Origin of the sequence: Fictibacillus phosphorivorans, assembly GCF_023715845.1 — a bacterium.
Taxonomy (GTDB): domain Bacteria; phylum Bacillota; class Bacilli; order Bacillales; family Fictibacillaceae; genus Fictibacillus; species Fictibacillus phosphorivorans_D.
The window spans coordinates 1-56,863 of record NZ_JAMBOR010000006.1; the positions used below are offsets into that span (position 1 = coordinate 1).

At 39.5% G+C, this 56,863-nt stretch carries 65 protein-coding genes and 1 riboswitch (1 of these 66 cut by a window edge); of the genes, 19 read left to right on the forward strand and 46 right to left on the reverse strand.

The window, feature by feature from the left end; genetic code table 11:
• Nucleotides 1-160 precede the first annotated feature (160 nt).
• A complete protein-coding gene (locus M3206_RS06495; RefSeq protein ID WP_251311707.1) occupies nt 161-325 on the reverse strand; it encodes a DUF3934 family protein in 165 nt (54 codons plus the stop codon).
• A 157-nt stretch (nt 326-482) separates the two neighbouring features.
• On the opposite strand from M3206_RS06495, the gene M3206_RS06500 reads away from it, so the two are divergent.
• Complete coding sequence (locus M3206_RS06500) at nt 483-800, forward strand: nuclease-related domain-containing protein (protein WP_349773999.1); 318 nt, start codon at nt 483-485, stop codon at nt 798-800.
• A gap of 281 nt (nt 801-1,081) precedes the next feature.
• Here the strand turns inward: M3206_RS06500 and M3206_RS06505 are convergent, their stop codons facing one another.
• Entirely contained in the window at nt 1,082-1,645 is a 564-nt protein-coding gene (locus M3206_RS06505) for a GNAT family N-acetyltransferase (protein WP_251311708.1), read from the reverse strand.
• Between the two features lie 2 nt (nt 1,646-1,647).
• Nucleotides 1,648-1,839, reverse strand: coding sequence for an ABC transporter ATP-binding protein (locus M3206_RS06510; RefSeq protein WP_251311709.1), 192 nt, complete (start codon nt 1,837-1,839; stop codon nt 1,648-1,650).
• 300 nt (nt 1,840-2,139) lie between these two features.
• Between M3206_RS06510 and M3206_RS06515 the strand changes: the two genes are divergently transcribed.
• Complete coding sequence (locus M3206_RS06515; protein WP_251311710.1) at nt 2,140-2,511, forward strand: cyclic-phosphate processing receiver domain-containing protein; 372 nt, start codon at nt 2,140-2,142, stop codon at nt 2,509-2,511.
• A 178-nt stretch (nt 2,512-2,689) separates the two neighbouring features.
• On the opposite strand, the gene M3206_RS06520 is transcribed toward M3206_RS06515, so the two are convergent.
• Nucleotides 2,690-3,196, reverse strand: coding sequence for a GNAT family N-acetyltransferase (locus tag M3206_RS06520; RefSeq protein ID WP_251311711.1), 507 nt, complete (start codon nt 3,194-3,196; stop codon nt 2,690-2,692).
• Nucleotides 3,197-3,347: 151 nt separating this feature from the next.
• Here M3206_RS06520 and M3206_RS06525 point away from each other — a divergent pair, with 151 nt between their 5' ends.
• On the forward strand, nt 3,348-4,688 hold the full coding sequence (locus tag M3206_RS06525) for an FAD-binding oxidoreductase (RefSeq protein WP_251311712.1): 1,341 nt from the start codon (nt 3,348-3,350) through the stop codon (nt 4,686-4,688).
• A gap of 54 nt (nt 4,689-4,742) precedes the next feature.
• Here the strand turns inward: M3206_RS06525 and M3206_RS06530 are convergent, their stop codons facing one another.
• The 4 genes from M3206_RS06530 to M3206_RS06545 form a co-directional block, all read right to left on the reverse strand.
• A complete protein-coding gene (locus M3206_RS06530) occupies nt 4,743-5,375 on the reverse strand; it encodes a pyridoxamine 5'-phosphate oxidase family protein (protein WP_251311713.1) in 633 nt (210 codons plus the stop codon).
• Nucleotides 5,376-5,748: 373 nt separating this feature from the next.
• On the reverse strand, nt 5,749-5,982 hold the full coding sequence (locus M3206_RS06535) for a zinc ribbon domain-containing protein (protein ID WP_349774001.1): 234 nt from the start codon (nt 5,980-5,982) through the stop codon (nt 5,749-5,751).
• A 33-nt stretch (nt 5,983-6,015) separates the two neighbouring features.
• On the reverse strand, nt 6,016-6,741 hold the full coding sequence (locus tag M3206_RS06540) for a hypothetical protein (RefSeq protein WP_251311714.1): 726 nt from the start codon (nt 6,739-6,741) through the stop codon (nt 6,016-6,018).
• Between the two features lie 15 nt (nt 6,742-6,756).
• Complete coding sequence (locus M3206_RS06545) at nt 6,757-7,209, reverse strand: GNAT family N-acetyltransferase (RefSeq protein ID WP_251311715.1); 453 nt, start codon at nt 7,207-7,209, stop codon at nt 6,757-6,759.
• Between the two features lie 161 nt (nt 7,210-7,370).
• Between M3206_RS06545 and M3206_RS06550 the strand changes: the two genes are divergently transcribed.
• The 3 genes from M3206_RS06550 to M3206_RS06560 all read left to right on the forward strand — a co-directional run bounded on the left by M3206_RS06550 (nt 7,371) and on the right by M3206_RS06560 (nt 8,553).
• Nucleotides 7,371-7,697 (forward strand): hypothetical protein, encoded by a 327-nt coding sequence (locus tag M3206_RS06550; protein WP_251311716.1) that lies wholly within the window; start codon nt 7,371-7,373, stop codon nt 7,695-7,697.
• Between the two features lie 429 nt (nt 7,698-8,126).
• Nucleotides 8,127-8,390: a hypothetical protein gene (locus tag M3206_RS06555; protein ID WP_251311717.1), complete on the forward strand. Its 264-nt coding sequence runs from the start codon at nt 8,127-8,129 to the stop codon at nt 8,388-8,390.
• Nucleotides 8,391-8,400: 10 nt separating this feature from the next.
• Complete coding sequence (locus M3206_RS06560; protein ID WP_251311718.1) at nt 8,401-8,553, forward strand: hypothetical protein; 153 nt, start codon at nt 8,401-8,403, stop codon at nt 8,551-8,553.
• Nucleotides 8,554-8,680: 127 nt separating this feature from the next.
• Here the strand turns inward: M3206_RS06560 and pheA are convergent, their stop codons facing one another.
• The 5 genes from pheA to M3206_RS06585 form a co-directional block, all read right to left on the reverse strand.
• Nucleotides 8,681-9,505, reverse strand: a complete 825-nt coding sequence (gene pheA, locus M3206_RS06565) for a prephenate dehydratase (RefSeq protein ID WP_251311719.1) — start codon at nt 9,503-9,505, stop codon at nt 8,681-8,683.
• A 161-nt stretch (nt 9,506-9,666) separates the two neighbouring features.
• Nucleotides 9,667-9,840, reverse strand: coding sequence for a hypothetical protein (locus M3206_RS06570; protein ID WP_251311720.1), 174 nt, complete (start codon nt 9,838-9,840; stop codon nt 9,667-9,669).
• A 444-nt stretch (nt 9,841-10,284) separates the two neighbouring features.
• Complete coding sequence (locus tag M3206_RS06575) at nt 10,285-11,196, reverse strand: aminoglycoside phosphotransferase family protein (RefSeq protein ID WP_251311721.1); 912 nt, start codon at nt 11,194-11,196, stop codon at nt 10,285-10,287.
• A 23-nt stretch (nt 11,197-11,219) separates the two neighbouring features.
• Nucleotides 11,220-11,741, reverse strand: a complete 522-nt coding sequence (locus M3206_RS06580) for a tetratricopeptide repeat protein (protein ID WP_251311722.1) — start codon at nt 11,739-11,741, stop codon at nt 11,220-11,222.
• 33 nt (nt 11,742-11,774) lie between these two features.
• Nucleotides 11,775-12,335 carry an AAA family ATPase gene (locus M3206_RS06585; protein ID WP_251311723.1) on the reverse strand — a complete coding sequence of 187 codons (561 nt, stop codon included), beginning with the start codon at nt 12,333-12,335 and terminating at the stop codon, nt 11,775-11,777.
• A gap of 397 nt (nt 12,336-12,732) precedes the next feature.
• On the opposite strand from M3206_RS06585, the gene cyoE reads away from it, so the two are divergent.
• On the forward strand, nt 12,733-13,641 hold the full coding sequence (cyoE, locus tag M3206_RS06590) for a heme o synthase (RefSeq protein ID WP_251311724.1): 909 nt from the start codon (nt 12,733-12,735) through the stop codon (nt 13,639-13,641).
• Nucleotides 13,642-13,786: 145 nt separating this feature from the next.
• On the opposite strand, the gene M3206_RS06595 is transcribed toward cyoE, so the two are convergent.
• The 7 genes from M3206_RS06595 to M3206_RS06625 form a co-directional block, all read right to left on the reverse strand.
• Nucleotides 13,787-14,596, reverse strand: a complete 810-nt coding sequence (locus tag M3206_RS06595) for a DUF817 domain-containing protein (RefSeq protein WP_251311725.1) — start codon at nt 14,594-14,596, stop codon at nt 13,787-13,789.
• Between the two features lie 33 nt (nt 14,597-14,629).
• Nucleotides 14,630-14,848, reverse strand: coding sequence for a helix-turn-helix domain-containing protein (locus M3206_RS06600; RefSeq protein ID WP_251311726.1), 219 nt, complete (start codon nt 14,846-14,848; stop codon nt 14,630-14,632).
• A 9-nt stretch (nt 14,849-14,857) separates the two neighbouring features.
• Nucleotides 14,858-15,337 (reverse strand): DUF2975 domain-containing protein, encoded by a 480-nt coding sequence (locus tag M3206_RS06605; RefSeq protein ID WP_251311727.1) that lies wholly within the window; start codon nt 15,335-15,337, stop codon nt 14,858-14,860.
• Between the two features lie 497 nt (nt 15,338-15,834).
• Nucleotides 15,835-16,713 carry a 5'-methylthioadenosine/S-adenosylhomocysteine nucleosidase gene (locus tag M3206_RS06610; protein WP_251311728.1) on the reverse strand — a complete coding sequence of 293 codons (879 nt, stop codon included), beginning with the start codon at nt 16,711-16,713 and terminating at the stop codon, nt 15,835-15,837.
• Between the two features lie 131 nt (nt 16,714-16,844).
• Nucleotides 16,845-16,948, reverse strand: a riboswitch (purine riboswitch).
• Nucleotides 16,949-17,164: 216 nt separating this feature from the next.
• Nucleotides 17,165-18,397: a cation:proton antiporter gene (locus M3206_RS06615; protein ID WP_251311729.1), complete on the reverse strand. Its 1,233-nt coding sequence runs from the start codon at nt 18,395-18,397 to the stop codon at nt 17,165-17,167.
• A complete protein-coding gene (locus tag M3206_RS06620; RefSeq protein ID WP_251311730.1) occupies nt 18,394-18,894 on the reverse strand; it encodes a cation:proton antiporter regulatory subunit in 501 nt (166 codons plus the stop codon). Before M3206_RS06620 ends, M3206_RS06615 begins: the two co-directional genes overlap by 4 nt.
• 125 nt (nt 18,895-19,019) lie before the next feature.
• Nucleotides 19,020-19,337 carry a hypothetical protein gene (locus M3206_RS06625; RefSeq protein ID WP_251311731.1) on the reverse strand — a complete coding sequence of 106 codons (318 nt, stop codon included), beginning with the start codon at nt 19,335-19,337 and terminating at the stop codon, nt 19,020-19,022.
• Nucleotides 19,338-19,583: 246 nt separating this feature from the next.
• On the opposite strand from M3206_RS06625, the gene M3206_RS06630 reads away from it, so the two are divergent.
• Nucleotides 19,584-20,837: a cation:dicarboxylate symporter family transporter gene (locus M3206_RS06630; RefSeq protein ID WP_425590714.1), complete on the forward strand. Its 1,254-nt coding sequence runs from the start codon at nt 19,584-19,586 to the stop codon at nt 20,835-20,837.
• 147 nt (nt 20,838-20,984) lie between these two features.
• Nucleotides 20,985-21,653, forward strand: a complete 669-nt coding sequence (locus tag M3206_RS06635) for an AraC family transcriptional regulator (protein WP_251311733.1) — start codon at nt 20,985-20,987, stop codon at nt 21,651-21,653.
• 17 nt (nt 21,654-21,670) lie between these two features.
• Here the strand turns inward: M3206_RS06635 and M3206_RS06640 are convergent, their stop codons facing one another.
• From M3206_RS06640 to M3206_RS06650, 3 genes are all read right to left on the reverse strand, one after another.
• Nucleotides 21,671-23,158, reverse strand: coding sequence for an MDR family MFS transporter (locus M3206_RS06640; RefSeq protein ID WP_251311734.1), 1,488 nt, complete (start codon nt 23,156-23,158; stop codon nt 21,671-21,673).
• Between the two features lie 198 nt (nt 23,159-23,356).
• Nucleotides 23,357-23,824: a GNAT family N-acetyltransferase gene (locus M3206_RS06645; RefSeq protein WP_251311735.1), complete on the reverse strand. Its 468-nt coding sequence runs from the start codon at nt 23,822-23,824 to the stop codon at nt 23,357-23,359.
• Between the two features lie 12 nt (nt 23,825-23,836).
• Nucleotides 23,837-24,157 carry an antibiotic biosynthesis monooxygenase family protein gene (locus M3206_RS06650; protein WP_251311736.1) on the reverse strand — a complete coding sequence of 107 codons (321 nt, stop codon included), beginning with the start codon at nt 24,155-24,157 and terminating at the stop codon, nt 23,837-23,839.
• Nucleotides 24,158-24,234: 77 nt separating this feature from the next.
• On the opposite strand from M3206_RS06650, the gene M3206_RS06655 reads away from it, so the two are divergent.
• Together M3206_RS06655 and M3206_RS06660 are read left to right on the forward strand one after the other, a co-directional pair.
• Complete coding sequence (locus M3206_RS06655) at nt 24,235-24,372, forward strand: hypothetical protein (RefSeq protein WP_251311737.1); 138 nt, start codon at nt 24,235-24,237, stop codon at nt 24,370-24,372.
• 181 nt (nt 24,373-24,553) lie between these two features.
• The gene (locus M3206_RS06660; RefSeq protein ID WP_251311738.1) at nt 24,554-25,423 is read left to right on the forward strand and encodes an aminoglycoside phosphotransferase family protein; all 870 of its coding nucleotides are present in this window, start codon (nt 24,554-24,556) and stop codon (nt 25,421-25,423) included.
• Between the two features lie 120 nt (nt 25,424-25,543).
• Here M3206_RS06660 and M3206_RS06665 read toward each other — a convergent pair whose 3' ends face one another.
• Nucleotides 25,544-26,080: a competence protein ComK gene (locus M3206_RS06665; RefSeq protein ID WP_251311739.1), complete on the reverse strand. Its 537-nt coding sequence runs from the start codon at nt 26,078-26,080 to the stop codon at nt 25,544-25,546.
• Between the two features lie 661 nt (nt 26,081-26,741).
• Nucleotides 26,742-28,238 carry a glycine betaine uptake BCCT transporter gene (locus tag M3206_RS06670; RefSeq protein ID WP_251311846.1) on the reverse strand — a complete coding sequence of 499 codons (1,497 nt, stop codon included), beginning with the start codon at nt 28,236-28,238 and terminating at the stop codon, nt 26,742-26,744.
• 274 nt (nt 28,239-28,512) lie between these two features.
• Here M3206_RS06670 and M3206_RS06675 point away from each other — a divergent pair, with 274 nt between their 5' ends.
• From M3206_RS06675 to M3206_RS06685, 3 genes are all read left to right on the forward strand, one after another.
• Nucleotides 28,513-28,929: an SRPBCC family protein gene (locus M3206_RS06675; RefSeq protein ID WP_251311740.1), complete on the forward strand. Its 417-nt coding sequence runs from the start codon at nt 28,513-28,515 to the stop codon at nt 28,927-28,929.
• Entirely contained in the window at nt 28,930-29,253 is a 324-nt protein-coding gene (locus tag M3206_RS06680) for an ArsR/SmtB family transcription factor (protein WP_251311741.1), read from the forward strand. It abuts the gene before it with no gap.
• A 156-nt stretch (nt 29,254-29,409) separates the two neighbouring features.
• The gene (locus tag M3206_RS06685; RefSeq protein ID WP_251311847.1) at nt 29,410-29,916 is read left to right on the forward strand and encodes a DUF3231 family protein; all 507 of its coding nucleotides are present in this window, start codon (nt 29,410-29,412) and stop codon (nt 29,914-29,916) included.
• Between the two features lie 58 nt (nt 29,917-29,974).
• Here the strand turns inward: M3206_RS06685 and M3206_RS06690 are convergent, their stop codons facing one another.
• From M3206_RS06690 to M3206_RS06725, 8 genes are all read right to left on the reverse strand, one after another.
• Complete coding sequence (locus M3206_RS06690; protein ID WP_251311742.1) at nt 29,975-30,211, reverse strand: hypothetical protein; 237 nt, start codon at nt 30,209-30,211, stop codon at nt 29,975-29,977.
• A gap of 128 nt (nt 30,212-30,339) precedes the next feature.
• On the reverse strand, nt 30,340-30,834 hold the full coding sequence (locus tag M3206_RS06695) for a DinB family protein (RefSeq protein WP_251311743.1): 495 nt from the start codon (nt 30,832-30,834) through the stop codon (nt 30,340-30,342).
• Nucleotides 30,835-30,943: 109 nt separating this feature from the next.
• Nucleotides 30,944-31,762 carry a response regulator transcription factor gene (locus tag M3206_RS06700; protein WP_251311744.1) on the reverse strand — a complete coding sequence of 273 codons (819 nt, stop codon included), beginning with the start codon at nt 31,760-31,762 and terminating at the stop codon, nt 30,944-30,946.
• Complete coding sequence (locus M3206_RS06705) at nt 31,734-33,446, reverse strand: cache domain-containing sensor histidine kinase (protein ID WP_251311745.1); 1,713 nt, start codon at nt 33,444-33,446, stop codon at nt 31,734-31,736. The genes M3206_RS06700 and M3206_RS06705 overlap by 29 nt, the downstream gene beginning before the upstream one ends.
• Nucleotides 33,447-33,528: 82 nt before the next feature.
• Complete coding sequence (locus tag M3206_RS06710) at nt 33,529-35,184, reverse strand: ABC transporter permease (protein WP_251311746.1); 1,656 nt, start codon at nt 35,182-35,184, stop codon at nt 33,529-33,531.
• Nucleotides 35,174-36,283, reverse strand: a complete 1,110-nt coding sequence (locus M3206_RS06715) for an ABC transporter ATP-binding protein (protein ID WP_251311747.1) — start codon at nt 36,281-36,283, stop codon at nt 35,174-35,176. The genes M3206_RS06710 and M3206_RS06715 overlap by 11 nt, the downstream gene beginning before the upstream one ends.
• A 94-nt stretch (nt 36,284-36,377) precedes the next feature.
• Entirely contained in the window at nt 36,378-37,424 is a 1,047-nt protein-coding gene (locus M3206_RS06720; RefSeq protein ID WP_251311748.1) for an ABC transporter substrate-binding protein, read from the reverse strand.
• 169 nt (nt 37,425-37,593) lie between these two features.
• Nucleotides 37,594-38,064 (reverse strand): MarR family winged helix-turn-helix transcriptional regulator, encoded by a 471-nt coding sequence (locus M3206_RS06725; RefSeq protein WP_251311749.1) that lies wholly within the window; start codon nt 38,062-38,064, stop codon nt 37,594-37,596.
• A gap of 106 nt (nt 38,065-38,170) precedes the next feature.
• On the opposite strand from M3206_RS06725, the gene M3206_RS06730 reads away from it, so the two are divergent.
• Nucleotides 38,171-38,728 (forward strand): hypothetical protein, encoded by a 558-nt coding sequence (locus M3206_RS06730; RefSeq protein ID WP_251311750.1) that lies wholly within the window; start codon nt 38,171-38,173, stop codon nt 38,726-38,728.
• Nucleotides 38,729-38,983: 255 nt separating this feature from the next.
• The gene (locus tag M3206_RS06735; protein ID WP_251311751.1) at nt 38,984-39,295 is read left to right on the forward strand and encodes a hypothetical protein; all 312 of its coding nucleotides are present in this window, start codon (nt 38,984-38,986) and stop codon (nt 39,293-39,295) included.
• A gap of 66 nt (nt 39,296-39,361) precedes the next feature.
• Here the strand turns inward: M3206_RS06735 and M3206_RS06740 are convergent, their stop codons facing one another.
• The 5 genes from M3206_RS06740 to M3206_RS06760 form a co-directional block, all read right to left on the reverse strand.
• Entirely contained in the window at nt 39,362-39,958 is a 597-nt protein-coding gene (locus M3206_RS06740; RefSeq protein ID WP_251311752.1) for a flavin reductase family protein, read from the reverse strand.
• The gene (locus tag M3206_RS06745) at nt 39,948-41,210 is read right to left on the reverse strand and encodes an MFS transporter (protein ID WP_251311753.1); all 1,263 of its coding nucleotides are present in this window, start codon (nt 41,208-41,210) and stop codon (nt 39,948-39,950) included. The genes M3206_RS06740 and M3206_RS06745 overlap by 11 nt, the downstream gene beginning before the upstream one ends.
• A 202-nt stretch (nt 41,211-41,412) precedes the next feature.
• Nucleotides 41,413-42,921, reverse strand: coding sequence for a sodium:solute symporter family protein (locus M3206_RS06750; protein ID WP_251311754.1), 1,509 nt, complete (start codon nt 42,919-42,921; stop codon nt 41,413-41,415).
• Entirely contained in the window at nt 42,914-43,180 is a 267-nt protein-coding gene (locus M3206_RS06755; protein ID WP_251311755.1) for a hypothetical protein, read from the reverse strand. Before M3206_RS06755 ends, M3206_RS06750 begins: the two co-directional genes overlap by 8 nt.
• Nucleotides 43,181-43,329: 149 nt before the next feature.
• Nucleotides 43,330-44,529: a CaiB/BaiF CoA transferase family protein gene (locus M3206_RS06760; protein WP_251311756.1), complete on the reverse strand. Its 1,200-nt coding sequence runs from the start codon at nt 44,527-44,529 to the stop codon at nt 43,330-43,332.
• Nucleotides 44,530-44,734: 205 nt separating this feature from the next.
• Between M3206_RS06760 and M3206_RS06765 the strand changes: the two genes are divergently transcribed.
• Both M3206_RS06765 and M3206_RS06770 read left to right on the forward strand, forming a co-directional pair.
• Complete coding sequence (locus tag M3206_RS06765) at nt 44,735-45,406, forward strand: GntR family transcriptional regulator (RefSeq protein ID WP_251311757.1); 672 nt, start codon at nt 44,735-44,737, stop codon at nt 45,404-45,406.
• The gene (locus M3206_RS06770) at nt 45,403-46,284 is read left to right on the forward strand and encodes a hydroxymethylglutaryl-CoA lyase (protein ID WP_251311758.1); all 882 of its coding nucleotides are present in this window, start codon (nt 45,403-45,405) and stop codon (nt 46,282-46,284) included. Before M3206_RS06765 ends, M3206_RS06770 begins: the two co-directional genes overlap by 4 nt.
• Before the next feature lie 420 nt (nt 46,285-46,704).
• Here M3206_RS06770 and M3206_RS06775 read toward each other — a convergent pair whose 3' ends face one another.
• The 5 genes from M3206_RS06775 to M3206_RS06795 all read right to left on the reverse strand — a co-directional run bounded on the left by M3206_RS06775 (nt 46,705) and on the right by M3206_RS06795 (nt 54,439).
• Entirely contained in the window at nt 46,705-47,523 is an 819-nt protein-coding gene (locus tag M3206_RS06775) for a DUF2971 domain-containing protein (RefSeq protein WP_251311759.1), read from the reverse strand.
• Between the two features lie 136 nt (nt 47,524-47,659).
• Nucleotides 47,660-51,064, reverse strand: coding sequence for a VPA1262 family protein (locus M3206_RS06780; protein WP_251311760.1), 3,405 nt, complete (start codon nt 51,062-51,064; stop codon nt 47,660-47,662).
• A 111-nt stretch (nt 51,065-51,175) separates the two neighbouring features.
• Complete coding sequence (locus M3206_RS06785) at nt 51,176-51,658, reverse strand: hypothetical protein (RefSeq protein ID WP_251311761.1); 483 nt, start codon at nt 51,656-51,658, stop codon at nt 51,176-51,178.
• A 696-nt stretch (nt 51,659-52,354) separates the two neighbouring features.
• Nucleotides 52,355-53,374 carry a hypothetical protein gene (locus tag M3206_RS06790; protein WP_251311762.1) on the reverse strand — a complete coding sequence of 340 codons (1,020 nt, stop codon included), beginning with the start codon at nt 53,372-53,374 and terminating at the stop codon, nt 52,355-52,357.
• Nucleotides 53,375-53,608: 234 nt separating this feature from the next.
• Nucleotides 53,609-54,439: a TIR domain-containing protein gene (locus tag M3206_RS06795; protein ID WP_251311763.1), complete on the reverse strand. Its 831-nt coding sequence runs from the start codon at nt 54,437-54,439 to the stop codon at nt 53,609-53,611.
• Nucleotides 54,440-54,568: 129 nt separating this feature from the next.
• Here M3206_RS06795 and M3206_RS06800 point away from each other — a divergent pair, with 129 nt between their 5' ends.
• Entirely contained in the window at nt 54,569-55,303 is a 735-nt protein-coding gene (locus tag M3206_RS06800) for a helix-turn-helix domain-containing protein (protein ID WP_251311764.1), read from the forward strand.
• Between the two features lie 357 nt (nt 55,304-55,660).
• Here the strand turns inward: M3206_RS06800 and M3206_RS06805 are convergent, their stop codons facing one another.
• The 3 genes in view from M3206_RS06805 to M3206_RS06815 are tightly spaced (at most 57 nt apart) and all read right to left on the reverse strand, a layout consistent with a single transcriptional unit that may run on beyond the window.
• Complete coding sequence (locus M3206_RS06805; protein WP_251311765.1) at nt 55,661-55,930, reverse strand: hypothetical protein; 270 nt, start codon at nt 55,928-55,930, stop codon at nt 55,661-55,663.
• A 22-nt stretch (nt 55,931-55,952) separates the two neighbouring features.
• Nucleotides 55,953-56,480: a Uma2 family endonuclease gene (locus M3206_RS06810; RefSeq protein ID WP_251311766.1), complete on the reverse strand. Its 528-nt coding sequence runs from the start codon at nt 56,478-56,480 to the stop codon at nt 55,953-55,955.
• 57 nt (nt 56,481-56,537) lie between these two features.
• Nucleotides 56,538-56,863, reverse strand: partial view of a hypothetical protein gene (locus M3206_RS06815; RefSeq protein WP_251311767.1) — the 3' portion only. The gene runs 97 nt beyond the window's last position; 326 of the gene's 423 nt are visible here — the last part of the coding sequence; its start codon lies beyond the right edge, outside the window — the gene reads right to left on this strand; the stop codon is at nt 56,538-56,540.

The following is a 56,863-nucleotide window of genomic DNA, read 5'->3' on the forward strand; positions in this document are numbered from 1 at the left end:
CTGGCAAACTGGACATGGCGAGGGCCATGTCCAGTTTAATCCAGGTGTGTTTATTCAAAAATAATACTTAAAAACAACACAAACCCCATTTTCAACAAAGTTGAAATGGGGTTTGTCTACGTTCTGAGCCAGCTCACTGATTTAGTGAGCTGGCTCTTGATCAATCGTTTGGTTCTTCTTGATCTTTATCTATCTTTTTCGTCCCTTTACTTACATACGGTTTCGGACCTTTTTTCTTACTGCTCGATTTCCAGCGGTTCCAGCCTTTCTTGCCCGTTCCTTGACCTACACCGCTCTTTTTCTTATTCGCTTTCGCTTTACCCATCCTAATCACTCCAAGCACATTCTATTACACAGTATAGAGCAGAATGCGAGATTTTACTACAAGTGCAGTGAATTAGGTTTGCTTGAGGAGCAAAATTGGGTGGTTAAAGCTGCGTAACAATCCTTAGAGTACTTTTACAGATTTGCCTAAGGACAAGGTGATGTTTATCTTCAATATTCGAATCCTGCATATGGGTTATTACTTTCAAATAGATACTCTTTTATTCACGAAGAAGTTTCTGCTATTGTTAGAAATCAAAAACTATACAGGGCATATATATTTTGACGATAAATTTGGTCAACTTGTTAGAAAACTTAATGATAAACTTGATTATTTTGAAGATCCTTTGGAACAAGTAAGGCAGAAGTATCACCTCTTACAAATCCTCAAAAAGAAGAAATTTCCTGACATTCCTATTGAACATCTAATTGTATTCAGTAACAAAAACTCTTTTGTGGATTGTTCTCCTACCTAATTAAAGGTGTTTTATGTCCCATTTGTAATAATAACAGTGTCATGTATCATCATAATGCGAATTGGAAATGTGCAAAATGCGGTCTTACATCAAAGGATACACACGTTGAAGCTCTTAGAGATTATGCATTATTAATTTCACCAATTATTACAACTAAACAATGTAAAGAATTTCTTCAATTATCTAATCGGCGCAAATCCTAATATTTATTGCAGATGCTAACTTTACCTTCCAGTGGTTCGAATCGATCATTTAGATATCACCTTGAACTTCCTTAAATATTAATCAGCTGGATTAATAATCGCCATCTGCTGGTGGTCTTCCCATTTGCCGTTGATCTTCACATTTTTACGGGCTAGTCCTTCTTTTTCGAAGCCCGCTTTTTCTAACACACGAATTGATCCGATGTTATGTGGCATAACTCCTGCTTCGACTCTATGCAATTTCAATTCTTCGAAAGCATACTTTACGATTAGCTTCACGGCTTCAGTCGTATAGCCTCTTCCATTGTGTTTCTGATCTAAAAAATAACCGACAAATGCACTTTGAATCGAACCGCGCATAACGGCGAACAGATTAATTGTACCAATCAACTGATCTTCATTTGTGAAAATACCAAATAAATAATCGAGATCTTGTTTAGCATTTTCAGCCATCATCTGCAGCCGCTTTCGTGTACTTTCAAGCGTATAAAATTCTGGTGATCGCTGCATTGAATACTTCTCAAAAAAATCTTTGTTCTCCACCTGCAATTGAAGTGAGTCTTCTGCATCATCCACATTAAGTAGACGTATGTAAATATTTTGGCCAGATAACTTTTGTTCCAAATTAATACTTTGGTTCATGTTCATTCCCCTTTTCCATCCATTTTCTTAGAGATATCCTTCTCATTGCCTCTTTTAAAGTTCCCTGTCACTTTTGCGAGAATCAACTGCACTTCGTGATCGGTAGAGGCTTGTTCAATCCTTTTTATGATTTTATCTGCTTCTTTCCCCTTTAAAGTGGTTACGGTTTTGCCATGATCATCCATAAAGATCATATTATTTTTCGTGATTCAATAAGTAAAAACCCCTTCTTCTATACGTTTTCGTTTATCGATATTCCCAATTCACCCATCACCTCATAAAAAATCTTCGTTTAAATAATCGCCCCTACTATATATTTCTGTAATTATGAGGTACTTCCTCTTTTCTTTTTGAAAGGCATTTACTAAGCACTCTTGATCAGGCTTACTCAGCGGCTTTTTCATTATGGTTAAAAGTATGTTATAATAGTTTGATACAACTTAGGGCTTTCGACTTTTCTTAGTCACCCTCCGTTACGGAAGGGAGTGCAAGAAATGGAGAAAATCAGTGTATTTATGGATGATTATCGAAGTCCGCCAGAAGGGTATGTGTTTGTCGAGACCATCGATGAATGTATAGAACTTTTGCGAAACTTCGACATTGAACATCTCTCATTAGACCACGACTTGATCAGTAAAACGAGAAACGGAACAATGCTCGTTCAAATGATGGTTAATGAAAATTTATACGCAAATCGGATTACGATACATTCCGCCAATTCAGTTGCCGGAAAACATATGTACAACCATTTAAAACAGGCACAAAAAGATCTTATAATGCCGCCGTCGATCATCGTATCACGACGACCTTTACCTCTCAAATACATCCCGCCATTTATGCTGCAGCATTATATAGACGTCATGTAACTCACTAAACCCACTACTTTTATAAGCTTGAACATAACTGAGGAAACAGCCACAGTTTACCAACATCATAAATCACTTGGCATCGTAGCTGTTTCCTCGACTTTTACATACCAAGAGATAATCGTTATTCTTTTGATTTCCTGCCCAGCACAATTCAACCATGAGGCCATCCCTCCACCTATCCCAAAACCTTTTGATACTTACTATGCTTATCCGTTTCACCTACATACTCAAATCCGTTATCCCTATAAAACTGATTCAACTTAGCATTTCCGGCTACACAATCCAGCTTCACAACTTTTTTATGAGAGTTATGATTTTCATGTATCCAGTTCAACAGGCTTTTTCCGATTCCTTGATTCATGTAGGATGGCTTAACTGCTAGTCGATGTAGGTAGAGCGAATCGTATGTCTCGTCATCTCCAAAGATATGTCGGTCCCAATCGCTTTGCTCTGGTGACAACGTAAACGTCGCGATCATCTGGTTGCCTGCTGAAACAATATAAGTATGTTGATCCACGATCGCTTGATGAATCTCTTCATCATCCCCACCTTCCAATAGGTAGCCCCATTGCTGAATTCCTTTGTCCTTCATCCATTGTCCGATATCTTTAAGCAGCTTGATCACTTTATCACTTTCCATAACGGTTGCTTTTTTTATCTCAAGATCTGTCACAACTCGCATACTGCATCCTCCTTTTATCCTTCAATGTCCACACTATCCTTTCTCCTGTTCCTCCTAAATACCCTTTAAAAAGTTCTGACCGTACGCAGATTACCTGCATACATTATTGGAGTACATTTTTGCAAAATATATTGTGTTTGGAGTGGAACGCATGGGATTTAACAACACACAGTTGACCGGAAGGGTTATCTATCAGGGGGACCCCGGCTATGATGAAGCCGTTCTGAATTGGAACCCGTATGTGAATACCTTACCTCTTGTTTTTGTTTTTGCACAAAATGCCTGTGATGTCAGCAATGCAATCAAATGGGCTCGTGAGAACGATGTGCCGCTAAGGATTAGAAGCGGACGCCATGCTTTAGACAAGGACCTTTCCGTTGTCAAAGGCGGAATCGTCATTGATACGGGTGATATGAATCAGTTTCATTTGGATAAAAGAAAACACATTGCTACGGTTCAACCTGGTATTCGCGTTGGCCCACTTGTTAAAGCATTGGCTCGAGAAGGATTTATGGCAGTATTCGGAGATAGTCCGAGCGTGGGTATTGGAGGAATCACGACAGGTGGTGGTTTCGGAGTGCTTTCACGTTCCATTGGGCTAATCTCTGACAACTTGCTTGCTCTTGAAACGGTGGATGCACAAGGAAACATTCTGAAGGCGAATCCCGCATGCAATAAGGACTTATTTTGGGCATCCAGAGGCGGTGGTGGGGGTACTTTTGGTTATAATACCGAATACACCTTCAAGGTTCACCGTGCCCCTGAAACGGCAACGGTTTTTGATATCGTTTGGCCATGGGAACAGTTAGAAACAGCCTTTAGAGCTTGGCAAAACTTGATGCCATTTGTAGACGAACGATTAGGGTCCTACATGGAGATCTTGAGCAAGGTGAATGGGCTCTGTCACGTCTCCGGGCTTTTCTTAGGATCCAGACCGGAACTAACACAGATTTTACAGCCATTACTTAACGCAGGGACACCAACGAATGTAGTGATCGAGACCCTTTTCTATCCAGATTGTATCGATTTCCTCGATCCACCAGATCCTATTGCCGATCAAAATTTCAAATTCTCTTCTGCATGGTCAAAAAACCTTTGGCAGGATGAACCCATTTCGATCATGAAGCAATTTTTAGAAGAAGCACCAGGGACTGAATCTAACTTTTACTTTACTAACTGGGGCGGTGCCATCAGCAGAGTGCCAAAAGATAAAACAGCCTTTTATTGGCGATCACCGTTGTTCTACACAGAATGGAATGCGACCTGGATCGATCCGTCAGAGGAAGCGAGCAGTCTGGCATCTGTCGAAAGTGTGCGTCAGCAATTAAAACCTTATGTAGTCGGTTCTTATGTAAACGTGCCAGACGAAAATATCGAAAATTTCGGATCAGCCTATTGGGGAACCAACTTTGCAAGACTGCAGCGAGTAAAAGCAAAATACGACCCTGAAAATATCTTTAATCACCCGCAAAGCGTACCGCCATCTTGTTGAAAATTTCAGTAAAAGCCCCCCCGAGCTCCCGTTAGCGCAGGAGGGCTTTTTTCATTAATACAGCTTATTCTTGTATCCGTCTAACAGTGCTTCTGCCACCACTTCTTCTGTCATTCCTGGAAGGTTCACATGATCCGCAATAATCTTTGCCGCGTTCGGCTGTTCCTCTTTAGCCAACCACTTCTTTTGCTCCCAAAGTCCAGAGCGTTTAAAAGCCTTCCCACAATGCATGAAACACTGCTCTACTTTTACAACGATTCCAAGCTGGGGTGGTTTCCCGTTAACCGCCATTTTTTCTAAAATATCTTCATCGCGAATGATGGTCGCTTCCCCATTGATTCGGAGTGTTTCCCCCATGCCAGGTATCATAAAAAGCAATCCCACTCTAGGATTTTCAAGGAGATTGAACATAGAATCGGCACGTTTGTTCCCTGGGCGTTCTGGAATGATAAGATGCTGATCATCTACAACATATACAAACCCAGGCGCATCACCTCGAGGGGAACTGTCACAGTTTCCTGCAGCATCCGATGTCGCAAGTACGACGAATGGAGATTTTCTTATGAACTCTCTGCAATGCTCATCGATCGCAGAAATCACTTTGTTTTGCCCTCGAATACTCGGACTTCCTAACATCGTTCTTAATTCTTCCGGGTTTGCCATGTATTTTTTAAATAGAATGGTCATATGTTTCTCCTCATTTTGATTTTAAGTGGCTCTAGAAAGTAAAAAAGATCTTTTTAATGCTTTTCAACTTTCATTCATAGCATGATGAGCAAGGTGGAGATTTTCTTTTCTTACATAAATATCATACTGAGTGTTTTCGTTATAATACCTGACACCAAAGTTCTGTATGGGAGTCCTTACTTTAAACGTAACGTCTCCCTTGTTTAATTTGGAAATAATCTTGAAGTAACTCTCGTGTCCAAAAGCTGTATAGAACAGACTTCATTTTCGATATCGATAGCGATGGATAAAAGTCCCCAAGATATCCCCACTAATATAACCCCTAAACAAAACCAGCCATAACTGTTCATCAGATACCAGCAAAGTGATATCTTTATCCAAAAAGTATGTCTAGGATTGAACTCAATTGACCTTTCTTCCCTTCCAAAACATCTGGATTATACACCTCGACGTAACCGCAATTCATACACGAAACAAAGAGAAAGTGGTTATGTTGAATATCTAATAATTTACTTAATCCAGACCCTGTCATGGCAACCTCTTTTGTCCTGCACGTTCGATGACTGCACTTAGAACACTTAAAATTCGTTTGGATAGCATTTTCCACTCTGCTCAATCAAATCATCTCCTCTTCCTATGGTTAAAGGCCACTTTTCTCCTCATAAATCGTGGAAGATCCGCGCTCGACTTTATAGGAGATCGACCATGGACCGCCCGCTTCCTCATCCTTCCACGTCTCCGTAAACGTCACGATATACACTTCATCGTCGATCTCTTCAACACTTGTTTCTCGAATTGCGTTCCCAACCGTTATTACGCCTTCTTTTTTCGGAAACTTATCAATGATCGTGCCTTCTCCAGATGTTACAAACGCAACGGCATCCTCTGCTGTAAACGGTGGCTGTTCTGGAGTAATGAAACTTAGAATCGACCAAGTCACCATGGTAACGGACAACGGACTAAGCAGAAACATCAAGGTTGGCTTATCTCTTTTTTTCCGATGAAGAATCCACCTGTCGGTACAGGCATAAAAAAGTGCTGCTCCTACACCGAACAATGCTAGAATTGGATTTACGAGAAGCATGATCAATCCAAAAACACCGTGAAGTAATACATAGAAGGGAATGTTGATTCTGAACCATCTGTTCATGATAACCTCGATTAAAGCTGATACCAGTGATCCATAAATGAGTATGATGATGCCTCCAAATATGCCATAAAATATTACTGCAATTAAAAATTCTGCTCCATAATCAAACGTTGCGCGAGTGTCATGATAGATATAAACACTTGCTAGAATCATCGCCAACGTGATTGTAGTTACGAACGATGCCATTATTTTTCGTCGGAAGAAGTTATCCTGCAACAGTTAAACCCCTTTCTATCGATCTCTCCATTTCCACTTCAGCATCTTATCCTTTGCACCGGTTTCCTCAAATCCTAGTTTTTCTAAGACGTGTATCGAAGCGATATTATCCTCTAAGCATTCAGCGATAACACGACTTACGAGTTTCGTTGATAAAGACCACTCTATGAGTTTATGAGCCGCTTCTGTTGCATAGCCTTGTCCTTGAGCCGAAGGAATGATGCCATATCCGATTTCAACGGTGTGGTCTACCGGTTTTCCTTTAAAACCAAGATCTCCAACGATACGCCCACTCTCTTTTTCAATCACAAACCAAACGCCCCAGCCTAAAAGACTTTCATCTTCCTGTAACTTATCTAAATAACTTTTGATAAAGCCATGAATCTCGTAATATTCTGGTGAGAGCCTCTCCACTAACTGATGGTCTACAGGAACGATTGTGAGTCTTTCTGTTTCGAGTCTCATCATCAAAATAGTCCTCTCTACGTATACTTATTTCCATCATAGGGTTATGGAAAATTTTAGTCAATGCATGAAAATACCCCCATAAAAGAGCTTTTCATTATAAATAGTGTATTAAGTACATAAAAAGTTAGACGTATGAATGAACCGCTTTAAGGAGGCAAAAGATGGAGCCGTATGTAAAAGATGCTCTGCTTGAATGGAAAGAAGAGATTGAACAACAGAAGAAAGAAATCGATGAAGAATACGAGAAGGTGAAGACTGAGCTTCAGCTTTATTCTTATAAATATGGAATCACGAAACAAGTCATTCAATCTACCATCAACGAGGAAATGATCAAAAACATTAAGAAGACCTATCAACAGCCCTTTGAAGAAAAATATAAAGAGCTGAAAGAACAGATGAAAAAACTCGAACAAAAACGCAGCGTGTTCAACATGTTTGTTGAAAAGATCGAAATTGCTAGTGTAAAAGATGCGAATGAACAGAGATAGCCAGGGATAACTCCTGAGCTATCTTTTTTTGTGCCTTTGCCAAACCTTTTTAGTTAAAAATCGGAACTTCCTTCTATTCATCACGTAAGGATTCTCAAAAGAATAAAAAGGAGCTTCTATGGCAACTGAAAAATTTCCATATCACTTTGGTTGAGTCGCACTTCTGTCATGGACCATTCACTTTTCACTTTCATTTGGTGAATACACTTCATCAATAATAAACTGCCGCCGTTTTTCTTTTAATCGCTTTGACGATTTATTATTTATTTGTTTACGTTTACTTTCATTTTAGATTCGGTGAATTCATCGTAAGTGCCGGACTAATCGTTATCGTCTTCATCCTTTTATTCGTTTTGCTCTCACTGTCAAATTCTAAGTTCATTAAAAGGAGTTATATGTTGTAAACATATAGAAAGGGGGTTCGTGGGAATGAAGAAAATCATAGTAGCACTCTTTATCCTTTTATTAACTGCATGCACCCTAGAAGAGTGGAAAGAAAGCTCCTTGTTTAAATCGGGTGGTTACACAATGATCGGAGAAAAAGATAAAATTGGTTTTATTTACGATAACACAGAAGTCGTAAAGTTTTATCCAAGCAAAGTACAGAAGTATATGTGGCATTTGTGGGGCTCTAAAGACTTGGAAGGGAAGCCATTTAAAGTCGTTGCGACATCACAGGAAACAGGTGGGTGAAGGATTATCTTTGGAAGAAGCCATTGTAGGTGGAGCAAACAATGGGGCTGACGCCCATGTCCCTTACATGATGTTCCTGCCTGAGCCTGGAATGTGGAAGCTAGATGCATATGTAGATGAAAAATTGTTCGGTACAGTCTTTGTAAAAGTGCATAAAAAGTAACGAAAGGATAAAAGGTAGCGATCTCCGTTTGCCGCGGTGGAGTTTATCCTCACCTATATCCAAACAATTTGAATTGCATGCATAAGAAAATCGGCTCACTCTTACCATAAGAGTGGCCGATTTTAGTTTATAATTTCGTTGTATTGTAACTTCCTAAAATTTTCACATCATGTCCATATGCTTCTAAGATTGCAATGGCTTTTGTCATCTTTTCTTCATGCAAACCCATTTGTGTTTCTATAAAAAAGTGATAAGTCCCTAACTGCTTTTTCGTAGGACGAGACTCAATCCAGGATAGATTGATCGAAAGTGCTGTAAATACATTTAGAATAGATGAGAGTACTCCCGAATAGTCTTCCGTTGGCGCGATCAACATCATTGTCTTCGTTCGATCTTCCCTCGGTTTTACAGAATCCTTCGTGATTACGACGAACCGCGTGTGGTTGTTGCTGCAGTCCTGTATCCCGCTTTTCGCAATCTGCAAATCAAACACTTCAGCTGCATATTGGGATGCAATAGCACCAACATCTTTTCTTTCTTGATTCTTTACCGCTTGAGCGGCTGCAGACGTACTGTTGAACTGCTTGCTCTTCACTTTCGTTTCTCTGATAAAATCACGACATTGGGCAAGCGCTGGAACGATGGACCAGACTTCACGCACCTCTTCAAACGATGCTCCCTTTATGGTAAGAAGATGAAGGGAAACCGGGAAAATCAATTCCGCTTCAACAAACAAGTCATACGTTAAAAGACCATCAGCTGTTATGTTGATCGTTCCTTCTATCGAATTTTCAATTGGGACAATCCCTTTATCTGCCTTACCTTCCCCAACCGCTTCTAATACATCAACGATGGAATCACTTTTACACCAATCAACATCATCATTTTTAAAATAACGAAAGGCAGCTTCTTCCGAGAAACTTCCTTGAGGACCTAAATATGCTACTTTCATGTTAGAACACGCCTGCCTTTTTTCTTTTCGTTTCAGTATACATCTATTGATTAAATAGACCAAATGAAATTATGAAAAATCAGTGAATTTATTTAAAATTTCCTAAAATTAAAAAGCCGCATGATCGTGTGATCTGCGACTTTTAACTAATTATGACCTAATCATCCTGTATTACTTCGTTCAATGGCATCGTCCCAACTCGGAAAATAATGAAGTGCATTTCTCATGAGCTGAGGATTGGTTTTCTTCACTTGTTTTTTGTTCAAATTCGAACCTTTTGCCATTAAACCTTGAATTTCTGATAAGACTTCTTCTGGGCTCATATTTATTTCCATAGATACGCCTCCTTTAGTTGTCTTATCTACATTCATTCACAACTTGCGTGGATCATATACCTTATTTATTTGATTTTGTTACTGATTTTTCACTTTTAGTGCGACCCAAACCTCGGCTACAGATTAGGCCATATTACTTGAGAGCTTGACTGCTTATGCTTCTAAACCAAGGGGCATTGGTGCTTTTCATATGATTAACCTCCAAAAAAATCACAGAAATCGTGTCTGCGAATCAATAAAAGCTTAGTCGTTTCACGGTACGTGTTTTTTTATTTATTACACGTTCGCTCAAAAACCCTCGAGTTTCGCTCAAGATTACTTATCTACGCTCAAAATTAGCCACGAACGCTCTAAACTGTCGGGTACCGCTCAAAATGCCCTCCGTTTCGCTCAAAATGAGCTATTCTAATAAATTCAAGCCCCTTCAGGGACCTAAAATTAACACTAAATCACCTCTAAACCACTTTGCCTACACAATTCCTGAAAAATTTCGATGGTACCAAAGAATTTTTCATTAAAATTCCCGTCTTCAACCGTCCAGCATGTGGATAACACCGCATGTGAGAATCCTCTTAGCAAGACTCTCTCTTTAACCAAATCCAGTTCTTCCACAAAAATATGGATACGTTTCTCAATGATTTCTTTTTGATTCGTCTCAGGCAAATTGTTCAACAGATACTGAATCACATCGTACTCACGGTCCCCGATCAACCCCTTCGGATCAATAGCCATCCATGAATGACCGTTTTTCAATATATTATAATGATGCAGATCTCCGTGCAGAAGATAAGGCTCTTGAATTTCACGGTTAAGCTGTTTAAAAACTTTTAGCGCAGTACAAATCAATTCACTCGAGATCGGACCGAATCCATGTGTATGCTGTCGCGCGATCCTCTTCAAACTGTTTTCCCTATCCATTACGGTTTCTATGTCCGAATGGTGAGATGCTGTTACCCACAGTGACTTCATGATGTGAGAGGCGATACGTGCAGCTTCTTCCTCATCCTCTACTTCCGCGAGTGTATAGCCTGGTCTTAACCGTTCAAGAAGCATAACTCCCTGATCTTGGTCATATTCCAATAACTTGACCATGCCACTCCCTTTCATTCTTTTAAGAACCTCTAATTCTCTACGAAACTCTTTATCAGATAGAACAGCTTTCACGACAACTTCTTCCCTGTTTTTTCGAGTTGCTGGAGCGACAAAATTAAACGACAAATCAAACGGTTCATGAATAGAAAGCCCCCACTTCTGTTCGAAAAGAGCCATTTGGTTACCAAAATTACAGAGCCACTCTTCTGCTCTTTCTTTATGAATATGTTTTAAGGTTTGTATAAATCGGTCTGGTAGTCTCATTGTTCGCTCCATAATAAAAGAATCTAATCATCCCACGTCTCATCCAAATGTTGAGCATAAAAGGTAATTCCTTTTTTAAAATATTGAAGCTTTTCATCATTCGTAGTCTCCATCAGGTTCATTAACGCGATCTCCATGGCTTCTTTGTATCTTCCTTTATTATAGAGAGCTATGGAATAAAAAATTTGCAGACCCCGGTGATCAGGGAAATGCGTTACACCCTTATGAAGAGTCTCAACTGCCTTATCATATTGACCTAATAGACGGTATGAACTGCCAAGTCCAAGTAAGCATCGCTCTAAATCCGAGCCTGAAAGCCCTTGATCGATCGCTTTTACATAGTAAGTGATAGCTTCCTTCGTAAATCCAGAATTATCATGTGCTATCCCGATCTGATAGTTGATTTCGGCGTTTTGGGGATCTTCCTCTGACATTTTAATCAATTGGGTGCGCGCCTCATTCAAGATCACCATATCCTGCTTTGCACGTCCCTCTTCACGTAACGCGATGGTTTCATCCAATCTTTCACGTAAGCTTTGATTCATTTTGAATCCTCTCCTCTTCATTTCAATAACCCATTAAAGATTAAAATGCTCTTTTATTTGTAAAGCTACTTCTTCCGGACTCAAATCGTTGTTATTGATACGCAAGTAATTCTCTTTATTAATTTCGCCTTCCAATGAGTTCATCCTGTATCTATCCATTGAAGTTTTCAAATCATTTTCCGACCATTCAATATTTCGTTTCGATGGTTTGTGTTCCAATCGATGAGGGGTCTTGTTTCGTTTCAGCCTCTCATCCAAGTCCGACTCCAGTTCAACAAAAAAGATGTCTGCTCCTTTCTCTTCAAAAATCTCGCAAACATCCTCAACAAACTTCCCATCAGACTCAAAATTGAATGCCCATACAAATGTGAAGATCATTCCATATTGATCACTTTGGGCAAATTGTTTAAATATCTCTTTACGAAACAGTTGGACGAGACGTTTTCCCTCTTTTGATCCATAATCAAAAAACTTAGTCACAAGATCGATCGTCATATGGTTATGAAAGAGTTTCAGTTCCGTAACCTTCTCTAACTCATGCCCCACCGTCATCTTTCCAACCGCCTGAGGACCGAATAATAGAACAAGCTTCAAGATGCATCCCCCTTTTTTTAAAAAAACTGCTCTCCATCAATTAATCTTTTATAGGTTTTTTTTACGTTTTTTTCATTATATCAGCCCTAATTGTTCTTGCTGCACAAAGATCTACTAATACATTTACTCGTGACAAAATCATCCCTCAATTAAACAATCCCTGTTACTCAAATCTCTTATTTTCACTCAAAAATGGAGAAAACGTTATCAAAATAGCAGGATCACACATCTCTCACACAACCCTCACAAAACGTTCACAAAACTCTTTTGTAATGTGCTCATTGATGTTCTATCATTTGTACTGTATTTAGATTTAGTGCTTTAATAGAGATGTATTTAAGGTTACAATAAATTGGTTAACCTATAGAGATAATAGATGAAGATGGTGTCTTATATAATGGAAAGAACTTTGGAAAAACAAAAAATGTCAGCCGTCCTTGGCCAAACGATCAAAACAGGGATTATTAAATCTAATCTTGTGCCGATGTTTGCTGGATTGACGCTGGCTATATATACGTATGATATCGACCCTAGTGAAAAGGTGTTAGATACGCTGTTTGCTCTAATCGGTTCCTTTCTCGTGATTGGGGCTGCCGGAACTTTTAACAACATCTATGACCGGGATATCGATGCGATTATGGAACGAACCAAGGGAAGACCTACTGTTACCGGCGAAATCAACATTCAGTCGGCATTATGGCTCGGCATCCTAATGGCGGTTCTAGGCATCGTCGCCCTTGCGTTTACAACCCCGCTTGCTGCAGTGTTAGGATTTCTAGGTCTCTTCTTTTACGTTGTACCGTATACGATGTTAACGAAAAGAAGAACGATTTATAACACGGAAGTTGGCTCTATATCGGGCGCTATGCCACCGCTAATTGGTTGGGCAGCCATGACCGGAACCCTTGAACATCCTGCTATCGCTGCATTATTCATCATTCAAGTGATCTGGCAGATGCCTCACTTTTATGCGATCGCGATACGCCGGCATGACGAATACAAAGCCGCTCGAATTCCAATGCTTCCTGTTGTAAAAGGGGTTAGAAGAACGTATATCCAGACCAACGTTTACTTAGTGCTTTTGAGCTTAACAAGTTTTCTTTTCTTGCCGCTAAGCTTAGGTCTAACACTAGTTGCTCTTTTAATGAATGTTGGCTGGCTCGTACTAAGTATCTACGGCTATAAGAAAAATAAGGATTCAGAGAAATGGGCGAAACTTCTTTTCATCTACTCCCTGATCCATATGACCATTCTGTTTTCGACGGTCATCGTATACTCTCTCGTTGGGATTTTCATTCTTAAATAAAATAAAAGAACATAAATTAGCAATCGAAAAAGACTGCAATTGAACTGCACCCCAATTGTTAGACACAACTAACAATTGGAGGTGCAGTTCAATTTTTCACAGTGCTTTTTTCCTTTCTAGAAAACAACTAGTATCAACAATCTAACTAGTTCAATTGTTTTTTATCGGTATAAAGATGACCAGTTATCCCCTCATTACTTCCCTTCACCCGCTTTAATGTAGCAACGATCAGAAAACTGACGATCACTAACAAAAGCCAAGAACTCACTTTTCCGAGAGGAACGAGACTCCAAGTTTCCGTTTGGTTCGGGTATTTCCAAGCGCCAAAGAATGTCGCAATATTTTCAGCGATCCATATAAAAAAACCGATCAGTACAAAAGAAAGTGCGAGCGGCATGCGGTACCGGGTTCCATTCACCTTGTATGTCACCCATGATTGCCAAAAGACGATAATGACGAGCGCAGATAACCACCAGCGTATGTCCATCCAAAAATGGTGAATGAAAAAGTTTAAATAAATCGCAGAAGCAAGCGGCACAACCATCCAAAACGGCGGCCACTTTACCAGTTCAACATCCAACCTTCTCCACGCCTGACATAGATAACTCGCAACACTGGCATACATGAATCCGCTGTACAAGGGCACCCCAGCTATTTTGGAATACCCTTCCTCTGGGTAAGACCATGAACCCATGTGCACTTTAAAAAGTTCAAGAGCCAGACCGATTAAGTGGAACAATGTGATCACCTTCAATTCATCCCTTGTTTCGAGACCTGAACGCACCATCACCCATTGCATCAAAAGACAGATGATGAGCAACCAGTCATACCGTGGCAAAATTGGCAGCTTTACGATCTGTGTCACTGCGAGTGAAGTGAAGATTACGACAGGAAACAAACAGGAGAGTGCCTGCTCCCAACCAAAATAAACGAGCTGCTGCTTCAAAGCTCTCATAGTTCATGCCTCCGCACTATTTTTAGGACAAACCTACTGGCTGTCTTCGTCACTTTTGTATTCTAAAAGATCACCTGGCTGACAATCTAACGCTTTACAGATCGCATCCAACGTAGATATACGGATCGCTTTTGCTTTTCCGTTTTTTAAGATTGAAAGATTAGCCATTGTAATGCCAACCTTATCCGAAAGTTCGGTTACACTCATTTTTCGTTTCGCCAGCATCACATCGATATTGATTATAATCGCCATGTTTTCACCTCAGACCGTTAAATCATTTTCCGATTTGATATCGATCGCATTTTTTAATAGCTTTTGAAGGACAGCCGCAAAGACTGCGATCACCGTGCTGCCAAAAATGATGACCATCCCGATCACGATAATTCCAGGCGCATCATCAGCCTCTCCTATCAGATAGATGAGAGGCAAACATAAAACGAACAGCCCGCTGATCCAGATCGCACAGTATTTGATATTCTGTATTGATTTCACAGATAACTCCGAGAAAGCTTCGTTCTTATCGATATACGTTAAAAGCTTATACGTCTGATAAAGAGCTGCAAAATATGCGATAGCTGATGCATACAACCCGACCATAAAAGGATATTGCCAAAAGTCTAGCGTTGGGTTTAATTCCGCAAAGAACGCTGCGATCTCAGGCACAATAAAGATACATAATGCAAGAACAGGAAGTCCCATAAGAAAAAGAGTGAATTTCAAAAAGAATGTTTCTCGTTTCATCACCAAGCACCTCACCTATTTAATACTCACATTCTAATATAAAATTTATCGTTTTACAATAAATGATTATTGTTTTTTATTATATTATTATCGAATATAAGATATGTAATGATTTTATAAAAAAAGACTGCTCAGCGGCAGTCTTTCTTTCGATAGATCCCAATTCAATTTCACGGTACGTGTTTTTTTATTCTGTTACACGTTCGCTCAATATGACCCAATTTTCGCTCAAAAACTTCGAGTATCGCTCAGAATCGCCGAGCTACGCTCAACATTCCATAGCTTCGCTCAGAAAGGATAGACTTTCGCGCAAAAGTACTTTATTCAGTCTAACTTAGCACTAAAAACAGCTTGATAGGCAGCCGTTTTGCTTGGAATCTTACAAAGTGCGTAGTCCATCTGGTTTTGATCCATCAAAACGGCCTTTATTCTCTTGTTTTACATAAAAAAGGGGCTGTAACTCAAAAAACTTTTGAGTCAGCCCCTAAAATCACTTTTTATTTACTTTTTTTCTTTGCGATATACTCTTTGACTACTTCGTACACATAATCTTGATTCGCTGCTGCTGTCGTTGGATCGTATGCTCCGCCGTTCGTTTTGTTGTTTGATAGCACGCGGATTCCTAGGAATGGTACATCATACGATTTAGAGATCTGTGCCGCAGATGCCCCTTCCATCTCTTCAACAGAAGTTCCGAAGTTCTCATGGAACCACTTGATACGGTCCACTTCATTATTCCATACGTCTGCAGAACCGATCGTTCCTTCTATTACTTTACCTTTTGTGTACTTGTCTTTCACCGCATTTGCTGCTGCAAGCAATTCTTTGTCACCTTCAAAATAACGAGCTTTCTCAGCATCCGGATCTTCCCCAGCGCTTCCTTCTGAAGCCATCAAGTCCATCGGAATCCAAGAAGTAGGTTTGATACCCTCATTCTCTTCAAGATGAGGCGTTTTTAATGAACCTAGATTTACAGTTTGCTTTCCAAGTACAACATCAAAAACATTTAAGCTTGGATCATGTCCACCAGATGTTCCTTGGTTGATGATTGCTGCTGGTTTATATTTTTCAATCGCAATAGCAGTAGCTGCTGCTGTGTTCTCCATGCCTTTTCCAGTCTTCGCTACGATTACAGGATAGTTGTCTAGTTTCCCTTTATAGAATACAAAGCTACCAGATTTCTCAACTTTCACATGATCGAGACGCTTTGCAAAGTTCTCAGCTTCAATCGGCATTGGCCCTTGGATAATAATAGGCTTTCTCGGCTTTTCTTTCCCTAAAGCGTGATCTGATAAGTTAATACCCGCAATTGCAGATACAAATAATACAGCGATAATTGCAAGTACTGTGTATTTTTTCCCCATTCGTTTCATCATCGTTGCTTCTCCTCCGTTGTCATGAACTACTCATATTCTGCTCAAACAAAAAGTCTAGAGTAAGTGAATCCACCTCTAGACTACGGGAGTTAAAGTAAAGAAATAGGGTTTGCCATACCAAAATAAAGCAGTTTCCCCGCACTTCAACTCGTAGTCCAGTTCTTTCATTGGGAACCGGGTAGAAACACTCAGACCATATTACCGAGCATATACGAGAATTCGTTTTTCAAGTTTAATACTTTGCAAATATAGCAAACATTTTTTCTGATTTCAACCTAAAACTGAATATTAATTTTAAAAAAATGATAATCGTTCGTGTTTTTATGTTTTCCTGTCAAAATCTCCTTTAAAATGGAATAAAAAATCATTAAAAAAAGACCAAATCACAAAAGTGACTTGGTCTTTAAATGGTATTGTCACAGAAAAAAGCTAAACCTTTTTCTTCGTTAGACTACGCATTCAATTTTATTTTTCTTTTTACCGATGTTTTTTCTGCCTTCCACTTAAAGATCCCGTTCAAGAACGAATAGATTCGTTTCGATTCTTTCGTGAGTAAGGGACCTAGGATAGCAAGGATCAATACATAGAGCGCAGAAAAAGGTTTTAATACCGTTGCTAATCCCCCGGCCATGCCGATATTAGCAACAATAATGGAGAACTCACCTCTTGAAACAATCGTCAATCCGATGTTAGAAGACGCTTTATGAGATAGCCCAGCTTTCCTTCCCGCAATCATACCGGCCACAAAGTTTCCGAGAATCGTAATCATTACGGCTCCTAGAGCAAGCCAGACCGCGCCACCCAGTGTGAACGGGTCTATACTCAAACCAAAACTGAAGAAAAAGATCGCCCCGAAAAAGTCTCTAAAAGGAATGATCATATGCTCGATCCGTTCACTGTGCTCTGTCTCAGAAAATACTAATCCTAAAAGCAGGGCACCGATCGCTTCTGCAACATGAATCGTCTCTGAAAATCCAGCGACAAAGAATAAGGTCGCAAGGATCACAATGATAAAAATCTCATTGGACGTGATTGAAAGCAGCTTGTTCAGATGCTTCGTACACGTTCGTGCGATAACAAAGAACATGATCATGTAGCTAAACGCGACCAAAATAGACTTCACTACACCCAACACAGAAGTCGCATCTCCTAATACCAAACCGGAGACGATCGATAGATACACGGCCAAGAAAATATCCTCGAACATGATGATTCCAAGAACCAGTTCCGTTTCGGGATTAGCGGTTCGTTTTAGATCAACGATGACTTTTGCGACGATCGCACTCGATGAAATGGTTATAATTCCAGCTATAATGAGCACTTCTAATAAGGCAAAGCCCATAACGAAAGCATAGAGCAACCCTAACGTAAAGTTAATCAGAATATAGATACTGCCTCCGACGGCAATATTTTTACCCGACCGCACTAACTTTCCTACCGAGAACTCTAAACCAAGATAAAACAACAGAAACAATACACCAACCCTGCCAAAAAAGGTGATGATCTCATTACTGTTTATAAACGTAAAATCCAACACACCAACGACCGGTGCATGGGGACCAACCAACATTCCAAATATAATCAAGAATGGAATGATGGAAAATTTCAATTTGTTTGCGAGTAAAGCTGCGATAGCGATAATAATAAGAGCTGTTCCAACTTCAAGTACGAGGTGATTCGTCATTCACCGGCCACCTCAGTAGAGAACATTTCTTTAATGATTTTCTTCACACCAGCTCTTTCCCCTGAGAGGACAATCATATCCCCTTCATGGATCATCGTTTCAGGTCCAGGGTTCAGCACCTTTTCATTCCCTTTTACAATGGCAATTACAGAAATCTCATATTGTTGGCGGATGTCCAATTCACCAATGGTTTTATTAACCGCATAAGCGCCTCGTTCAATTTTATACCATTCGATCATCAGTTCATCAAACGCCATCTCAATGCTTTCGATAGCTTTTGGACGATAGATCATACCGCCGATGATGGCTGCGAACTGTCTGGCTTCCGTATCACTTAACGTTACGGATGACAAACTTTCTTCATAATCTTCTTTATCAAAATGGTAGATCTCCCGACGTCCATCGTCATGAATAATAACTACCACTTTGTCTCCATTTGCGATTTCTACTTCAAATTTTCTGCCGATTCCGGGTAATTCGATTTCTTTTACGATCATAACAATCTCCTTTTATTCTTTTTAGGTTTAACAAAGGAATAATTGATGAGTTTAACTTTTTAAACTAAGAATTAACCCCTTGTTGTATAAGGGTTCTTAAGAATAAAAAGGATATTGTATGATCGTCAGAGGTAATTCGATTCGAATTGATAAGGAGTAAGAAATATGGCGTCCTTGTGAGTACGTTCACTATAAGGTTGAAAATGCGCGACGGGCAGTTTCGTTTCCATCTGTTTGTTGTTTAACTGGATCGCCATTTGACTCTTTTTTAATTTCTTACTTTTTGTTGGATATTCGCCAATAATGTTTGAGGAATCGAAGGATTCAACCGAGGAAAAATCAAATTCATCATTCGAGGATGAAAGGTTTTTCATGTTATAGTTTGGGACAAGTGATGTTCCGGCAAACACAAACAGCAAAGCCCACAACAAAATCTTCCGCAATTCTTACTCCCCCCTTTCTAAGATTAATTTTAACATATGCATTTACTTAATTGAAGTAAAGCACAAAAGCATCTATAGGCGCATTCCTCATGCTTTTTTTTTGCCCAAAAACCGTTGTTTTCCTATAAAAATCGTTTCATTTGCCAATATTTAAGTTTGACAATCATTTAATTTTCTGACTAAAATATTCTTCATGCAGACAACTCGAACATTACAACAAGAAGAAGGTGATCCAAATTGAAGAAAATAAGAATTAGTTTAGCTTGGCAAATTTTGATCGGACTAGCATTCGGTATCTTGATCGGTGCATTGTTCTACGGAAATGAAACCGTACAGGGCTACTTACAGCCAATTGGAGATATTTTTATCCGTTTGATTAAAATGATCGTCATCCCGATCGTCATTTCGAGTTTGATCGTGGGTGTAGCAAGTGTTGGGGACATTAAACAATTAGGGCGTCTAGGTGGAAAAACCATTCTGTATTTTGAAATCATTACCACGATAGCAATTGTGGTCGGTCTATTCGTCGCTAACATCTTCCAGCCTGGAGCAGGCGTGGATATGAAAACGTTGTCAAAAGGGGATATTTCCAGTTACGTTAAAACAACGGAATCTGTGGAAAGTCACGGTATAGCGGACACATTTATTAACATCGTTCCAACGAACCTTTTTGAATCATTGGCTCAAGGAGATATGCTTGCGATCATCTTCTTTTCCGTGTTATTCGGACTCGGGATTGCAGCGATCGGTGAACGAGGTAAACCGGTATTAGCGTTCTTCCAAGGAACAGCCGATGCCATGTTCTATATCACAAACCAAATCATGAAACTGGCTCCATTCGGTGTATTTGCACTGATCGGTGTGACTGTATCTAAGTTCGGTGTAGAATCCTTAATCCCATTAAGCAAGCTTGTCCTAGTCGTATACGGTGCGATGTTCTTCTTCGTCATCGTCGTATTAGGGGCGGTAGCTGCGATGGTGAAAGTAAACATTATTACACTGATCAAAATTTTAAAAGATGAACTAATCTTAGCGTATTCTACAGCTAGCTCAGAAGCGGTATTACCAAAACTGATGGAGAAAATGGAGAAGTTCGGATGTCCAAAAGCCATCACTTCTTTCGTAATTCCGACAGGTTATTCGTTCAACCTGGACGGATCTACTCTCTATCAAGCAATTGCGGCATTATTCATTGCCCAAATGTATGGCATCGAAATTTCGATTGCTGAACAGATTTCCCTTTTACTTGTGTTGATGGTAACGTCTAAGGGAATCGCAGGTGTTCCTGGCGTATCGTTCGTTGTTCTATTAGCAACGCTTGGTACTGTTGGAATTCCGCTTGAAGGATTAGCATTCATCGCTGGTATTGATAGAATCCTAGATATGGCACGTACGGCAGTTAACGTTGTGGGTAACTCCCTTGCAGCTGTTGTTATGTCTAAATGGGAAGGTCAATACAATCCGATAAAAGCTGAAGAGTACCGCAGACAAGTAAGCTAATTAAATGAGAAGAACCGTGTCGGCAATCATGCTGACACGGTTCTTTTATTTTTTATTCTTCCTTTTCATCCAGAGTTACTTGATTATTTTATAAAATATAAGCATGATGAGTTTGTATTCCCAGACGTTTTATAGGAGGTTGTTGCGTTGTCATCAAATCACATTCTACATATTCTAAACGGCCAAGTAATGGACAAGCATTTCTCAGAAACAAACTACCTTGAAGATGAAAGGAACATTCCTTTTAACGAAGCGATGTGTGTTGGAAAAACCCTGTCAGACATCTTTTCCAAAAAATTTTCAGAGATTCGTTCAATGGTCCACCACGTGACAGTTGATGAATATACGAAAATCACGTTACAGCCCCTTCAGCCATTGTTAAATCACGAGTTTGAAAGAGTTGAACTCTGGTTTGATGCTGATATGTTTTGCCAGATCAATTATCTGACCATTCTCGCCTGGCTCGATCAAGCCAATCATCAAAGCACGATTACACTCCATATCGTTGATGATCACTTTCAACCAATCGAACACTATACCATACGAGCTCAAGGATATTATGAGCTTTACAAACTCGTTTTGATGGAGAAAACGATGCCAGATTCTATCAATCTCGCGCCTTTAAAAAAGGGAGTCGAACTTTATTTAGATTATTTAAAAGAAGACAATGAGATCATGAGGTTCATCCAGGAAAACTTACATCTCTCAGATGATGAACTGACAACTAAACTTTTCAAGAACTATAAGGAGTATGGTCTAGGGGATCTTCAATATCTGGATATGATTAAAAAAAGCCGATTAACTCAACAAAAGTGAGATAATCGGCTTTCTTTTTATTGTTGCGTTTCTGGCTCGGCTTTCATAGCTGGAGCTTGCGGAACCGCTCGTTTAATAAAGAAGGAAACGATCCAGGCAATCACAACTAATCCGAAAGCAAGCAGGAATGCGCTCTTCATTCCGGCAATCATAGCGAGAATCTGCATCGTAACGCCGTCTTCCTTCATTCCCTCATTCTCTAAGAATTGAGCAGACCGATTTGTCATGACCGAAACGAGCAATGCTGTTCCAACAGCACCCGCTACTTGTTGGAGCGTACTGATAATCGCCGTTCCATGCGGATATAACGGAGGCGGCAGTTCATTCAGTGCATTCGTCATGATCGGCATCATAACCATCGAAATACCTAACATCAACAAGGTATTGAAGATCATGATCGTCAAGTAAGCTGTGGTTAAATCGATAAATGCAAATTGTAAAAGCGTGATAGCAACGAGTCCTAACCCGATCAATGCAAGCCACTTTGCACCGAATTTATCAAACAAACGACCTGTGATCGGAGACATAATCCCCATCACAATACCACCTGGGAGCATGATCAGTCCTGCTTTTAAAGGACTGTATCCTAGGGCATTTTGAAGATAAATCGGCAGCAGCAACATGGCCGAAAACATCGCCATCATGATAATCATCATGATCATGGTCGACATTCTAAATATGCTGTACTTAAACGTACGTAGATCTAAGAGTGGCTCTGAGATAGTCAATTGTCTCCATGTAAACAGAACTAAAGCGATGACCCCGACGATGATCGGAATCAACACCTCATGGCTCGACCATCCTCCGCTACCTTCCCCCGAGCTGCTGAAGCCATAAACAATTCCCCCGAACCCTACTGTAGAGAGCAGGAGCGAGATGAGATCGACTTTTGGATTCCTTGTCTCGGTCACGTTCTTAAGCTTCGCCAAAGCAAATCCAATTACGAGGAGTGCAATCGGCAGCACACCGTAAAAAAGCACTCGCCAGCTAAAATGCTCAACTACAATTCCTGAGAGTGTCGGTCCGATCGCTGGAGCAAAGGTAATGACAATACCGATCGTCCCCATCGCCGATCCCCTTTTTTCAAAAGGAACGACAGCAAACACGACATTTGTCAGTAGAGGAAACAGCACTCCAGTACCTGATGCTTGAAGCAGCCTTCCGAGTATAAGGAATTCGATCCCAGGTGAAATGGCGGCGATAAAAGTTCCTAAAGTAAACAATGACATTGCCCCGAGGAACAACGTTCTTGTCGTAAACCGCTGAATAAGATAAGCAGTAACCGGGATGAGGACCCCAATGACCAAGAGGTATCCTGTCGATAGCCATTGCGCGGTACTCGGTTCGATGCCAAAGTCATCCATGATTTTGGTCAGTGCAACATTTAGAAGCGTTTCGTTTAAGATGGCCACGAACACACCTAGAATCATGATGATCACTAACAATAAGTCAGCTTTGCTTCCGAACGTTCCCCTAGTTTCTGATGTATGATCTTGATTATTCACTTTTTCTCCTTTCATTCAAATGGTGTACACAGACTTGCATAACCCTTGAAACGACTTATTGACTGTTGTTCTTCTTGTTAATTTATCTGTATTAGGTTTAACACATTTTCATTAGAACAAACATTCGCGCACTACATAATACCACGATTATGAAGAAACTGACAATCATGCTGTTTCTGGTATTTTTAGGATTTCAAATTAGATGGAAATAGAATACGTAGGCTCACCGAATGTGAGAATATGCTCTTCTTTAAATCCAAGTTTCAGATAAAATTTCTTTCCCGCCTCATTTTCAGGATGGACCGTTAAACGTAGGCACTGACAGGAAGGATGGTTCTGTTTAAGGTGCTGGATTAACGCATTGATCGTTTCAGACCCATAACCCCTTCTTTGAAATTTTTCCCCTATAAAAAAGTGGAATAGCCAATAATCCTCCTTACTGCCTAATGTATAGTGCAGATTGAAAAAGTCGATCATTTCGCCTGAATGATAGACACAATAGGGTTCGATGTTTTTTCCGTCAGGTCTGATATAAGCTTTCGCAAGGGCGATTGCAACAGGCGGAGTAATAGATGCGACGAACTTTTCCTGTTCAGGGCTTACTGATAGTTCCATCGCTGCTCGCCAGCTCTCTGAATCAATCTTCTTAAATTTGATCAAATTCATTCCACTCCCCTCTCAAAAAGAATAATCCCTCTCTACCTTGCTGATTCTGACGGAATAGTTTTTGTACCACTCCGCTTTTCCTTTTTCTTGAGCGATCTTATGTACGGCATGTTCTTTCCACTTTTGAATCGCTTCTAATGAATCCCAATACGAAACAGTAATCCCAAAATCAGCTTCACGTGCACTCTCTATACCCAGGTATCCTTTTTCTTTTGATGCGAACTCAACCATTCTCTCAGCCATGGTCCCGTACCCTTTATCCACTTCGGTTCGTTTAGATGTAAAAATCACCGCATAATAAGGCGGTTCCGGTGTTTTAGCAAAGTTACTCATATCACATTCCCCCGTACCTTTGAATACACCCCTTTATTCATGGCAAGACTATATTTTATAAAGGAGCGATGAAAAATATGAACACAAAAGACTTTAAAGCTGCAAATCTTGCTGAGAACCTGGTCGACGAGATTCAGTCTCTGGAAGATAAGCTCAGCCAGCAAGCGAACAAAAAAGTAGTAGTGATCGCTTATGAACAAGAAGATAACCTGTAAGAGAAATAGACACCTATTTCTCTTTTTTTACTTTCCAGCGAAAAACGCATCCCCGCTGAATTCCCACGCAAATCCCTGAGTTCTTAATCCAAACGTTTTTTAATTCGTTACTAGTTTTGAATCTCCTCTTTTACCCATCGACCTTGGAGAATTATGTTAAATTGATAGTGGAGGTGTTTGGATGGACATCAAGACGGTAATCCACGAATTAAATAATAATGGAATGATAGAGCCGATCGTAGAAACAAAGCAATTAAGCGGCGGGACAACGAGCAAGCTATACCTGCTTCACGACAACAAAACGAATCAATACGTTGTAAAGTTTAATGAGCCTCATGTGTTAGAAGCTGAATCTCACTTTCTAGCTTTTTATAAGGATATTGATTTTTTGCCTGACCTCTTATATACAGACCCGTCTCATCGGTACATCGTTTATACTTTTGTTTCCGGTGCAGTGAATTATCCTCGTAAACATAAAAAGGAGATGCTGCAGACACTGGCAGACCATCTGATCAATCACTATAGACCTGTTGAAAAAGCTGACGGCTGGGGGTGGACAGATGAACCCGCCGATTCGTGGTCAAACTACTTATTTAAAAGAGCAAACGATTCAAGAACCATGTTGGATCCTTATCTCAAAAAAGAAGATCATGACTTTGTTCTGAATCTCGTAAATAGCACCGACAGGAATAATGACACTACGAAACGATACTTGTTGCATGGTGATTGCGGTGTCCATAATTTTATTTTTAATGAAGGAAAGTTGACTAGTGTAATCGATCCGACTCCTGTCCACGGTGATCCACTGTATGATTTAATCTACGCTTTTTGTTCTTCACCCGATGACTTAACGAAAGAAACAATAAAATCATGTGCGAACCGATTACAAACGGCAAAAAACAAGAATGATAGATTGTTGTACGAGGAAGTGTTAATCGGTCTTTACTTCAGAATGGCAACATGCACCCTTCATCATCCTGAAGACCTTCAGGAATACCTTCAGTCCTGGGCTTACTGGAAAGATATCGTAAGGTCGGCGGCTATCAAATAGTAACGTGGAGAAAATTATGGCATACAGCGATAAAGAAGTAATGATCAGACCCATAACGGATGAAGATCTACCAACAAAAACGCCTGATCACTTCACATCAGGCGTTCTTTCGTTCATGTTCTATGTAAGAACCAGGTCACGATTTCTTACTTGTTCTCGTCTTCTTTCTCTTTCATTGGTTCGATTGATCAGAACACTTCTGTATTGAGCGGCTCGATGGAGTTTTCCTAATAAGGAAGCGCGGGTGTTAGCGATGGACAGATCCATGCCGTTGAAAAAAATAACACTGGAACGTTTATGACCAGTTCTATCAATTCTTCGGATGTGAGGTTGTGCTAGCCAGATGCAGGTATCGTTTCGTGGTGATTGGATCGGGAAAAAATAGAGGTCAAGTTTTGAATCGATCATGATCGGAGCGAAGCACATCTTTCCCATATTGATGCGTGCTGCTTCCTTTTTTCCATCGTAAGAGCCCCCATAGTACAGGCAGTTATCTTTGATGAGACGTAAAGGTTTCTTTTCAACCAGGATGACCGCTTCACGTTCATATACTTCAGAACATACAGCTCCTCTCTCATTGATGAATGGAACGATAGCCATCGTATCTTCATTAATCTCGTAATCCTTTACTTTTTGATGCGTTAATGTGAAGTTCATTCATTTCCTCCTAAATTTCAGTTTTATTCAATCAACTTAACTAATAACTACCCCATTATTCCTCCTGTTTAGATTTTATAGTACAAATTACCCCTGTAGGATGTACTATTTAGTAAGATATTACCATTCAACTTTTCACAAGTCTACACTTTTCGTCAAAATTTTTAAAATATTTAGAAATTTGTTAACCGACAGGGAAAATAAGATTACCTAATAGGCCATTTATGAGGTCCTTTGTGTTCTCTTACGACGATGAGTTTAAAAAAAGGATCTTTTATGAAATGATGGCTGACCAGAGTCAGCCTTCTTTAATCAATAGTCTTAATGAAGTTTACGGTACGTGTTTTTTTATTTTGTTACACGTTCGCGCAAGATGACCCACTTTTCGCTCAAAATCCTCGAGTTACGCGCAGAATCGTCGAGCTACGCTCAAAATTCCTTATCTTCGCTCAGAATGAGTGCTTTTTCGCTCAAACTGGATGAGCCGAGTCTTACTTAGCACTAACAACTGCTTGATAGGAGGTCATTTTAGTTTGAATTCTTGCAATGTTTAAGATCTTAGCTAGTTTTGATTCATCAAAACGTCCCCTTTTTTCTCGTATTTCATATAAAAAAGGGCTTGAACTCAAAAGTTAGTACACTTTTGAGCCAGCCCCTCCATTCATACTTTCCTTTTCTTTTTCTTCCCCTTTACCTCTTCTCTAAACGACTTAAGTAAAGATGCCGTCATGAGCAGAAGGACAAAGGATAATGGGAACGCGCTGACGATAATGGCTGTCTGCATCGCGTTCAATCCTCCTGAGAGCATTAAGACGATCGCTGAAGCAGAAAGGATAAGTCCCCAGATGATTTTTACAACGTTAGGCGGGTTCAAGCTCCCGTTTGTCGTCTGCATACCCAAGACGAACGTTGCCGAGTCTGCCGATGTAATAAAGAACGTCGAAATCAGGAACAATGTCAAAACGATCAATACCATCGCGAACGGCAGCTGCTGATACACAAAGAAAAGCGCCGTTTCTAGCGATTGTTCAGATACCTTTAATTTCTCGAATATCTCTAAATAGATTCCTGTTCCACCGAACACGGCAAACCAGATCACACATACGAGTGTAGGAATAACCAACACCGCAATGACGAACTCCCTTACTGTCCTACCTTTAGAAACACGTGCGATGAACGTTCCGACAAACGGCGCCCATGCGATCCACCAAGCCCAATAGAAAATCGTCCAGTCCTGCACCCATGTTGCATTTTCTTTATTAAACGGTGCGAGACGAAGTCCTAAGCTCGGTAAATACTGAATATAGCCACCAAACGTCGTCACCATCAAATCAAGTAAAAAAACGGTCGGACCAAGGAACAGAAACAAAAAGAATATGACTACTGCCAATATCAGATTTGCATTACTCAAATACTTGATCCCTTTTTTGACACCTGTTGCTGCAGAAACAAGATAGAGCAAGGTCACGATACCTATAATCAGTAGCTGGACCGTAAAGTTATTCGGAATGCCAAATACATAGTTCATTCCTACATTAATCTGTGCGGCACCAAGGCCCAATGAGGCAGCCACTCCAAAGATCGTTGCAAACACTGCAACAATATCAATGACAGTACCAATTGGTCCCTTCACTTTTTCACCAATTAGCGGATAGAGCGTAACACTCATCAATCCAGGAAGACCTTTCCGAAACTTATAATACGCCAAGACCAAAGCGATCGTCGCGTATATCGCCCAGGCATGGAACCCCCAGTGTAGATAGGTATAGCGAAGCGCTATATTCGCAGCCTGCGTGGTCCCTCCTTCTCCAACTGGCGGTGTAGAGAAATGGGAGATCGGCTCTGATACACCGAAGAACAGGAGACCGATCCCCATCCCAGCACTGAATAGCATGGCAAACCACGTCGGCCGGCTGAACTCCGGCTTGTCCTCGTCCTTACCTAACTTAATTTTCCCGTATTTACTAAACACTAAGAACAGTGCGAATATAAGGAAGAACGTTGCAATCAACTGATAATACCAGCCAAAATTATTTAAGAAAAACCCTTTCCAGACCGTCATCACACTCTCTAAATATTTCGGTGAGATCACACCCCACGCTACAAAGATGATGGAGATGACGAGTGAAAACCAAAACACTTTCGTAACCTGATTCACATTCAACCACACTTTCCTTCTAGAATTTACCTCTTATTCATTATGTACAAAAACAAAGGTATTCATAAAAAAGCAGTTTATCATACTTTCTGCGGTTTATAGAAATGATTACACAATAAAAAAGCTGCTCCAATCTAATCTGACACTGCTTACTTCTTTCCATTACTCTTTCTTCTATAAAAGGAAATTGATTCCTTTATATTGACACATAACCAAAAGGTGTTATATTCTAAACACGAAACCAAATGGTTATATTTTAAGAGGAGTTGAACATATGTCATCATTACCAGATATTAAACAAACCGCTCTATTTAACGCACCGATTCAAAAGGTATGGAGTTCTGTTTCTACTGCAGAAGGCATATCATCTTGGTTCATGCCGAACGATTTTAAAGCAGAAGAAGGACATGAATTTCATATCCAGTCCCCTTTTGGCCCATCACCATGCAAAGTATTGGTGATCGACGAACCTCACAAGATTTCCTTTAGCTGGGATACAGATGGCTGGGTGGTTACCTTCTTATTAAAAGAGCAAGGGGATAAGACAGAGTTCACACTTATTCATAGCGGATGGAAAGAGGAAGATGAGATCGTTGGCAAAGCAGGAGAAAAAAGCTCTGTTATCCGTGACCGCATGAACGGCGGCTGGGTAGGTATTGTTCAAGACCTGAAAAAGGTGGTTGAGGGTTAAGTGGCAGCACCAGCTGAAAAACATGATGTTTTTAAAGCAATCGCTGACCCGACAAGACGGGAAGTCCTCCGCCTGCTCTCAGAAAGTGAACGTCCAATCTCCGAGATCGCCGATCATTTTGACATGAGCCGGACGGCGGTAACCAAGCACCTGAACATCCTAAAAGAGGCTGAATTGATCTCGGGACGCAAAGAAGGCCGCGAAAAGATCTATCAACTGCATCCGGAACCATTAACCGAAGTGAAGCAGTGGCTCTCCTATTACGAAAGGTTCTGGGAGAACAAACTGTCTATGCTGAAGCATTTAGTTGAGGACGAAAAATAAAGTGAAAGAGACGAATGAGAATGCAGGTATTTGCGTTTTTAATTCAGTCTCTTTTTTAGTATAAAAGTAAATAATAGCCCCATACTAACTTTTGTTACGGTTTTCTATAAAAGGAGAAAGCATATGAATTTTAAACAAAACATAAGGAGTGTAGTTATGGGAATCTTAAGTGGCAATCCAAAAGATGAGCCAATGCATTACGGCGAAATATATGGAGCTTGGACTCACTTGTTAACCAATCAAGGAATGATCGCGGGCTACCAAGTGTTTGCGAACCATACAGGCGACAGCGATCTGAAAAAGCTGGTTGAAGAAGCGATTGAAGGGCTTAAAAATGAGAACAAGCAAATTGAAGAATTACTGAAGGCGAATGGCGTCGGATTACCACCTGCACCCCCAGAGCGACCGGTAGCAAAACTAGAAGATATTCCTCCAGGAGCAAGGTTCCTTGATCCTGAAATCAGTGCTTCTGTTTCAAAAGATGTGGCAGCAGGACTCGTGGCTTGCAGCACCATGATTGGTCAAAGCATTCGTGAAGATATTGGAGTTATGTACGGACAATTTCATATGGCAAAAGCACAATTTGGTGCAAAGATGCTGAAATTAAACAAAGAAAAAGGATGGTTAGTTCCTCCTCCTTTACAAGTTAAAGCAAGTGAATAGGTAAAAAAAGAGCAGAGATTTCTTTGCTCTTTTTTTATGCTTATAAATCACACTTCGTTTAAGGCATTGAACGGGTTATATAGTAGATCGCAGCAGTTAGTGCTACTATATTAGATATCTTTATTAACCTTTTAATAAAAAGTTTACTAATCTGATTATGAATAAGAACACCGAACAGGATTAGAAACAACCAAAAAGTTAGCCCGCCGAATGAAAACAGGTATTCGGAATTCGCAAGCCAAAGAACCACGATTATTACATAAACTAAAAGAAGTACTCTACCAATTATGCTCATCTTTGTTTCGCTCCTTTTCGATATTTACTATAACTGTAAATTTTCTATATTATATAGTAGGAACTGAATCAATAAGAAAATGATAGCCATCTAATTTCAAATTAGATGGCTGTCTCCATTTATCACTTTTACTTTTGCACTGCTTGAATTTCCGGTTCTATCAAATCCGTTTCTGGCGGGATATACCCGAGGATACGGCCGATCTTTACAATTTGTCCTTTGTGATGGAATTCGTGGGTTGTGGTATGTGTGTAAAGCCAGAGAGCTGTGAACTCTGCGCGATTGCCGCTTCTAAATGTGACAAGCGTGGACTCATTCCAGTCTCCTTTAAATCGATTCAGAAATTCATGGACCAACGCATCATTCTCCATAAAAATTTCGCGCATCTCTAAAACGGTTCGAACGGATTCAGGTTTGATCTCGGCAAGCGGTTTTCCAAACGCACGATTCCCGAGCCAAATGCGGTAGCAATTCACGACATGAACATGCAGGTTACGGATCGAATCCCCGGCAAAACTATCAATCTCTTTTACATAATCCTCAGGTGTCATCGATTCACAATACCGAAATAACGTTTCCCTTGTTCGCTGGATCCAATCATACTGACTCACGAATACATCCATCTTCCCACTCTCCTTAAAGGAATTTTCACACATGTATAATTTTAACATAAAAAAAGCTTAAAGAGTCGTTACCCTTTAAGCTCGCTTTATGATCTTAGTGGTGTTCTCTTTATTCTTCCCCATTTGACTGTGCACGAGAGGTGACAGGCTTCGCCTCAACCCCCTGAATGAATTCAGTTGGCGGACAGCCCATATATTTATTGAATACGGCATGATATTGTTTGTAATCACTGAAGCCTACTTTTTCGGCGATTTCATACATCATGTATTGTTTCGATAGCAATAAGGGGATGGAGGCTTGGATTCTTTGTTGATTTAGGAAATGGTTGAACGTGCGATTCGTATCCTTTTTAAACACTCGGCTTAAATAACTGGAACTCACACACAATTCCTGCGCCAAATCCTCAAGATTGATCTTTTCCGCATATCGGGACTGAATACTTTCAATCACTTTGCGTGTATACGTATTATAGGATCGCATCTCTTCTTTTTCCGGAAAAAGCAGCTTCATCGAAGACTTGTCCATTTTCTGCTGAAGGATTTCTTGCTTCTTTTTTTCTCTGATCTTTTGTACCAATTTATCCATCATTGTTTTTAAAATCTCTTCATCAATGGGTTTAAGCAAATAATCAAAGACCTGTAATTGGATGCATTTTTTCGTATACTCAAAATCACTGTAACTGGAAAGTACAACCGTTTCAAAATCATGAAAGCGGGAAGCCTCTTGGATCATGTCGGTACCATTTAAAATGGGCATCTTGATATCTGTAATCACAAGATCAGGCTTGAGCGCGATAATTTTCTCCAGTCCTTCTTGGCCATTGGCGGCTTCACCGATGATTTCCGTCTGCATGCCCTTCCAGTCGATCGTATACATCATCCCTTTGCGGATCATTTGTTCATCCTCCACTATCAATGCCGTTATCATCCGAACTTCCCTCCTTTATGATTGGCAATCGAACCACAACAAGCGTTCCTACACCCTTTTCACTAAAGATTCGTAAGCCGTACCGCTTACCGTATAACAATCGGATTCTGCGATTCACATTGTAAATCCCGATATGATTCGTATCATTTTCCTCAACGAGAAGCGAATCTTTCAATGCTTTTAATCGTTCCTTTTCGATCCCTTCCCCATGATCACGAATAATTAAGTACAACGCTTTTTTCGTGCTCCGTATCAGAATTTCAATCTTCAAGTTTGCTTTGGTTTGAAAACCGTATTTAATCGAATTCTCAACGAGTGGCTGAATAATCAGTTTAGGAAGAGGATACTCTTCGGTTCCGGGTTGAACATCAATCGTGTAATCTAATGCATCGCCGAAGCGGGTTTTCTGCAAAGTCAGGTAGTCTCGCAAGTAATTGATATCAGCTTCAATCCGATTGAACTGCATATTATTGCTAATGCTATATCGGAGTAATTTGGAGAGGATCACAATTAACCGCTCCGCTTTTGCAGGATTGATTTTCGTTATATATTTAATGTTCTCTAAGGTGTTAAATAAAAAATGCGGGTCAATTTGCATCTCTAACTGCTTCAGTTCGGCTTGAGAACTTCTTTTAACCGACTCGTTGTTCTCCTTTATTAAACAATCAATATCGTGAAGAAGCTGTTGGACATATACTCCGATGACCTGGAACTCATCTTCTTTATCAAATTTGACTTCCTGGTTAAAATGCCCCTGTTTGGCATTCGTGATCACTTCTAACAATTGGTCGATCGACCGCATTTTTTTCCTTGTCGATTGGTTGGCAAAAGCAATCGTTCCGATGGTAATGAGGAGAAAGACTCCAATCAGTGTAAACAACCCGATCTTATAAAGCTTCTTAAATAAACTAATATACAAAATCGAATGGACTTGAATCGTCTCGTCCATCATAGAGATCTTATTTAAAATATACCGGTTGCCATCTACGGCTCTCAATTTCCCGGCCTGTGTTAAGAGCATCTCATTCGAAGTTAAGATACTGTTCTCATACTGATCGGTGATCACGATATCGGTATAATGCACATTGTTCATCTGCTGCCGGAACTTGTTCTCCAACAGGTTAAAAATGATATAACCCGTGACCTGACCATGCTTATCATAAATCGGGTTAGCAATATTATAGAAGACTCTGTCGTTCTTTAACGTTTGCCGGTTCGGATACATCAAGCTTTTCGCTTCATCACCCTTTTTCAACCGTTTGTTTAAGTACCATACCGCGTTCTTATGGTTATCATCAGGTTCCTCGGTCCAGTTGGTGGCAAGCACATTTCCCTCTGAATCTATAACTAAAAACAAGCTGTTTAGTTTTTGTTCATTTACTGCATTATACAACTTCCCGTACATCTCTTGGCGATACGAACTATTAAATTCTAATCGATCCATATCCATCTCACTTGCTAGTTTTACGCTCTGGTTTGAGATTTGTGAGAATTTCAACTGCAGTTCATCGGCTACTTTTTTCCCTTCGTTATACGTGTTCTCTTCTAAAATTTGATAGCTGATCACGAAAAAGAGATTATAGAAGATGAACACGATGATGGCTACCGGAACGATTCCAAAGCCGATCAGTGACCGTTTTAACTCTTTACGATAGAGACTGGATACCTTCATCCTTTGTTCCATGTGCCTGCCCCTTTTACCAAGATGATAGATTCAATGTAGAAAAAGACAACTCATTTCTATAGAGTTGCCTTTTTCTATCTTATTATAAGCTAACTTCTTTTGAACCGGTCACCTTAAAGAAGATTAAGAGAGAAACTACTGTTGTAACCGTTAAGATCGTCGATAGTGCGGCAGCTGTACCATAACTCGCCCTGATGACTTCAGAATAGATGGCAACAGACATCGTTCTCGTATTCCCTGTAAATAGAATAATAGAGGAACTTAATTCATTGATGACCGTAATCCAACTTAATAGTGCCCCGGCTAAGACGCCCGGCATCATGAGGCGCGCTGTTACATTGATAAAGGTCCTCATGGGTGAATAGCCTAAACTGATCGAAGCTTCTTCCATACTCGGACTAAGCTGATAGATGATCGCCGCACTCGAACGCATGGTGTAAGGCAGACGCCGGATGATATACGATATGATCAAGATGCTTGCTGTCCCGCTGAGTAATAAAGGGGCTTTATTAAAGGCAAGCAATAGCGTAATCCCCAGCACCGAACCTGGCACGATATAAGGAAACATCGCAATCGTATCAATGAACGAGGTAAAAAAGTTCTTCCTTCTTACCGACGCGTAGGAGATGAGCATCCCGAGCACAATGATGATGATAAGTGCGATGATCCCATACACATAGGTGTTCAAGATGGAATCACCCATGCGGTCTAATACTTTTCGATAGCTATCAAACGTAAAGCCATCGATAAACATCGCTCCTCTTGTTTTTAAGAAGGAGGTATAGATCACCGTTACTTGCGGAATGATCGCTAATCCAACAATAACATATATGAACAAATGGGCTAATACGTTTTTTATCCCTTTTGTCTTTGCAGGTTGGATCGGTCTAAGGGAGCTCATCTCATAGGATTTCTTGTTGACTACATATTTTTGCGCGATAAAGATCACCGTTGTAATCAGTATCATAATCGTTGATAGAGCCGCAGCAAAATGGGCATCTCCGCCTACTTCACTAATAAATTCCGAGTAAATCAAAACAGGCATGGTCGAATATCCCTCGCCGATCAACATCGGAGTACCGAAATCAGCCAGCGAGTTCATAAACACAAGCATGGCACCTGCTAATACGGTTGGCAGCACAAGCGGTAAGATGAGGGTCGTCATTTTCTTGATCCCCGTCACGCCTAAGCTTTCCGCCGCCTCACTCAAAGACGAGTCCATCTTCTTTAAAGCACCCGAAACATATAAATAGATATAAGGGAATAATTTCAACGTAAACACTAATAGGATTCCGCTAAACCCATAAATACTTGGAACGGTTACACCAAAATGCTCCATGAAGAACTTTGAGACAACCCCGCTCCTGCCCAGCAACAGGATCCAGGAATACGCTCCGATAAATGGAGGCGAAAGAACGGAAATAATGATAAGAATCTCAATAATTCCTTTACCGCGGATTTGTAAGGTCGCCATCAGATAAGCAAGCGGAACACCGATCGCGATCGACAGAACGGTTACCGAAATCGTAACTGCAAAGCTATGCAACAGTGATTGATAGTAATATTTCTTTTCAAAAAAGGTCTGGAAATGTTCCAGTGTAAAGGACCCATCACTCCCTTGAAAACTGCCGAGCAACAACGAGCCTAACGGATAGATCAAGAATACCGCAAAAAAGAGAAACATGATCAGTGTCATGATATTCCAAAAGTCTAGCTTCTGATTCAGTTCACTCCACATATCGGGTCACTCCCGCTATGAGACTTGTCTCACCATCTGCGGTAAATACATTGATCTTTTCTGGGATGGCTTCCAAATGAACCACTTCCCCCACTTCAATGAAACGATTTTTCAAGTTCGTATCTTGTGTGAATTCAATGCTCCTTCCATCATCAAGGACAAGTTCATAATTGATGTATTTTCCAAGGAAGTTGCGGTGTTTAACCGTAGCACGGATGCCTGTATGATCCTCAGAAAGAGTAAACTCTTCCGGACGAACCGCGATCATCACCGAAGCCTCAGCTTGCGCTTCTTCAGTTAACGTATCGATCGCGACGCGGTAATCCTTAGTCAAATGAACGTACGTCGTGCCATTCTCTTTTTCCACGGTACCTGTAAAGAGGTTGGAATGCCCGATAAAAGTAGCGACAAACGCGTTAAAAGGTCTTAAATAGATCGTATCCGGATAGCCCACCTGCTGAATGAATCCATCCTTCATAACCGCGATCCGGTCTGAGATGGCTAGTGCTTCCTCCTGGTCATGCGTCACATAAACCGTCGTGATACCGATTGATCGTTGGATCTCACTGATCGCCCGGCGCATATCGATTCTGAGCTTGGCATCGAGATTCGATAACGGCTCATCCATTAAGAGCACTTTCGGGTGGATGACGATCGCTCTCGCTAAAGCAACACGCTGCTGCTGTCCCCCTGACAGACGATTTGGAAGACGATCTTTGTATGCCGTGATTTGTACCGTCTCAATGATCTCATCGAGACGCTTGATCATTTCTTGTTTGCTGATCTTCCGGTTCTTCAGCCCATATTTCACATTGTTGTAAACAGTCATATGCGGAAAGATCGCATAGTTTTGAAAGACCATCCCAATGTTTCGCTTATGAGCAGGAATGTCATTGATCGACTGGTCATCAAAGGAAATCGTTCCACCATCGATGCTGTGAAATCCAGCAATCATTCGAAGCAACGTCGTTTTCCCGCACCCCGACGGACCTAACAGGGTAAACAATTCCCCTGGCTTGATCATTACATTTAAATTTGAGATCACTGTATTTTTATCATAGTCTTTCCGTACTTGTTCAAACTTGATGGATGTACTCAACGTCTGTCTCCTCCTTATGCCTCTCTCTATCTAGCAACCCCGATTATTTTAAAAGAGTATGAGTCACGAACAACTCATACTCTCAACATGCCGTTTAATTACTTGTAAAAATATCTTTAAATTTATCAAGGATAATCTCTTTGTTCTTATTGGACCATTCTTGATCATCTTCAATTAAGTGGATATCCTTCAATGGCTTCATGCCGATATCTTCTTTAATTTGTACAGTAGATAAAATCGGACGACGGTTTAATTCGTTCGCCACCAAAGTCTGGGATTCTTCATTCGTAATAAAATCAACGAACTTCTTAGCGTTCTCTAGATTGTTCGCACCTTTGATAATGACAACTCCATCCGGCTTTACAATTGTTCCTTCTTTTGGATACACAATGTCTACAGGTGCTCCATCGTTCATGTAGTTGACGACAGGTTCTTCAAACGTAAGCCCGACCGAATATTCACCATCAGCCACACCTTTATACACAGCAGAAGAGCCACTCAATAATTTATGATCCAGGTTTCCGATCAGTTTGCCGACATAGTCCCAGCCTTTTTCGGGATCACCATTACCCATGGCATACAATTGGTTGATCACCTGTTCAAAAGAAGAAGAGGATTTCGAAGGATCAGCGAATGCGATCTTTCCTTTTAATTTTTTGTTTAATAGATCTTCATAGCCCTCAATTTTCATATCACCCGCAAGGTTCTTGTTCACCATGATGACACTTGGAACTAAAGAAAACCGTGTAATATAACCGTCTTCGTTTTTATATTCATCGATGACCTTATCTTCATTCTTGGATTGATATTTCTCAAAATGATCCGTAAATGGTTCAAGTGAAGAAAGTGAGCCGCCCCACATCACGTCACCTAATGGATTTTCCCCTTCAGACTCGATTCTTTTTAAAAGTTCTCCTGCTCCTGCCGAGATGACTTCTACTTTAATGCCCGTCTCATCCTCGAACTCCTTCACCAATGGTTCGTTGAATTCAATCGGATTCGGTGAATAGACCACAAGCTCATTGCTTGCACCCTTGCCACCCGTTTTTTCTGAATCACCTTCTGATGAACAGCCTGTTAAGATTCCTGATATCCCTAAAGCGGCTACTAATGCTGCTGACAAAAACTTGCTCTTTTTCATCAATCGATCTCCCCCATCCCTTTTTTAAGCGTTTTCATTGTTGTTACATCAAATATTAAGCGCTTTCATAATGTTCAACAATCCAAAAAAATGACGTAAATATCGGAAAAAATGAACAAAAAATTAGCCCCCTTATATGTAGGAGGCAAATAGAGTTTAGAACTTACCGTTATTTTTCTTTTAATTTCTTCATTTCCAGTTTAAAAACTTCTATACTTTTTCTCATGTAATCATTGATTATGTTAAATTCCTCTGGACTATAATCGGAAGTGATTTTCCCCATTTCCTTCCCGAAGGATTGAAAGTAAGGACCGATTTCAGAAGCAATCTTTTCAAAGTTTGCTTTGACATTCACTTTTCTCCTGTCACTTCCATCTCTCTCCCTGTACACAAAGTCCTTTTTTTCTAACCGGTCGAGAACCGTGGTCACCATACCTGTAGATAACCCCGTAATCGAAGCGATCTGTCCAGCCGTCAACCCTTCGGATGGAATGATTCCTAATACTTTATAATCGGTCAGATTTAAACCTACTTTTTCTGCCATCGTTTGATGGAACATGATTAGATTCAAACTGAATTCTTGTCCCAAGTTTTTGGACTCATTTTCATTCGTATGATTTTTTGTTGACAATTTTATCACACCACTCTACTATAAAATTAACTCTAAAATAGAGATACTTAATTTTCGAGATACTTTATTTTTGAGTATAAATAAATTTTAAACGAACCATGAGGAGATAACAACAATGCTGGACGAGTTTATAAATACCTTTTTCTATAGCTTTCTGCTGCCGATTAAAGAAGGATTTCAGATTTTTGTTTGGTCGAATGCATTTTATTTTTCGATACCGATCCTGTTTCTTCTTTCTATTCCTCATGCAATTATGCGATTTTTCCAAGTTGCAAAGAAAATAAGGACAAATTATTATGGCGTTCTCGAACTATTCGTATGGTTATCTCGGCTCCTGCAATATTCATTAATCGTGTTTATTGGAAATGATAGACCTGTGGGACATCTATTTTTGAAACAAGAGTGGACGAACATCTTTCAGGGGTTTAATCTTATCGATTCTAATCAACTGATCTGGGGTCTTGTGGGGTACTGCATCATATTCGGCATATACAATATAATCTTGCATCTCGTCATAAGGAAAAATTGGACAATCCGTCTATACGAAAAGGTATTCCATTCTAATACCTCCAATAAGGAGGCTGTTCATTCAGCCACGATCTTGGTGTTTAAAAACTTGTTCCTTATCCCTGTTAGCATCATTTATCTGTTAAAACTATTTCAATTTATCTAGAGCGAGATGAAAGGACGTGAGATTATTAAATCTTCTGAGGTTTGGCATTATGGCAAAGTTGGATTAGACACTCTTACAACGTCTATTCGTTTTTTCTACAGCCATTTTACGTGGTTGCTGGTTTCCCTTATCCCCTCCATCATCCGTGCCTTTCAAATGTGGAGTTCTGAAACACCCTTTTGGTTAGAAGTGATCGTTGCGATTTCAAGAGTTTTTCTTTTTTTATTCATGATCAGCATAGGGGCAAAGGTCCCTATGAGTGAACTTAGGAATAAGCTATTTTGGGAAAAGCTTACTCATTCGTGGTCCATTCATTTTACTAAGAATTGGCCATATGGGGTTGTTGCCCAAATCATTGTTTTCATTGTGATTCTTTTTGGTCTCGGGAATGTAGTCATTATGTTAATCAGCCTACTCTTTCTATCTATCTTAGAATGGATGGGTATTCAGCCATCCGATCCCAGTGCTTTATATGATGCTTGTGTCTACTTTCTAAAAAATATGAGCGTTATTCCGTTGTCTCTCGTTTATATGCTCAACATATTTGGATTGAGACGATCTAATTGATAGCGGTTAAATTGTTTAACGTTAAAAAGGGGCGGACACCAACGTGTCCGCCCCTTTAAAATGCTTTTATCTTGGAAGTGAAAAGAACGCTCTGCTCTCACTATAGTTCCCTGCTAATCTTCCGAGTGGCTGCAGTTTCTCTAAGTCCACTTTATAATTCCCAAGGTAATAATCATCCTCGATATGATAGCGTACCATTCTCCCAATAACGAGATGATCACTGCCGAGTTGAATGATCTGTTCGAGCTGACATTCCATCTGAATCGGCGCTTCTTTCACACGTTTTGGTTTCACGATGGTGCTGTCGATCGTGGTGAGTCCCGCCGCTTTAAACTCATCCACTTCACTTGGAAGGTTCTCAGATGTTTTATGCATCGCGTTCCCTAATGACGACGGGACCACATTGATCACAAACTGTTTTTGATTTCGTATGTTGACGAGTGTATCTTTCTCCGTTCCTTCTCGTTCGCCAACTCCCGGTCCGATCGATATACAGAGCATAGGCGGGTTTCGGGAGGCGACGTTAAAGAAGCTGAACGGCGCTAAATTCACTACTCCTTCTGTCGAGATGGTTGATACCCAGGCGATCGGTCTTGGTACGACCGAGCCTACCAATAGTTTATAAACATCCTTTTCTGTCAGGTCTTTTGGATCAAATTGCACGTTCCTCCACCCTCTCTTTTTTCTTTTTATTCACGTTAAACAAGACGAGTAAAATCACAAAAACCACACATAACAGCCCGGTGATAAAAAACCAACCCGACGTGTAGCTGCCGTTCAAATCCACCATAAAACCGAAGACGGGCGGTGCCGCGATGACACCAAACGAACCGATCGTGATGCTCAACCCGCTCGATATGCCGGACTGTTCCGGCGGGACGAGTTCGCTCGCTAAGTTCATCCAGATGCCGTTGAACCCCGAAACCGCAAAGCCAAATATAGCGATGATCGGAACAAGGACACCAAACGGCGTATGAGCAGGTAACAACGCTAAGGTGCTGCTAGCCAATGCCGAGAGGATGACGATCATAATAATAATGATCAGCCGTTCTCCGTTAAAGACCTTGTCACTGATCACACCCCAAGCCACTCTCCCAAACGATCCGCAAGCTTCTGAAATGACGAGCAGGACTCCCGACAAAAACAAGGAGATTCCCATCTTTTCATACGCAAAGAGCACGAGATACGTGTTTAAGCACATCTGTGCGCCGTTCAGTCCGAGTGCACTTAGGCTGACGAGTAAGAGAGGCTTGTTCTGAAGCATTTTCCACATGGCTTTATAAAAAACAGAAAGCTTCTGATCACTGTTTCTTTGTGGCGCAGAATCTGAATCACGGTATTGAAAAAAAGACAGGACTCCAATCAGGATTAAGAGAGTAGCTGCACCGATTACGGCTGTCCGCCAGCCGTAAGAGGCGGCTATCGGCAATAAAATCACGGCCGATAATGCAGAGCCTAGCGTGACGCCCATCTGTTTGATGCCCATTGCCGTCCCGCGCTGTGTTTGAGTGAACCAGTAGATGATCCCTCTGTTTGATACCGGATGCATCGCTCCGTATCCGAGCCCGCCGATAACGACGAATAGGAGCATCGACCAAAAATGGGTAAAAAGAGTCGAGAACATAAACCCGACTCCTAAACACAATGACAATGCGAGCAAAAGCCTTCTGGATCCGAGCCGGTCCACTAAGAATCCGGCAGGGATCGAAGACATTGCCTGTCCTAAAAAGAGCCCCGCCGGGAACATGCCGATCTGTGCTTTCGTGAGCGAAAGATCAGCTCCGATTAAGACCCCAAGCGGGACAAGTCCACGTCCCACAAAGGCGACCAATATTTGCACAATCAAGAGCCAGATCAGCATCTGCCAATGCGGTTCTAAACGACTGTGTTTGATGCTCAAACTCAAATTTGCCATGTCTACTTCAACTCTTTTTTTAAATTTGTACAGTTGAGTCTGTTTTTGTACGGTTAACCGATTTTTTTTACAGTTACGCGACTTTTTTGTACGATTGCTCTGTTTTTTTGTACAGTCATAGCCTATTTCTGTACAGTGACACTCATATAACCATTTATGAGGATTTTTGTTCACAAAAATTAACCTTACCTGAGTACTTTGTTTAAGCTTCAAGCTCCAACACTGCCATTTCTTCTTTCTTCAAGGACTCGTCAGCAGAAACGGTAACGAGCATGGAACCGACCACACAAATGATAAAGTTTGCCGTTAGCCCGATCACACCGCCATGAATGCCAAACACCGTCTTATAGCCGGTTAATGTTAACAGCCCTGCAACAACAGCTCCGATAAGCATTCCCCAGAATACTGGTTTTGCGGCGAGACGTTTCCAGTAGAGACCGAGCACAAAGGCCGGGAAGACTTGCACTAACAGTTCAAACTTCAAGACAAAGATCTGATAGAGCGTACCAGGTGGATTCCAGGCGATCATCAACAGGAAGAAAATCGCGATGATGCCCCCGATTTTACCGACCATGACTTTTCGGTGTTCTGAAGCATTCGGATTAACGAACTTGCCATATACATCATTAGATAACATGGATGAAAAGCTCAAGAGTACAGAGTCAGCTGTCGAGATGATCGCCGCTACGATTCCACCGAAGAAAATGATCATCATCCAATAATAAAACCCATTGATCGCCGCAATCTTATTCGCCATCAGTCCAACGAGCTGTTCAGAACCTGCTGTATCTAGACCAGGGAAAAGCATGATCCCACAAATACCAACCACGAACACGAGACCTGTCGTGATCGGCGGCATCCACGCCATACGAGCGAAAGATTTCTTCAGCGTTCGTTCACTCTCAGCCGAATAGATACGCTGAACAGCATGCGGATAGATGGAAGCCCCTAAACCGACAAGGACGAGCATACTGAACCAGTTCACCGATACTTCCATCTTCGGAACCCCTAGTTTTGCCGGTTCGTTGTCGGCGATGTACCGGGTGACATCACTAAAGCTTCCTCCGACCAAATACAGAGCACCCGCTAAAAACACGAATACGCCAACCATAAGAACGAGTCCTTGCATCACATCGGTGAACGCTACTGCCTTCATGCCTCCCATCCACTCGTAAGTAAGCATGACGAGAACGAAAGCAACGACCGCGATCTCATAGGGAATCGTCCCACCTGTCATTCCGGCAACGGCTTGTCCGATCGCAACAAGCTGTTCCAACAGATAGTTTCCTAGCCCCCATAGCATCAAGAAGATACTGAGCAACGTAACCGCTTTCGATTTGAACCGGAACTCCAGCCAATCTGTAGGGGTTACGAACTTCCGGCGTTTCGACACCACGTACAATCTCGGCGCGAACAACAGATAGATCCCGATGATGATCGTCATGAACGAGATCGACTGCAGCCAGGAGAATCCTGTACGGTATCCGGTCGGGGCATAACCGACGATCGTATTCCCGCTATACTGTGTCGCGTAAAGGGTGAAGAACAACGCAATGAACCCGAGATTTCTTCCAGCCAGATAATAGCCTGATAGACTATGATGAAGGTTCGTTTGTCCTTTACCAGAGAAATACCCGATAACGAGCATGATAATCGCAAAGATGCTTAAGATGATGATTCCATCCATACCGGCGAAGACCAGCTTATCCATGGTTCACATCCCCCTTTCCCTTCGCGTTCTCCTCTTCATCCTCCACGATGTTCCATTGAGAGAGGCAGAGCCAGCTTAAATAGGCACCAAGAACAAGGGTGAAAAAGGTAGAAACAAACGCCCAGAGCGGAAATCCAAAGATGAACGGTTCAACTGCACTCTTCGGAAAATACCAGGGGACGATCAATAAGGTGTTGATGAACAACAGGACCCAGATCCACTTCTTCCGGATCGGTTCCTTCACTGACTTGGTTTTCATATCATATCCTCCTTAAAAGAATTAAGTTCTATGGAGCTGATAATCTATGATGCAGTACAGTCTTAGGTGGAAGCCTTTTCATTTTTTCACGTAATCGTAATTATCTTACAAACTCGTAAACTTGTATCTTACACACGTTAGCCTACGATTTAAATCACACTTGCTTCTTTTAACCTTTCAATTTCCACTTCACTGTAACCAAGCCAACCTCGGTAGACTTCATCGTTATGCTTACCCATTTCTTCAGGACCGACATGTTTCACCTTGCCTGGTGTACGGCTTAGTTTCGGCACAACTCCAGGCATCGGGAAATCACCGAGCTGCGGATGCTCTACGTTCACGATCATCTCGCGTTCTTGGTAATGCGGATCTTCTAAGATCTCTTTTGCCGTATAGATGAGTCCTGACGGTACCCCTTTTTCATCTAAAATCTTTAACGCGTCTTTCGCATCGAGCGATTTTGTCCAGTCCTCGATCAGCATATCGAGCACCTTCATGTTCTCGCCCCTTGCGTGGTGTGTAGAGAATCTCGGATCATCCGCCAGATCCGGCTGCCCCATCGCTTCACATAACCGACGGAACACGCCATCCGCGTTCGCCCCGATCACGATATACGTCTTGTCCTTCGTAAAGTAGATGTTCGATGGTGCGACCCCCGGCAGGATGTTCCCCATGCGTTCTCGGATATACCCCGCAAACATATAATCCGGAATGAGGCTTTCCATGACCGAGAAGACCGATTCATAAAGAGCCGTATCGACGACCTGTCCCACGCCAGATCGCTCCCTTTCATGCAGAGCGACTAAACAGCCGATCGTGGAAAAGAGTGCGGCGAGCGTATCACCGATCGAAACTCCGATTCGTGAAGGCGGACGATCTGGAAATCCTGTCACATTCCGAAGGCCTCCCATCGCCTCTCCTACACTTCCGAAACCAGCGCGATGTTTATAAGGTCCCGTCTGTCCGTATCCGGATGTTCGGACCATAATAAGCTTTGGGTTGATTTCCTTCAGCTCTTCATAAGAAAGGTTCCATTTCTCCATCGTTCCCGGACGGAAGTTCTCGACGATCACGTCCGCGTCTTTCACCATCTCTTTTAAAATCTTCTGCCCTTCTTCTACTCGTAAGTTCAGCGTGATGGACTTTTTGTTGCGCGATTGGATCGGCCACCATAGGCCCACCCCGTCTTTTGACTTTCCCCAGTTCCTCATCGGATCTGATTTTCCCGGCGGTTCCACTTTGATCACTTCTGCCCCAAAGTCCGCTAACAGCCTTCCGGAAAAAGGACCGGCTAAAAGGGTTCCCAGCTCAATGACACGAATATCACCTAAAGGAAGTTGATCGGACATATTATCCCTCCGTTAACTTGTTTTTAGAAGAATCATAATTTTCTTAATCTTTATACCAAATTAACGCTTTGTATACAAACAGTCAATGGGTATTTTTGAGTTCATTTAACAAAGATTGATTTATCAACTCTAAATCCATATATTTTCAGAAAATTATTGCAACTGAATTTCCGTTTGTATACAATACGGATAAGGAGTGGTTTTTATGGATGCCTATAACTATATAAAAGAAGCCATCATACACGGAAAATATGAGCCTGGGATGAGGCTCGGAGAGGAATTCCTAGCGAAGGAACTGAAGCTGAGCCGGACACCGATCCGTGAAGCGATCAAACAGCTCGAATCAGAAGGTCTCGTTACCCCTCTTAAACGCGGAGTGAGTGTAAGACACTTCACCCGGGAAGACATTCAGCAAATCTATGACCTTCGTACGCTATTAGAAGGTTACGCCGCGAGTCAGGCTGCCCTCCATCGTACAGAAGAAGATATCCAAAAGATAAAGAAAGCGAACGCCCGTTATGAAGAAGCGATCGAACGCTATCAAGAAAAAGACATGAATTCTATTAAAGAGATCGTGAACTTCAACCAGCAGTTTCATGAAGCAATCATCTCTGCTTGTAAGAATCCGCACATCTATTTTCATCTATCAAAAGTAGTCGTGGTCCCTCTCGTCTTCCGTTCGTTCTACTGGTACAACTCGTTCGAACTGAAGCGTTCACTTGAAGTGCATAAGACGATTCTACTCGCGATACAAAGTCAAGACTCCGAACGTGCACGCGTCGCAATGACCGAACATATCTATCAAGGCCGCGATCAAGTGCTGGCTCACCTAGACGAGATCAAGAAAATACATGTGTTGAAGGAGGACTCTCAATGATTGAGATCTGTGAAGTCGGACCACGCGACGGGCTCCAGAACGAACCAAAGCTCGTTTCTACAGAAACGAAAGTCGAACTCATCAACAAGCTCATCGACTCCGGTATACGAATCATCGAAGCTGTATCGTTCGTAAACAAAAAAGTCGTACCTCAGATGGCAGACGCTGAAGAAGTGATGCGCCTCGTACCAAAAAGAGATGATGTGCGTTATGCCGGTCTCGTCCTCAGCCGATCAGGACTTGAACGTGCCTTACATACAGACGTTGACTTCCTGCATGTCGTCACAACAACAAGTGACTCTTTTAATCAACGAAACGCAAAACGAACGGTAGATCAAGCAGTTAAAGAACTGACGAAAGTGATTGAGGAAGGTGCAGCATCCAAAGGAGTAGCCGGTGTGTTAGGAACAGCTTTCGGCTGCCCGTTCGAAGGGGAAGTTCCGCTCCATAAAGTGTTAAAGGTTGCGGAATCGTTTTTAAAAGCTGGATGTATGGAGATCACTCTTGCAGACACGACAGGAATGGCGAATCCTCTGCAGGTGCAGAATGTTGTAGCAGCTTTTCACCAAGAATTCGGAAAAGACCTGACACTCGGACTGCACTTCCATAACACACGTGGACTAGGACTAGCCAACATCCTTGCAGGCTATCAAGCAGGTGTCACTCGTTTTGATTCATCAATCGGTGGATTAGGGGGATGTCCTTTTGCCCCTAAAGCCGTTGGCAATGTTTGTACGGAGGATATGGTGAACATGTTTAGGGGGATGAACATCGATACTGGGACAGATCTTGAGTGTTTAGTTGAGACCGCTAGATGGTTGGAACGAAGTATGGAACAGACGTTGGATGGGATGGTAATGAAGGCTGGGATTGCTTAATTTTAATACACCCTCAAACTTTGACAAAAGTTTAGGGGTGTATTCATACTTATTACTATCCCACGTATGGACATGTGTGCGGAACATATCTCACCCTTTTTCTTTTCAAAATATGCTCAAAATGCTGTTAAATCAAACCTAGTACCTTTTTGGATTTCAAATTTATCTTATCTTTTAAATTATTTTGGTCCAATTAAAATAATTAAATACACAACAACCAACACCCGATTGTAGAAAATGCAACAAATACCTAATAGATACTTTTACTTTGGTTACAAAAGCTAATGTAGTTTGGTTTTAGGGGATTACCAACTTCATATTAATAAGCATTCCACTTATGATACGGTTCACCGTGGTTATTTAAGAGGCAAAAAAATAGGCGAGAATAGTGTCTCGTCTATTTTTTTGCCCAAAATTCTATTAAAGTACATTCAGATGAAAATACTCGTTGTTTTTTAACTCCAGCTTTTTTAATTTTATTTCTTGAGGATTTACTATGGAACTAATTTTATTTATATCCTTTTCACTACAATTTAATCCAAAATAAATAGCAGTAGGTTTTACTGGGCATTCAATTAATGAACCTTTGCCGGATGTTTCCTCAAAATCGAAGTCAATAATTCGCCATTCTTGTTCATATTTCCAACTGTTGTGTTTCATCATGACTAAAAAGAATAGTACATATGGATTGGATGTATACTCATCACTGATAACACTTTTTAAAATATTTGTTATATCATACCTTTTTTCGTCATAACCAACAGGATATAACATTTTGATAAAATTATTTTTGGCATCAAGTTGAGAAAAGTCATATTCAATACATATTCCTTTATGGTTATCAGCATAGTTACCCCATAAAGGCATATTGACGTTAGTCTCTGAAAAGCAAGAAACTTTCATATTATTTCTAAACATTTTTAAACTTTGATCAGTAGCTTCAATAAGGTAATCAACTGTTTTTCCTACCTTTTCATGAATACCTTCATTTAAAATAAATTGTCTAAGCTCTGTTTCATTATAAAATGTTGGTTGACAATCAAATGGATCATTAAGATAAGGTGCTTTAGTCATCCAAATTTTATTGTCCTTCAAAGCATTTAATCTATCTTCTCTATTAGAATCACTAATTGGTTGGTATTTATATAATTTTCTTGGAATATTTTGATGCTTTAATTGATAGCTTTCTTCTCGATTTTCAAAAAACAGCTTCATATATTCCTTAATCCATGAATGCATATTTAGCCTACTTTCTATAACAATAGCATTTCTTTGTTACTCTTGATAGTAAATGTATCTAAAAAGAAATACCTGTAATTATTGCCTTTCTACAATCAATCTAATTTCACCTTTTTAAGCTTTAGTGTTTTTTTTCTCAATGAGATGTCTGATTTGCAAACTCAGATAAATATCGGTCTGTGCAATTAGAGGTATTCTTTAATTTATCATCCATTTGATTAAGTAATTCTAATATATCTTGTTTTTTTTCATGTGTAGCATTATAAGCAAGTTCTAAAAATGCCTTGACCCATAATCCCTGCTTCTTTACTTTGTTCCAGTTGTTAAAGTTTATACTTTTTTCAAAAGGACGACGAATTTCTCGATTACATTTATTAATTAATTTCTGTACTTGCCTAACTTTTACTCCCCAAGCTTCCTCTGATAATTCAGGTGAAATACTAGCACATAAATCCGTTAATAAAATATCTGTAGGAGCATAGAAAGAAATATTGTTACCTTTCCCACCCTCTATTTTTTCTAACAACAAATTAAGCCAAAAGAGAATAGCCTCATCACTTGTAATTTTTTTGTCTTGGACTAAACATAGAAGTAATTCATGGTATATATCTTTTGACCATCCCCCGACAGAAGGTCCACTTAAACGTCGTAAAATAGCATCCTTATCAATTGGGTGGAAATTATCGGGCCACCATTTGTGAATTTTTATATATAACTTCTTTCTAATATCTTTTATCTCTTGTGACTCACTTCCCATCCTATTCGCTTTTACACGTAGGTGGTAAATCCACTCTGAAAATGCAAAGATCCGTTCAGTATTGTTTAGTTCAGGAAGATCAAGGTCACTAGGTTTTGAGAGATCCTCTATCTCACTTAAATGAAACCATCTTGCCTGAGATCCTAACCCTCTAAGAGATGAGATGTTAGATGCTAATAATGCGTTTATTAAATCAAAACTTGAATTAAACAACAAATGTATAAATAATTCGTCTAACAAATAAGCCCTTATAACAAATACACTTTGTTTATTAAATTTCTCCCTTTCATTTAATTTTTCCAATGTATTTACAATTAAAGAAGGTAGAATATATATCATTGCTTTTGTTGAATATTGAAGATGATAATGGCCATATAAACGATTATCATAGTATCCATCCAATGATAAATAGGCATCATATAAGCTTTCTTTAAAGTTATTGTTTAAGAAGTTATTTTTTTGATGAACTGTAATTTCTTGCGCTTCATTAAATCCTTCGATTAGTACATCGGAAGGATTTAATAGATATGACATGATTTTTTCTCCCAGCTTAATACCTTGATAATCGGATACCTTAAATAAATATTTTTCATAATCAACTATATTCGCTAACCAAAATGAAAAGCTCTCCCAAAGTAAGGAGAATTCTCCATCCCCTTTGCACACTAACTTTTCAGAAAAAGCACATAAGGTTTTAACTATGAACTCTTCCTTCACAACAACAAATTGAAAACTATTAGGGTCTAGAAGTTTATGCTCCAATAATTTCTGCTTAATAGATTCAAAATCTGCCGAGGCTATATCAGAATCTTGCAAAAGCTCCGCAAAAAACAAACTAGTTTTAGAGAGCCTCTTTATTAACTCATCATCTTTACTTTTTATTACGCTCTGTCCAGAATCTGCATTATTCACAACCTTCTTAGGGTATATCTGTACTGCTGATGCATGATTAATGATTGGTGGTTGAGCATTTCTTAAAACATTCACGTAAGAAGCTACCTCAATTAAAATATCTGTTGGAATTGGAGTTACCAATAACGGGTCAAACTTTGTGGCAGCCTGAAGGGAGTTTGATAAATGATATCCCTCAGAAACATTTCCACTAGAATCATAAATTAATAAATATCGATCATGAAAGTAAGAACTTTTTCCCCTTTGATTCCCTCGTATATCTAATACTTTTAGTTGTAAGCGGGATAGGAATAATCTTAGATTTTCACAGCCCTTTTTAATACGAGTAGCACGTTCAGGTTCGGAGTCGTTTGTTTGTGCATCTGTATTTATTGCCAAATTATCATCATGTGATTTAAGTTGAGTACATGTAATTACCTCAAATGAATTGTTTGTTGTAGGTGAATGTGCTATTAATTCTAAACCTACCGTGTCAAAGTAAGGATCAACGATTGTTACTTTGACACGGTCCGTATTATTGGTTATTGACTTAAACCATTCAGCAAAGCTAAGTACAGATGGACCATCATCACCCCATCCTTTTGGAAAAAATCTTCCTTTTGATTTAGTTGGAAATAACCGTTTTACATAATTGTTTATTTCTATTGAGGAAGGGGTCCAAGGATCGTGGACATAACCAGCAGTACTAGAGTGTTGATAATTGGTTTGCTTTATTTTTTCGTACTGGTGGACTCTATCCTTAATCTTTTTAGAATTTTTCCATTCCTGAATAGTACTAAGTCCTACGGTTCCTTGTAATCCAACCATTCCTATAGCCATGCTCATTTCTCTCATAATAGGGGTATCTTGTTCAAACCAAATATCCCATTCATCATCTTCTGAGTTGGCAATCCAAACTGTCAATTGAATTCGGCTCACTTCTTGGTCTGCACGAAACCGCAAACCTTGCTCAGCATCATTAGCATCAACCTGTTTTATTTGGTCTAGTATTATTTCATGATGATTCCTTAAACGACAGCGAATTAGAAGTTTGTTGCTAGGTAAGTTAAGTTCTGGTTGTAAATAGACCTCAACTTCTCTACAGCTAATTGTCTTTATATTAATACTACTATTAGCTATATTTTCTCTTACTGTGCTAAAATCAATGGGTAATGCTTCCGGGTCGAGCAAAGGAGTTGCAATCCATTCTATATTACCTAGTCTACTACTATCAGTGCTTTCAAAATTTAAGCCAGTTTCCTTTTTCAAAGCATTAATACAGAACTTCGCCAATTCATCGGCATAATCAATTGGTTTACTAGATATGTCATCCTCGCCCCAGATATTTAGTTTATGTAATTGAAATAATGAGGCCGATACACAAGACACATTGCGAGAAGGACTTTGAATTGGACGAATATATTCTTTATATAAACGGTTTGTTGATTCTGTTTCAAGAAAAACAGGGGGGCGTACAACATAAGTATTTTTTGATGGAGCTCCTATTCCAAACTTTGTTAATTCTTTGGGTGGCTGGGTAAGATTGAGATTTACACAAGCTTCCAAAAGTGAGCTACCTTTTAGTAAATCTAACATAAGTAATGCAATTGACTCACCATCGGAGAAAAATGTAATTTTTTTTATATTTACTTTATATGCACTTGAATCGGGTGACCACTTTGTTTCTACATCCGTTTTGTACCATTTGCCATCACAATAGTCACTAGGTATTATCCACGAGTATAACAACCGTTGGGAAATAGCTTTCTCTCCACAAATTTCAAGCACCCACATTTGAAGCTGACAATTCACTTCTTTTCTCATTACATTTTCAAGCTTCTTATCCAATCTTAGTTGATCGAAATTGCAGAATAACTGATTAATATCCGTCATTATAAACATCCTTTTTTCTTTACTTTAGTCATAACTATTGAGCATTTACTTTGCCTCTATATTTTGCTTCTATATCGTCTTCAATATCAGATTCTAGTGTCCAAGCATTTTTTAATAGGGTTCTTTTATATCCACATTTAGGACATTATATTTATATCTTCCTAGATAGGTTCTGGATACTTTCATTTTTCTATAATCATTTTTACAATAAGGTCCATCCACTCTACCTACATTAATATCTAGTATCTCATTCGTAAAAGGATCTTTGCGTTTAGCATCAGCATATATTCTCCATTTAAATCCATAACCTTCCCCCTCAAATTCTAAGTCATAATTATTTCCGATGCTCATAACCATTGGGTAAGGTGCTTGTAAATTATCAATTCTATTTCTAATAAACAAACGTAATAAAAGTAAAAGGATTAGCAGTAGTATCCAATATAAAAGAACTTTATAATTAATAACTATTTTAAGAAATTCTTTGAAATTAAAAGCTTCACCAAGATGTATAACATGAAAAGCATATGTAGTTATAAATGTAGCGAATAGAGAGGCAAGTACACCAATAGTAAAGTCTCTTAGATTACCAATCACGATTGACACCATTCCTTACTAACTTATAATTATGGTAATTACCTTTTATTATACAAAAAGCGCCATGAAAATGGTATTATAATCCAAATACACTTCTACTTTTAATGAGGTTACTTTGTTTCATATACTAATATTCCGAGATGCGCCTCTTTCCAATTCTTAAAGTATCCTCAGAATATACATCTACTTTTTTCCTCAAATTATACATAGAATTCAAAGTATTAATTACAAATTCGAACTAACGTTCTGACACTATATTAATAATGTAGAGTAAGCAACAAAAACCCCTTAATGTTGTTATTCCAACGTTTCAGGGGTTCTTTTATCAATTTGCAAAATATCGGGACTAATTTGTATCCAATATTTATGGCAGTGTGTTTTAACTAATCTGGTCATTTCTCGGTTGAATTTAATTTATCAATTGGAGTCACATAATAATTAGCGAAAAATTCTATCTCGGACTGAACTCCGTAAGCGTGTGATTGCATACCTTTCATTTGCATAATTTAAAAAATATGGTCTTCTTTTAATCCCTCTTTAACTTTTACAATATAAACTAATCGCTCAGGCTGTGCCTTTCTTACGTTTACTCCAAAAACTGCATAGTCAATTAACATTTGCTATAACTCCTGCTTTTTAAAGAACCTTTTCAATAAGCTTTGAATATATCTTAAAGCATTAAAAAATTCCTTATTACTAGAAATCAACTTTAAGATTGCCTGTACTTTTTAATAATCCTTTAGCCTTCAACCTTTCCTCTCTTTTCCTCGTTTTATTACTCACCCTAGGTTTAACGTCTTTGGGTTTTATCTTGCTAGATTCGACTTCTATTAGATTTTTCATAATACCTTTAGTGTAAGACTCTTTTTTATCCCTGTGCCCTTTCCTGTGTATGTCAAATGCAGACTCAACAATATCTACTCTATAGTTTTCTATTTCAGCTAGGAAGTTTACAACGGTTACTACACTTACTTTTTCAGAGTTTCTAGCTAGGCGAATACTTTCTAGGTAGTCCATGAAAATCTCTTGATTAATAGTTGTGAAAGGGAAGTCATTTGATACAACATTTTCAACAAACTGTGCCGTATCTTCATATGACTGTAAAAACAGTTCAGAATTTCTAAATACTTTTGATAAACAAGAGAACCCCTTGTTCTCTTTTATGTTAAATTCATTTTGTTTAAAAATTTTGTTAAAAGCTTTTGTTATAGTATCGCTGCTCTGTTTGAGCTTCTCATTGCTATTTTGATAGTTATTTGGTTTGCTAGTGATACTGCCTTTACCTTCTTCTTCTCTTGATATCTCTTGCTTCTTAGGAACAATCTGATTGCTAGACTCATGAGTATTAGGTTTGTTGTCTGCTTGAATTTCTTCATATCTTAATATTGATGTCATATTTTTATAGTTGGTTAAATCTTGAAACAAAGAATAATCAACAATCAATATCTTTGTTCCACTTTTCATTGGTAGAGTTTCAGTTTTAATAAGGCCCAAATCTTCCAACCTCTTAATAGAGCCTCTAATTTTCGAATATGACCACCCTGTCTCTTGTTCTAATTTTATTTTTGAAGTGATTAACTCACCTCTACTACATAGTTCGCTGTCAATAAAGTTGGCCTTCTCGCATAAAAAAAGGTATAACATCTTATCACGAGGCCTTTCAATTTTTATTCTTGGCACGATATAAAAGCCTTTTACATTTTGTACAGTAAACAAAGTTAATTCACCTCTTCAATTGATTTTAAATACTGTACATTATGTGTTTGAATATTTTAAGTCCTTATAATAAGTTTTTTTCCACTAATATTTTCTCTATTAGCTTTGATCTAAATACGTCAAGTGTAGATCACATCATTCTTTTATTTTTAATTAAACTTATAAAATAAATCCCGCTCATAAAAATGAACGGGATTTATACTTTATTCATTGTTGGTGGCATAACCAGTTTTGTTATTTTACTAGCTTCTTAACACCTTCAACTATATCATCCATAGTGTTAACAGCAGAGTTAAGGGCTAGTTTACCAGCTAAAGGATAGCTATATTTTTTTACTTGATCAGCTGTAACATTATGCCAAATTGGTAGTATCATTTGTTTACCTGTTGCACTCTCTTTAGAAAGGATTCCATCTAATTCATAGTTTGTCCAGTACTTCTCTATAAAACTCGGAGATACAACAACTATCCCATATTTTGAATATGCAAGGCCTTTATCAATTTCCCTTCTAATACTTTGTCCCCAACCTATACTATTGGTGTCATACCATATTGTTATACCAGCAGCCATTAAATGATCAGCTAATGTCGAAACATAACTGTCTTTATCATCTGCCGAATGTGAAATAAAGACATCATATTCTCTAGCTTCACCGACTTCTTTGTTGGATGCATTTAGATTCTCAAACTCTTGGTTTTGCTGAGAGTATAACGCGTTAATTTTTTCTTCTTGTTTTATATTGAGTTTGTTTATCGCTTCCTGTTCAGTTTTACTAAGATTCGTTAGTGCTTTATTTAGTTCAATATTCTTTTTGGCAATTTCAGTCATAACCTTAGCCTGATCTTCTTTTGCTTTTTGTACTTTTTTATTTTCTCGTTCTATTTCTTTTTGTTTGGTTGAAACTGTAGAAGTACTTTTAGTTCTTTTTATCGTTGCATTTGCGCTGTTTATCTTTTTAATTGCATTACTTTCATCTTTTACAGCATTTGCCCTTTTTCCCTCTAAACGGCTTATGTCGTTTCTAAGCCTTTTAATTTTTGACTCCAACAGCGTTATACTAGACACTTTTTTCAACTCCAATTCTAATATTTATTAAATCTAAGAAACTATGATTGATCTTATTCTAATTATACAACACGAGGGAGAACTAATGTTCTATAATTAATTTAAACTATATACGAAAGAGGTGAAGTGATGAATAAGTCTTTTGAAATCCTTTTAAAAGAAGTTTTTCATGAGGAATTCTCCCATTTCAATGATGATCTCGATAAAAAAGTAGACTCTTTGCCAAAGAAGTACCTGACTATTAAAGAAGTATCAAAAATGACTGGTATAGGAACTTATACTTTGCGACAGTTAACCTATGCAAGAGCTATGCCTCACAGGAAAATTAAAGCTCGGATTATTTTTGAAGAAAGAGAAATTAAAGAAACAATCTCAGATTACAATAAATTTGGTTGGACTGATCCAGATAAGAATTGGGATGTACAGTTAGTGCAGGATGAAATCATGCAATTTGAAAGAGAAAAGGGAGGCAATAAAATGATTGAAGACATTCTGAGAGAAATAATTAGAGAGGAGCTTAATAATTTCTCTAAGGATATTAAAAAGCATACTAACAAAGAAAAAACTAGCTATTATGGCAGAACCGTTTTAACAATAAAAGAAGCTGCTACTCATTTTAGAACAAGTCCTTCCACAATATATAGTCTAATTAAGGAAGATGGAATGCCCCACTTCAAAATTCAGAGCAGGTTTTATATTGTATTGGAAGAAGCTGAAGCATACTTATGGAGAGAAACTGCGAAATCATATGCAAACGAAGGAAATATTTATTGGCAACGAATTCTTCAAAGACTGGATTGGGAAGAAAAAGAGAGAGAATTAGCTTATGCGAAAGCTTTGAAAAGATTAGAAGAAAGCTACTAATATAAAACAGCAACGATAGGACCAGATTGCTTTATCGTTGCTGTATTGTAACCAAATCAATTGGCAACAAACAGTTCCGTAGTTAATATGTTTATATTCAGCTTTCTTTATTCACTACCTGCCAAACCACTTCTCCCACAATTCTTGAAATACATAATTACGTTTAATCATCACAGCATAACCAAATGCCAAGATAAACACAGAAAAAGGCTCAACTGGCAATCCTAAGACGATGTTTATTAATATGACATATGTTAATGCCAGTGGGAGACATATGCCCAAAATATTGACATATAACATTAATCTCTTAAAATCCACGAACCTTCCTCCTTCATATAGGATGATTATTTTACTGTTTTACTCACTTTCTGACTCCATATTGTCTATAATTTTGACTAAGAATTCTTCCCACTTGTCATCTTCAAGGAAGAAAAAATCTAAATAACTCGAATTAATCTCTCCATAATCTGTTTTTTGAATAGCTTTCCTTCTCCCGTATCCATTATTCTGCTGCGAATATAAATTCTGTAAGTTAGAAATCAATTGATTAAATCGCCAATCAGGTTGCTGCTGCCATATTGTATTAAGTAAGTTTAAGATTCTTTCAATACGTTCAGGTTCTCTCATTGTCTCACTCCTCTCTAAATAATCATTGCTCTTTAAACAGAATTGCTAGGTCCACATTAAATTCTGGTATCAGTTTAGACCCGACAACACCCTCATTTTTTGCAATGTCTGATTGCTTGTATCCCTGTTCATCCAGCGAAAATATAAGGACAGCTTTGAGTAAAGGATTTATAACCCAATATTCACTGACTTTAAAGCTCATATATAGATCTAATTTTAAAACTAAATCATGAGCTTGATTAGATGAACTAATTATCTCAAAGATGACATCTGGAACCTGTCTTCTCTCATTCAAAAATTTAAAAACTGCTAAGTCAGGTTTAATTATTGCGATATCATCCTGTTTAATTAATAATACATCGTTCGGATAACTACAAAATGAATAAATCATTCCACCCAATACTAGTAATTTCTTACTTAGTCTTTCAAGAATGAGTTGATGTTCCTTTTGAGACGGTGGTAGACTATATATTTCTTCATGTATGTATTCTAGAGGATTAGGCGAACTCTCGCTTTTTTGATAAAATTCTTCTAAAGAATATCGGCTCATAGCCCCCACCTTTCCTTCCTCAATAGTAATAAGGGGATCTTACTTTTATCATATACATCAACCTAAAAGTAGCTCTAATTCTAAGACAGTATAATAACCACTTCGAGAAGATTCAGAAATCAATTGTTCTCTAACTAAGTGATTTATTGAGTGTTTTAATTGGGTCTTTTTAATTCTCGTTCTTTTGGCTAATTCATTAATATCTAGTTTTACAGTGATTTCTTGATTATTAAATACAAGTAAACATAGGTAGACATAAACAACTAAATCTATTCCCCTTATTTCTTCCCCATACTCTGCAGCAATTGCATTAGAAGGAACAAAAAAACTCTTCTCACTGTTTGAATTTAGTTTCTCATCTGTACCACCCAAAAAAGTTTCAA

Bases quoted from the DNA above. Each gene is read 5' to 3' on its own strand.
- M3206_RS06660 (WP_251311738.1), top strand. From the start codon at position 24,554: ATGGACATCAAGACGGTAATCCACGAATTAAATAATAATGGAATGATA.
- M3206_RS06770 (WP_251311758.1), top strand. From the start codon at position 45,403: ATGATTGAGATCTGTGAAGTCGGACCACGCGACGGGCTCCAGAACGAA.
- M3206_RS06620 (WP_251311730.1), bottom strand. From the start codon at position 18,894: ATGATCGTAAAAGAAATCGAATTACCCGGAATCGGCAGAAAATTTGAA.
- M3206_RS06730 (WP_251311750.1), top strand. From the start codon at position 38,171: ATGCTGGACGAGTTTATAAATACCTTTTTCTATAGCTTTCTGCTGCCG.
- M3206_RS06505 (WP_251311708.1), bottom strand. From the start codon at position 1,645: ATGAACCAAAGTATTAATTTGGAACAAAAGTTATCTGGCCAAAATATT.
- M3206_RS06805 (WP_251311765.1), bottom strand. From the start codon at position 55,930: ATGAGAGAACCTGAACGTATTGAAAGAATCTTAAACTTACTTAATACA.
- M3206_RS06675 (WP_251311740.1), top strand. From the start codon at position 28,513: ATGTCATCATTACCAGATATTAAACAAACCGCTCTATTTAACGCACCG.
- M3206_RS06705 (WP_251311745.1), bottom strand. From the start codon at position 33,446: ATGGAACAAAGGATGAAGGTATCCAGTCTCTATCGTAAAGAGTTAAAA.
- M3206_RS06525 (WP_251311712.1), top strand. From the start codon at position 3,348: ATGGGATTTAACAACACACAGTTGACCGGAAGGGTTATCTATCAGGGG.
- pheA (WP_251311719.1), bottom strand. From the start codon at position 9,505: ATGAAAGTAGCATATTTAGGTCCTCAAGGAAGTTTCTCGGAAGAAGCT.
- M3206_RS06515 (WP_251311710.1), top strand. From the start codon at position 2,140: ATGGAGAAAATCAGTGTATTTATGGATGATTATCGAAGTCCGCCAGAA.
- M3206_RS06545 (WP_251311715.1), bottom strand. From the start codon at position 7,209: ATGATGAGACTCGAAACAGAAAGACTCACAATCGTTCCTGTAGACCAT.
- M3206_RS06765 (WP_251311757.1), top strand. From the start codon at position 44,735: ATGGATGCCTATAACTATATAAAAGAAGCCATCATACACGGAAAATAT.
- M3206_RS06655 (WP_251311737.1), top strand. From the start codon at position 24,235: ATGAACACAAAAGACTTTAAAGCTGCAAATCTTGCTGAGAACCTGGTC.
- M3206_RS06800 (WP_251311764.1), top strand. From the start codon at position 54,569: ATGAATAAGTCTTTTGAAATCCTTTTAAAAGAAGTTTTTCATGAGGAA.
- M3206_RS06775 (WP_251311759.1), bottom strand. From the start codon at position 47,523: ATGCATTCATGGATTAAGGAATATATGAAGCTGTTTTTTGAAAATCGA.
- M3206_RS06760 (WP_251311756.1), bottom strand. From the start codon at position 44,529: ATGTCCGATCAACTTCCTTTAGGTGATATTCGTGTCATTGAGCTGGGA.
- cyoE (WP_251311724.1), top strand. From the start codon at position 12,733: ATGGAAAGAACTTTGGAAAAACAAAAAATGTCAGCCGTCCTTGGCCAA.
- M3206_RS06575 (WP_251311721.1), bottom strand. From the start codon at position 11,196: ATGAGACTACCAGACCGATTTATACAAACCTTAAAACATATTCATAAA.
- M3206_RS06550 (WP_251311716.1), top strand. From the start codon at position 7,371: ATGGAGCCGTATGTAAAAGATGCTCTGCTTGAATGGAAAGAAGAGATT.
- M3206_RS06700 (WP_251311744.1), bottom strand. From the start codon at position 31,762: ATGATAACGGCATTGATAGTGGAGGATGAACAAATGATCCGCAAAGGG.
- M3206_RS06605 (WP_251311727.1), bottom strand. From the start codon at position 15,337: ATGAAACGAGAAACATTCTTTTTGAAATTCACTCTTTTTCTTATGGGA.
- M3206_RS06720 (WP_251311748.1), bottom strand. From the start codon at position 37,424: ATGAAAAAGAGCAAGTTTTTGTCAGCAGCATTAGTAGCCGCTTTAGGG.
- M3206_RS06665 (WP_251311739.1), bottom strand. From the start codon at position 26,080: ATGAACTTCACATTAACGCATCAAAAAGTAAAGGATTACGAGATTAAT.
- M3206_RS06615 (WP_251311729.1), bottom strand. From the start codon at position 18,397: ATGACGAATCACCTCGTACTTGAAGTTGGAACAGCTCTTATTATTATC.
- M3206_RS06530 (WP_251311713.1), bottom strand. From the start codon at position 5,375: ATGACCATTCTATTTAAAAAATACATGGCAAACCCGGAAGAATTAAGA.
- M3206_RS06600 (WP_251311726.1), bottom strand. From the start codon at position 14,848: ATGGCGATTATAATCAATATCGATGTGATGCTGGCGAAACGAAAAATG.
- M3206_RS06745 (WP_251311753.1), bottom strand. From the start codon at position 41,210: ATGGCAAATTTGAGTTTGAGCATCAAACACAGTCGTTTAGAACCGCAT.
- M3206_RS06570 (WP_251311720.1), bottom strand. From the start codon at position 9,840: ATGGAAATAAATATGAGCCCAGAAGAAGTCTTATCAGAAATTCAAGGT.
- M3206_RS06650 (WP_251311736.1), bottom strand. From the start codon at position 24,157: ATGAGTAACTTTGCTAAAACACCGGAACCGCCTTATTATGCGGTGATT.
- M3206_RS06610 (WP_251311728.1), bottom strand. From the start codon at position 16,713: ATGATGAAACGAATGGGGAAAAAATACACAGTACTTGCAATTATCGCT.
- M3206_RS06510 (WP_251311709.1), bottom strand. From the start codon at position 1,839: ATGATCTTTATGGATGATCATGGCAAAACCGTAACCACTTTAAAGGGG.
- M3206_RS06495 (WP_251311707.1), bottom strand. From the start codon at position 325: ATGGGTAAAGCGAAAGCGAATAAGAAAAAGAGCGGTGTAGGTCAAGGA.
- M3206_RS06580 (WP_251311722.1), bottom strand. From the start codon at position 11,741: ATGAATCAAAGCTTACGTGAAAGATTGGATGAAACCATCGCGTTACGT.
- M3206_RS06555 (WP_251311717.1), top strand. From the start codon at position 8,127: ATGAAGAAAATCATAGTAGCACTCTTTATCCTTTTATTAACTGCATGC.
- M3206_RS06710 (WP_251311746.1), bottom strand. From the start codon at position 35,184: ATGTGGAGTGAACTGAATCAGAAGCTAGACTTTTGGAATATCATGACA.
- M3206_RS06755 (WP_251311755.1), bottom strand. From the start codon at position 43,180: ATGAAAACCAAGTCAGTGAAGGAACCGATCCGGAAGAAGTGGATCTGG.
- M3206_RS06810 (WP_251311766.1), bottom strand. From the start codon at position 56,480: ATGAGCCGATATTCTTTAGAAGAATTTTATCAAAAAAGCGAGAGTTCG.
- M3206_RS06690 (WP_251311742.1), bottom strand. From the start codon at position 30,211: ATGAGCATAATTGGTAGAGTACTTCTTTTAGTTTATGTAATAATCGTG.
- M3206_RS06735 (WP_251311751.1), top strand. From the start codon at position 38,984: ATGAGTGAACTTAGGAATAAGCTATTTTGGGAAAAGCTTACTCATTCG.
- M3206_RS06520 (WP_251311711.1), bottom strand. From the start codon at position 3,196: ATGCGAGTTGTGACAGATCTTGAGATAAAAAAAGCAACCGTTATGGAA.
- M3206_RS06645 (WP_251311735.1), bottom strand. From the start codon at position 23,824: ATGAATTTGATCAAATTTAAGAAGATTGATTCAGAGAGCTGGCGAGCA.
- M3206_RS06780 (WP_251311760.1), bottom strand. From the start codon at position 51,064: ATGACGGATATTAATCAGTTATTCTGCAATTTCGATCAACTAAGATTG.
- M3206_RS06695 (WP_251311743.1), bottom strand. From the start codon at position 30,834: ATGGATGTATTCGTGAGTCAGTATGATTGGATCCAGCGAACAAGGGAA.
- M3206_RS06685 (WP_251311847.1), top strand. From the start codon at position 29,410: ATGGGAATCTTAAGTGGCAATCCAAAAGATGAGCCAATGCATTACGGC.
- M3206_RS06750 (WP_251311754.1), bottom strand. From the start codon at position 42,921: ATGGATAAGCTGGTCTTCGCCGGTATGGATGGAATCATCATCTTAAGC.
- M3206_RS06595 (WP_251311725.1), bottom strand. From the start codon at position 14,596: ATGAGAGCTTTGAAGCAGCAGCTCGTTTATTTTGGTTGGGAGCAGGCA.